Origin of the sequence: Alcaligenes sp. (genome assembly GCF_050255915.1) — a bacterium.
Classification (GTDB): Bacteria; Pseudomonadota; Gammaproteobacteria; order Burkholderiales; family Burkholderiaceae_B; genus Alcaligenes; species Alcaligenes aquatilis.
Genome location: NZ_JBFWIQ010000002.1, coordinates 372,207 through 415,432 on the forward strand (window position 1 = coordinate 372,207; position 43,226 = coordinate 415,432).

Annotated in this window: 42 protein-coding genes (1 of these 42 only partly in view); 23 read left to right on the forward strand and 19 right to left on the reverse strand. The window is 56.3% G+C overall.

Translation table 11 applies throughout. The features are described 5' to 3' along the window. Nucleotides 1-335: the 3' portion of a YggS family pyridoxal phosphate-dependent enzyme gene (locus AB7E06_RS03910; RefSeq protein WP_125278032.1), read on the forward strand. Its footprint begins 370 nt before the window's first position; the window shows 335 of its 705 coding nt (coding positions 371-705); its start codon lies off the left edge, out of view; it ends in the stop codon at nucleotides 333-335. A 133-nt stretch (nucleotides 336-468) separates the two neighbouring features. Next, entirely contained in the window at nucleotides 469-1,434 is a 966-nt protein-coding gene (locus AB7E06_RS03915; protein ID WP_108727098.1) for a Bug family tripartite tricarboxylate transporter substrate binding protein, read from the forward strand. 29 nt (nucleotides 1,435-1,463) lie between these two features. Here AB7E06_RS03915 and AB7E06_RS03920 read toward each other — a convergent pair whose 3' ends face one another. Beyond that, the gene (locus AB7E06_RS03920) at nucleotides 1,464-2,150 is read right to left on the reverse strand and encodes a Crp/Fnr family transcriptional regulator (protein WP_094195309.1); all 687 of its coding nucleotides are present in this window, start codon (nucleotides 2,148-2,150) and stop codon (nucleotides 1,464-1,466) included. Nucleotides 2,151-2,325: 175 nt separating this feature from the next. On the opposite strand from AB7E06_RS03920, the gene AB7E06_RS03925 reads away from it, so the two are divergent. The 11 genes from AB7E06_RS03925 to AB7E06_RS03975 all read left to right on the forward strand — a co-directional run bounded on the left by AB7E06_RS03925 (nucleotide 2,326) and on the right by AB7E06_RS03975 (nucleotide 16,344). Next, nucleotides 2,326-4,290, forward strand: coding sequence for an AMP-dependent synthetase/ligase (locus AB7E06_RS03925; RefSeq protein WP_094195310.1), 1,965 nt, complete (start codon nucleotides 2,326-2,328; stop codon nucleotides 4,288-4,290). A 14-nt stretch (nucleotides 4,291-4,304) separates the two neighbouring features. Then, nucleotides 4,305-5,090 (forward strand): ABC transporter ATP-binding protein, encoded by a 786-nt coding sequence (locus AB7E06_RS03930; protein WP_009460135.1) that lies wholly within the window; start codon nucleotides 4,305-4,307, stop codon nucleotides 5,088-5,090. 11 nt (nucleotides 5,091-5,101) lie between these two features. Beyond that, nucleotides 5,102-6,031 carry a branched-chain amino acid ABC transporter permease gene (locus AB7E06_RS03935; RefSeq protein WP_094195311.1) on the forward strand — a complete coding sequence of 310 codons (930 nt, stop codon included), beginning with the start codon at nucleotides 5,102-5,104 and terminating at the stop codon, nucleotides 6,029-6,031. Nucleotides 6,032-6,043: 12 nt separating this feature from the next. After that, nucleotides 6,044-7,108 (forward strand): branched-chain amino acid ABC transporter permease, encoded by a 1,065-nt coding sequence (locus tag AB7E06_RS03940; RefSeq protein ID WP_249460862.1) that lies wholly within the window; start codon nucleotides 6,044-6,046, stop codon nucleotides 7,106-7,108. 134 nt (nucleotides 7,109-7,242) lie between these two features. Further along, nucleotides 7,243-8,511 carry an ABC transporter substrate-binding protein gene (locus tag AB7E06_RS03945; RefSeq protein WP_376914099.1) on the forward strand — a complete coding sequence of 423 codons (1,269 nt, stop codon included), beginning with the start codon at nucleotides 7,243-7,245 and terminating at the stop codon, nucleotides 8,509-8,511. A gap of 50 nt (nucleotides 8,512-8,561) precedes the next feature. Next, a complete protein-coding gene (locus AB7E06_RS03950; protein ID WP_094195314.1) occupies nucleotides 8,562-9,395 on the forward strand; it encodes an ABC transporter ATP-binding protein in 834 nt (277 codons plus the stop codon). A 253-nt stretch (nucleotides 9,396-9,648) separates the two neighbouring features. Then, a complete protein-coding gene (locus tag AB7E06_RS03955) occupies nucleotides 9,649-10,929 on the forward strand; it encodes a phenylacetate--CoA ligase family protein (RefSeq protein ID WP_121737708.1) in 1,281 nt (426 codons plus the stop codon). 89 nt (nucleotides 10,930-11,018) lie between these two features. After that, nucleotides 11,019-12,035 (forward strand): amino acid ABC transporter substrate-binding protein, encoded by a 1,017-nt coding sequence (locus tag AB7E06_RS03960; RefSeq protein WP_042484596.1) that lies wholly within the window; start codon nucleotides 11,019-11,021, stop codon nucleotides 12,033-12,035. 143 nt (nucleotides 12,036-12,178) lie between these two features. Next, nucleotides 12,179-12,706, forward strand: coding sequence for a sigma-70 family RNA polymerase sigma factor (locus AB7E06_RS03965; RefSeq protein ID WP_376936521.1), 528 nt, complete (start codon nucleotides 12,179-12,181; stop codon nucleotides 12,704-12,706). Between the two features lie 21 nt (nucleotides 12,707-12,727). Continuing rightward, a complete protein-coding gene (locus tag AB7E06_RS03970; protein ID WP_427955218.1) occupies nucleotides 12,728-13,723 on the forward strand; it encodes a FecR domain-containing protein in 996 nt (331 codons plus the stop codon). A 269-nt stretch (nucleotides 13,724-13,992) separates the two neighbouring features. Then, a complete protein-coding gene (locus AB7E06_RS03975; protein ID WP_427955221.1) occupies nucleotides 13,993-16,344 on the forward strand; it encodes a TonB-dependent siderophore receptor in 2,352 nt (783 codons plus the stop codon). Between the two features lie 51 nt (nucleotides 16,345-16,395). On the opposite strand, the gene AB7E06_RS03980 is transcribed toward AB7E06_RS03975, so the two are convergent. The 3 genes from AB7E06_RS03980 to dprA form a co-directional block, all read right to left on the reverse strand. Continuing rightward, the gene (locus tag AB7E06_RS03980; RefSeq protein WP_094195316.1) at nucleotides 16,396-16,863 is read right to left on the reverse strand and encodes a hypothetical protein; all 468 of its coding nucleotides are present in this window, start codon (nucleotides 16,861-16,863) and stop codon (nucleotides 16,396-16,398) included. After that, the gene (locus AB7E06_RS03985; protein ID WP_264672304.1) at nucleotides 16,863-17,783 is read right to left on the reverse strand and encodes a hydroxymethylglutaryl-CoA lyase; all 921 of its coding nucleotides are present in this window, start codon (nucleotides 17,781-17,783) and stop codon (nucleotides 16,863-16,865) included. Before AB7E06_RS03985 ends, AB7E06_RS03980 begins: the two co-directional genes overlap by 1 nt. A 167-nt stretch (nucleotides 17,784-17,950) precedes the next feature. Then, nucleotides 17,951-19,117: a DNA-processing protein DprA gene (gene dprA / locus AB7E06_RS03990; RefSeq protein WP_427955226.1), complete on the reverse strand. Its 1,167-nt coding sequence runs from the start codon at nucleotides 19,115-19,117 to the stop codon at nucleotides 17,951-17,953. Between the two features lie 158 nt (nucleotides 19,118-19,275). Here dprA and def point away from each other — a divergent pair, with 158 nt between their 5' ends. Both def and fmt read left to right on the forward strand, forming a co-directional pair. Then, a complete protein-coding gene (def, locus tag AB7E06_RS03995; protein ID WP_094198232.1) occupies nucleotides 19,276-19,794 on the forward strand; it encodes a peptide deformylase in 519 nt (172 codons plus the stop codon). A gap of 5 nt (nucleotides 19,795-19,799) precedes the next feature. Then, complete coding sequence (fmt, locus tag AB7E06_RS04000) at nucleotides 19,800-20,741, forward strand: methionyl-tRNA formyltransferase (protein WP_094195319.1); 942 nt, start codon at nucleotides 19,800-19,802, stop codon at nucleotides 20,739-20,741. A gap of 12 nt (nucleotides 20,742-20,753) precedes the next feature. Here the strand turns inward: fmt and AB7E06_RS04005 are convergent, their stop codons facing one another. The 8 genes from AB7E06_RS04005 to AB7E06_RS04040 all read right to left on the reverse strand — a co-directional run bounded on the left by AB7E06_RS04005 (nucleotide 20,754) and on the right by AB7E06_RS04040 (nucleotide 28,866). Further along, a complete protein-coding gene (locus AB7E06_RS04005; protein ID WP_427955231.1) occupies nucleotides 20,754-21,689 on the reverse strand; it encodes a DMT family transporter in 936 nt (311 codons plus the stop codon). Between the two features lie 70 nt (nucleotides 21,690-21,759). Beyond that, nucleotides 21,760-23,115 (reverse strand): amidase, encoded by a 1,356-nt coding sequence (locus AB7E06_RS04010; protein ID WP_427955234.1) that lies wholly within the window; start codon nucleotides 23,113-23,115, stop codon nucleotides 21,760-21,762. Nucleotides 23,116-23,157: 42 nt separating this feature from the next. Continuing rightward, a complete protein-coding gene (locus AB7E06_RS04015) occupies nucleotides 23,158-23,841 on the reverse strand; it encodes a DUF2848 domain-containing protein (RefSeq protein ID WP_108727103.1) in 684 nt (227 codons plus the stop codon). Nucleotides 23,842-23,873: 32 nt separating this feature from the next. Then, entirely contained in the window at nucleotides 23,874-25,157 is a 1,284-nt protein-coding gene (locus AB7E06_RS04020) for a TRAP transporter large permease (RefSeq protein ID WP_427955237.1), read from the reverse strand. Next, entirely contained in the window at nucleotides 25,154-25,774 is a 621-nt protein-coding gene (locus tag AB7E06_RS04025) for a TRAP transporter small permease subunit (protein ID WP_094195324.1), read from the reverse strand. The genes AB7E06_RS04020 and AB7E06_RS04025 overlap by 4 nt, the downstream gene beginning before the upstream one ends. A 130-nt stretch (nucleotides 25,775-25,904) precedes the next feature. Next, a complete protein-coding gene (locus AB7E06_RS04030) occupies nucleotides 25,905-26,951 on the reverse strand; it encodes a TRAP transporter substrate-binding protein (RefSeq protein ID WP_108727104.1) in 1,047 nt (348 codons plus the stop codon). Between the two features lie 111 nt (nucleotides 26,952-27,062). After that, nucleotides 27,063-27,866, reverse strand: coding sequence for a putative hydro-lyase (locus tag AB7E06_RS04035; RefSeq protein ID WP_121737716.1), 804 nt, complete (start codon nucleotides 27,864-27,866; stop codon nucleotides 27,063-27,065). 100 nt (nucleotides 27,867-27,966) lie between these two features. Further along, the gene (locus AB7E06_RS04040) at nucleotides 27,967-28,866 is read right to left on the reverse strand and encodes a LysR family transcriptional regulator (RefSeq protein ID WP_094195327.1); all 900 of its coding nucleotides are present in this window, start codon (nucleotides 28,864-28,866) and stop codon (nucleotides 27,967-27,969) included. Nucleotides 28,867-28,990: 124 nt separating this feature from the next. Between AB7E06_RS04040 and waaC the strand changes: the two genes are divergently transcribed. Both waaC and AB7E06_RS04050 read left to right on the forward strand, forming a co-directional pair. After that, nucleotides 28,991-30,007 carry a lipopolysaccharide heptosyltransferase I gene (waaC, locus tag AB7E06_RS04045; protein ID WP_094198233.1) on the forward strand — a complete coding sequence of 339 codons (1,017 nt, stop codon included), beginning with the start codon at nucleotides 28,991-28,993 and terminating at the stop codon, nucleotides 30,005-30,007. After that, nucleotides 30,004-31,329 (forward strand): 3-deoxy-D-manno-octulosonic acid transferase, encoded by a 1,326-nt coding sequence (locus AB7E06_RS04050; protein ID WP_094195328.1) that lies wholly within the window; start codon nucleotides 30,004-30,006, stop codon nucleotides 31,327-31,329. The genes waaC and AB7E06_RS04050 overlap by 4 nt, the downstream gene beginning before the upstream one ends. Before the next feature lie 156 nt (nucleotides 31,330-31,485). On the opposite strand, the gene AB7E06_RS04055 is transcribed toward AB7E06_RS04050, so the two are convergent. The 4 genes from AB7E06_RS04055 to AB7E06_RS04070 form a co-directional block, all read right to left on the reverse strand. Then, nucleotides 31,486-31,695 (reverse strand): cold-shock protein, encoded by a 210-nt coding sequence (locus AB7E06_RS04055; RefSeq protein WP_026483779.1) that lies wholly within the window; start codon nucleotides 31,693-31,695, stop codon nucleotides 31,486-31,488. Between the two features lie 253 nt (nucleotides 31,696-31,948). After that, the gene (galU, locus tag AB7E06_RS04060) at nucleotides 31,949-32,779 is read right to left on the reverse strand and encodes a UTP--glucose-1-phosphate uridylyltransferase GalU (protein ID WP_094195329.1); all 831 of its coding nucleotides are present in this window, start codon (nucleotides 32,777-32,779) and stop codon (nucleotides 31,949-31,951) included. 335 nt (nucleotides 32,780-33,114) lie between these two features. Continuing rightward, nucleotides 33,115-33,951: a type III pantothenate kinase gene (locus tag AB7E06_RS04065; protein ID WP_230019472.1), complete on the reverse strand. Its 837-nt coding sequence runs from the start codon at nucleotides 33,949-33,951 to the stop codon at nucleotides 33,115-33,117. A gap of 38 nt (nucleotides 33,952-33,989) precedes the next feature. Further along, complete coding sequence (locus AB7E06_RS04070) at nucleotides 33,990-34,859, reverse strand: biotin--[acetyl-CoA-carboxylase] ligase (protein WP_094195331.1); 870 nt, start codon at nucleotides 34,857-34,859, stop codon at nucleotides 33,990-33,992. A gap of 57 nt (nucleotides 34,860-34,916) precedes the next feature. Between AB7E06_RS04070 and AB7E06_RS04075 the strand changes: the two genes are divergently transcribed. The 5 genes from AB7E06_RS04075 (at nucleotide 34,917) to lipB (ending at nucleotide 38,768) form a co-directional block, all read left to right on the forward strand. Continuing rightward, on the forward strand, nucleotides 34,917-35,567 hold the full coding sequence (locus AB7E06_RS04075) for an alpha/beta hydrolase (RefSeq protein ID WP_162496889.1): 651 nt from the start codon (nucleotides 34,917-34,919) through the stop codon (nucleotides 35,565-35,567). A 125-nt stretch (nucleotides 35,568-35,692) separates the two neighbouring features. Then, nucleotides 35,693-36,922: a D-alanyl-D-alanine carboxypeptidase family protein gene (locus tag AB7E06_RS04080; RefSeq protein WP_199827851.1), complete on the forward strand. Its 1,230-nt coding sequence runs from the start codon at nucleotides 35,693-35,695 to the stop codon at nucleotides 36,920-36,922. A gap of 24 nt (nucleotides 36,923-36,946) precedes the next feature. Next, nucleotides 36,947-37,819 (forward strand): D-amino acid aminotransferase, encoded by an 873-nt coding sequence (locus AB7E06_RS04085; RefSeq protein WP_094195333.1) that lies wholly within the window; start codon nucleotides 36,947-36,949, stop codon nucleotides 37,817-37,819. Further along, entirely contained in the window at nucleotides 37,816-38,088 is a 273-nt protein-coding gene (locus tag AB7E06_RS04090) for a DUF493 family protein (protein ID WP_094195334.1), read from the forward strand. Before AB7E06_RS04085 ends, AB7E06_RS04090 begins: the two co-directional genes overlap by 4 nt. Nucleotides 38,089-38,105: 17 nt before the next feature. After that, nucleotides 38,106-38,768, forward strand: a complete 663-nt coding sequence (lipB, locus tag AB7E06_RS04095; RefSeq protein ID WP_230019471.1) for a lipoyl(octanoyl) transferase LipB — start codon at nucleotides 38,106-38,108, stop codon at nucleotides 38,766-38,768. 67 nt (nucleotides 38,769-38,835) lie between these two features. On the opposite strand, the gene AB7E06_RS04100 is transcribed toward lipB, so the two are convergent. Continuing rightward, nucleotides 38,836-39,627: an enoyl-CoA hydratase gene (locus AB7E06_RS04100; RefSeq protein WP_108727109.1), complete on the reverse strand. Its 792-nt coding sequence runs from the start codon at nucleotides 39,625-39,627 to the stop codon at nucleotides 38,836-38,838. Nucleotides 39,628-39,826: 199 nt separating this feature from the next. Here AB7E06_RS04100 and lipA point away from each other — a divergent pair, with 199 nt between their 5' ends. Then, nucleotides 39,827-40,831 (forward strand): lipoyl synthase, encoded by a 1,005-nt coding sequence (gene lipA, locus AB7E06_RS04105; protein ID WP_094195337.1) that lies wholly within the window; start codon nucleotides 39,827-39,829, stop codon nucleotides 40,829-40,831. 333 nt (nucleotides 40,832-41,164) lie between these two features. Here the strand turns inward: lipA and AB7E06_RS04110 are convergent, their stop codons facing one another. Both AB7E06_RS04110 and AB7E06_RS04115 read right to left on the reverse strand, forming a co-directional pair. Then, nucleotides 41,165-41,518, reverse strand: a complete 354-nt coding sequence (locus tag AB7E06_RS04110) for a hypothetical protein (RefSeq protein WP_094195338.1) — start codon at nucleotides 41,516-41,518, stop codon at nucleotides 41,165-41,167. 30 nt (nucleotides 41,519-41,548) lie between these two features. Then, a complete protein-coding gene (locus AB7E06_RS04115; protein WP_427955251.1) occupies nucleotides 41,549-42,343 on the reverse strand; it encodes a uracil-DNA glycosylase in 795 nt (264 codons plus the stop codon). Nucleotides 42,344-43,226: the final 883 nt, after the last annotated feature.

Genomic DNA, 43,226 nt, shown 5'->3' on the forward strand with positions numbered 1-43,226 from the left:
TGGATGTGCTTGTTCAGGTCAAGACCTCGCCCGAACCCAGCAAGTTTGGCTTGGCCCCGGAGCAATTGCCTGCTTTCATGCAGTCCTTGCGCTCGCTCGATACCCTGAACGTCCGGGGTTTGATGACCATGGCCGTCAATAGCGAGGACCCTCAGGCGGTGCGCGCCTGTTTTGCTACGTTGCGCCAGTGGCGTGATCGTCTGGTGGAGTTGGGCCATGAACAGGTGCAAGGCCTGTCCATGGGCATGAGTGGGGATTTCGAGCTGGCGATTCAGGAAGGTTCGACCGAGGTTCGGGTTGGCTCGGCCCTGTTTGGCGCACGCAATTACCGCTGATCGATATCCGCATCGTTACTAATGCCCTGCGTAGGGCTGTCCGCGCATAATGTCTCTGCGCATCCCGAACGGGATGCTTAACATTTAAAAAAACAGTGCCCTAAGCGCTGTTTGTATGTACGAAGGAGACATCATGGATTGGAAAAAATTGGGAGCCGGTGTGTTGCTGGGCGCCAGCCTGACAGGAACGGCCCTGGCAGCGGACTGGCCCCAGTCGGCGGTAACGTGGGTAGTGCCTTATCCCGCAGGCGGTGGTTCAGATGTGATTGCTCGGTTGGTGGCCAAGCAGTTGGAAAGCAGCCTGGGTCAGACGTTGATTGTGGAAAACAAGCCGGGGGCGGCGACCATCATCGGCGCGACCTATGTGAGCAACGCCAAACCGGACGGCTATACCGTGGGTACCGCTGACTCAGGCACGCTGGCATTCAATTCCTCCTTGTACAACAAGCTGCAGTACGACCCGGCGGCTTTCACGTATGTGGGCGGACTGGCCCGTTTTCCCTTGATGCTGGCGGTACCGCAAGAATCCCCGTACAAGACGGTGGCCGATTTGCTTGAAGCGGCTCGTAAGCAGCCTGAAAAACTGACCTCCTCGTCCGCTGGCAGTGGTTCACCTCACCATCTGGCGTTGGAAATGTTCAAGCAGCGCACCGACACCCAGATCGTGCATGTGCCTTACAAGGGAGCCGCACCCGCCATTCAGGATTTGCTGGGCGGTCAGGTGGATATGTCTTTTGTCGATTCTGCAGCGGCATTGTCCAACATCAAGGCTGGCAAATTGCGGGTTCTGGCCGTGGCCACGCCCGAGCGCAGCAGCCTGTTGCCTGATGTGCCAACCATGGCCGAAGCCGGTATTGCCGACTTCTACGCCTATGCCTGGCAAGGGTTGGTGGGCCCACCCAAGATGGACGAAGGTGCCCGTCAACGCTTGAGCCAGGACTTGATGCAGGCTCTGAAAACGCCCGAGCTGGACCAGCGTATCCGCGCGATGGGTGTAGAGCCCATGCCCATGACGCCCGATGAATTCCAGGCCTACGCTCAGCGTGAACGCGCGGAATGGGCCACGGTTATCGAGCGTGCCGGTATTCGTATGGATTGACGGTCATGCGGCCAACAGTGGCCGCATAATCAGGCGGCATATTCATCGCCGTAACGTTTCAGGCCGTCCAGGTCCAGTACCTGGACGCCACCATATTTGATCAACAACAGCCCTTCGTTTTCCAGTTGACGCAGGGCTTGGTTGGCACGTTGGCGCGATACCCGCGCCAGGTAGCCGATCTCTTCCTGGGTAATGTCCAGGCGCAGACCTTTTCCGGGGTAGAGCAGCGGGTTGAACAGCTCTGCCAGACAGCGCGCCACGCGGGCATCGGGGGTAGACAGGCTGTTGTACTCGGCCTTGCCGATAAATTGCGCCACACGCTCATTGAGCTGATGCAGGAGGTAGCGGTTGAAAGCAATACTCTGGTCCAGCAAATCGTTAAAACTGTGGGCGGGCAAGCGGGCCACCTGGCTGTCGCGCAAGGCCACCACATCGTATTTGCGCTCTTCGTTTTTCAGCAAAGAGCCTTCGCCTATCCAGCCACCGGCAGGCACCCCTGTCATGGAGGCAATTTTGCCGTCGGAGTTGCCCACCGATACTTTGAGCAAACCCGAGAGCACGCCGATCCAGGCCGTGGCGCGTTCCCCCTTGCGTTCGACGATGGCTCCGGCCTCGTATGCGGTGATCAGCGTGTCGCGGCGGACACGCTCTTGCAGCTCGGGTGTCAACAAGCGAAACCAGGCGGCTCGCTCCGATAAAGCATCTACAACATGCATGAGGATTAACCCTCGATAAAGGTCGAATGTCATGTCCGTGACAATCTTCGGGACGTGCAGCCGATAACTTGATTATTAACAGGCTGCAAATAGCTTGAAGGCATCACTTCAGCCTTCTGCCGCAATCATAAGCAGCCTCCTGGACCATAACAAGCCGGGAAAATTCGGAGGAGACATGGTTGTGCGGATGGATAAAGAGCAGGTAGCGGGGTTACCCGGCACCTTCCCAGCCTGGATAGAACACCATGCCCAGGTGCGCGGCAACAAAGTTGCCATGCGCGAAAAAGACCTGGGAATCTGGCAGACCTGGACGTGGCGGGAGCTGGCCGAACAGGCCGAGCAACTGGCTGCGGGCCTGGCCGGGCTGGGAGTCAAAGACGGTCAGCACGTTGCGGTGATCGGTGAAAACCGCCCGCGTCTGTACCTGGCCATGATGGCAGCGCAAATGCTGGGCGCTGTGCCCGTGCCTTTGTATCAGGATGCGGTGGCCCAGGAAATGTTGCACGTGTTGCTGGATGCCAGCATTCGTGTGGCCGTGGTCGAGGACCAGGAGCAGGTCGACAAGCTGCTGGAAGTCTGGGACCAGTGCCCCGATCTGGATGCACTGATCTATGACGATCCACGTGGTTTGCGCAACTATCAGCAAGAACAACTGCAATACATTGAACAAGTCATGGAGCAGGGGCGCGAGCAATTGGCGCGTGATCCGGACTGTGTGCGTCGTATCTGGAAGGCCATTACGCCTGACCATGCTGCTGCCATGTTCTATACCTCCGGTACGACCGGCAAGCCCAAGGGTGTGGTGTTGACCCACGGCGCCCTGGTCGATCGTGGCCTGGCCATTCAGGAGCTGGAATCGCTGACCGATGCCGAGGAAGTGCTGGCTTATCTGCCTCCCGCCTGGATTGGGCAGAACATGTTTTCCTACACGCAGTTCCTGGTCACGGGTTTTACGGTGAATCACCCTGAATCGCCCGAGACCGTGTCCATCGACCTGCACGACATTGGTCCCACCTATTACTTTGCGCCTCCCCGCGTGTTGGAAGGCTTGCTCACGCAAGTGACCATTCGCATGGAGGATGCCGGTGCCTTAAAGCGCGCCCTGTACAAGCGTTTCATGACTTTGGCGCACCGCGTGGGTGTGCAGATTCTGGACAAGCGCCCTGGCGTGGGGATGTGGGATCGCCTGTGCTATGGCCTGGGCAATATCCTGATCTACGGCCCCTTGCGTAATGCCCTGGGCATGAGCCGCGTGCGTGTGGCTTATACCGCCGGTGAAGCCATTGGCCCCGATCTGTTCGATTTTTACCGTTCTATTGGCATCAACCTCAAGCAACTGTACGGCGCGACGGAAACCTCGGTGTTTGTCTGCGTGCAGGAAGATGGCCATGTGCGTGCCGATACGGTAGGTCCACCCGTCAAAGGTGTGGAAATCCGTGTGGCCGATAACGGTGAGATTCAGGTGCGCAGCCCTGGCTTGTTCAAGGAGTACTACCGCAATCCCGAGTCCACCGCCGAGTCTTTTACCGAAGACGGCTGGTATCACACAGGCGATGCCGGTTATCTGGACACCGATGGTCAGTTAAAGATCATCGACCGTGCCAAGGATGTGGGCAAATTGGCCGACGGCTCTTTGTTTGCACCCAAGTACATCGAGAACAAGCTCAAGTTCTTCCCCTTCGTCAAAGAAGCCGTGGCTTTTGGTGATGGCCAAAAGGAAGTGTGCGCCTTTATCAATATTGATCTGGAAGCAGTGGGCAACTGGGCCGAGCGTCGCAACCTGCCTTATGCCGGTTACACCGATCTGGCCGGCAAGCCCGAGGTCTATGCCTTGATTCGGGATTGCGTGGCGCAGGTCAATGATGATCTGGCCAACGACCCCAAACTGGCCGGCTCGCGCATCAGTGCCTTTTTGATTCTGCATAAAGAGCTGGACCCGGATGACGATGAACTGACCCGCACCCGCAAAGTACGTCGCGGTTTTATCGCGCAAAAGTACAAGGTTCTGGTCGACGCCCTGTTCAACGGTTTGGACAGGCAGTTTGTGGAGACAGAAGTGAAGTTTGAAGATGGGCGCAGCGGTCGCATTTCGGCAGACCTGCACATTGAGCGCATGACAGACGCAGCAAGGAGCGCATGATGAGTGAGGCGCAAATGCCGGGCCGTCGGATTGGCCCAGTGGTACTGGATTTAAAGAATATTTCGCTGTCCTTCGGGGGGGTGAAAGCCTTGACCGATATCTCGTTCAATATTCGTGAACACGAGATCCGCTCCATCATCGGTCCGAACGGAGCAGGCAAAAGCTCCATGTTGAACGTCATCAACGGCGTATATGCACCACAACAAGGCGAGATTGTCTTACGTGACCAGAGTTATGCCCGCATGAACTCACGTCACACCGCCGAGCAGGGCATTGCCCGTACCTTTCAGAACCTGGCTCTGTTCAAGGGCATGAGTGTGCTGGACAACATCATGACCGGCCGTAATCTGCACATGAAAAGCGGGGTGTTTGCCCAGGCTTTCCGACTGGGCGGTGCCGAGCGCGAAGAGATTCGCAACCGTGAGTACGTGGAAGGCATCATCGATTTTCTGGAGATCCAGGCCTACCGCAAAACGCCGGTAGGGCGTTTGCCTTACGGTCTGCAAAAACGGGTTGACCTGGGGCGGGCGCTGGCAATGCAGCCGAGCATTTTGCTGCTTGATGAGCCTATGGCAGGCATGAACATCGAAGAAAAGCAGGATATGTGCCGTTTTATTCTGGATGTGAATGAAGAGTACGGCACCACGATTGTTTTGATTGAACACGATATGGGCGTAGTCATGGATATTTCGGACCGCGTGGTGGTTCTGGACTATGGCAAGAAAATTGGTGACGGAGTACCGGACGAAGTACGACAAAACCCGGACGTCATCCGCGCCTATCTTGGCGCTGGCCATTGAGGGGAACGGACATGGCATTTTTTCTTGAAACTTTGCTGGGCGGGCTGATGAGCGGGATGTTGTACGCCCTGGTCGCGCTGGGCTTTGTTCTGATTTTCAAAGCATCGGGTGTTTTTAACTTCGCACAGGGCGCAATGGTGCTGGTGGCCGCACTGGCCATGGCTCGTCTCTCCCAGTGGATTCCGCAGTTGCTGGGCATGGAGCCCGGCATTCTGGGCAATGTGCTGGCTTTCATTGTCTCGGCCATATTGATGTTTGTGCTGGCCGTGGTCATTGAGCGCTGGGTGCTGCGTTATCTGGTGAACCAGGAAGGCACGACCTTGCTGATGGCCACCATCGGTATCAGCTATCTGCTCGATGGTTTGGGTCAGATCGTGTTTGGCAGTTCGGTGTACTCCATTGACGTGGGCATGCCCAAAGACCCGGCTTTCATCCTGGAGTCCGTGTTTGAAGGCGGTGTGCTGGTCAGTCTGGAGGACTTGAGTTCAGCCGTGGTTGCGGCCTTGCTGGTTGCGGCCCTGGCCATCTTCTTTCAGTACACCAGTGTGGGCCGTGCCCTGCGTGCGGTGGCAGACGATCACCAGGCGGCACAGTCCATTGGTATTCCCTTGAACCGTATCTGGGTCGTGGTCTGGACGGTGGCCGGTTTGGTGGCATTGGTCGCCGGCATTATCTGGGGTTCCAAATACGGGGTGCAGTTCACCTTGTCGACCGCTGCGTTGCGCGCCTTGCCTGTGGTGATTCTGGGTGGTCTGACCTCGGTGCCCGGTGCCATTGTGGGTGGCCTGATTATCGGTGTGGGTGAGAAGGTGTCCGAGGTTTATCTGGGCCCTTATGTAGGTGGCGGCATCGAGATCTGGTTTGCTTATGTGCTGGCCCTGGTGTTCCTGCTGTTCCGACCACAAGGTCTGTTCGGCGAGAAGATTATTGATCGCGTCTGAGGTGGAGCCGATATGATTTACCGCGAAAATGGTCAGTTCAAAAGCAGCTATCGGGCTGACCAGCAGATTTTTCCCATCCGCCAGGATCGCTATGTGATGTTGGGCCTGTTGCTGGTGGCATTTCTGTTGGTGCCAGCCATGGCATCCAACTACTTCCTGCAAGCTATTCTGATTCCCTTTTTGATTCTGTCCTTGGCAGCGATCGGCCTGAATATTCTGGTGGGCTATTGCGGACAGATTTCCATTGGTTCAGGCGCCTTTATGGCTGTGGGCGCCTATGCCGCCTGGAACTTTGGTGTCCGTATTCCTGAGTTGCCGTTGGTGTTGCAGATCTTGCTGGGCGGCGTGTTTGCCACTCTGGTGGGGGTCGCCTTTGGTATTCCCAGCTTGCGTATCCGTGGCTTGTACCTGGCGGTCACAACCCTGGCTGCGCAGTTCTTTGTGGATTGGGCGTTCCTGCGTATTGCCTTTTTCACGAACTACTCGCCCTCGGGCAACGTGTCGGTGCCCGCCTTGAGTGCATTTGGTTTGCCGGTTCAAACCCCCATGCAAAAGTACTTGTTTGTACTGATCTTTGTGGTGGTGTTTGCCTTGCTGGCCAAGAACCTGGTGCGTGGCGCGATTGGTCGTCAATGGATGGCGATTCGTGACATGGACGTGGCCGCTGAAGTGATTGGTATCCGTCCGGTCTACGCCAAGCTCACGGCCTTTGCTGTCAGCTCATTCATCATCGGTGTGGCCGGTGCCTTGTGGGCCTTTGTTCATCTGGGTTCCTGGGAGCCACTGGCTTTTGACCTGACTCGCTCTTTGCAGCTGTTGTTCATTGTCATCATCGGTGGTCTGGGCTCGATTGTGGGCAGCTTCTTTGGTGCCGCTTTCATGGTCTTGCTGCCCGTGCTTCTGACCAACGTGCCGCATTGGTTTGGTATGTCCATCGGCGTGGACACCGCCTCGCACATTGAACACATGGTGTTCGGTGCCCTGATCGTATTTTTCTTGATTGTGGAGCCGCATGGTTTGGCTCGACTCTGGAGTATTGGTAAGGAAAAGCTGCGTTTGTGGCCCTTCCCCCATTAGCAGGTAGGCAGTTTATTACAACAACAGCCCCGCCAATCGGGACGGGGTACTTAGACAAATGGTACTTATCGGAGGACCAGGAGATGACAACACGACTGAAACGCGCTGTGCTCGGTTTGAGTGCTTGCGCTGCAATGTTGACCATGAGTACAGCCGCTTTGGCAGCTGAGGAACAGTACATTCCACTGCTGACCTACCGCACCGGCTCCTTTGCCCCACTGGGGATCCCATGGGCCGATGGCAAGCTGGACTATCTGGCTTTGGTCAACGAACGTGACGGCGGTGTCAATGGCGTCAAGCTGGCATACGAGGAGTGTGAAACGGCGTATGCCACCGACCGTGGCGTAGAGTGCTACGAGCGCATGAAAGGCAAAAATGGTGGTGCTTCGGGGTTTGACACCCAGTCCACAGGCATTACTTTTGCCCTGACCGACAAGGCTATTGTGGATGGGGTCGCCATTGAAACCATGGGCTACGGTCTATCGCATTCGGCTAACGGTGCGGTGTTCGAGTGGAACTTCCCGCTGCTGGGCACGTACTGGACCGCAGCCGATGTCATGATCCAGGACATCACCAAGCAAGTGGGTGAGGACAAGCTGAAAGATCAGCGTATTGCCCTGATCTACCATGACTCGCCTTACGGTAAAGAGCCTATCGCTCTGTTACAGGCCCGTGCCAAGGAACAAGGCTTCAAGCTGGATCTGTATCCGGTGACCGCTCCTGGCGTGGAGCAGAAATCCACCTGGCTACAAGTGCGTAAAAACCGTCCTGACTTCGTGTTGCTCTGGAGCGCCGGGATCATGACGCCTACCGCTATTCGTGAGGCGCAGGCAGTGGGATACCCACGCGACAAAATCTATGGCATCTGGTGGGCCGCTTCCGAGAGCGATGTGGTCGATCTGGGCCAGACCGCCAAGGGCTACAAGGGCATCACCATTCACAACAGTGCCGAGGACGGTCCGGTGCATGATGCCGTGCGCGAGATGCACGCCAAAGGCAAAGGAGCTGAAAACGGGGACAAGTATGTCGGCACGCTGGCACACACGCGCGGCATGATGATTTCCATGATGCAGGTAGAAGCCATTCGTACTGCCCAAGAGAAGTTCGGTAAAGGGCAGCATATGACGCCCGAACAAGTGCGCTGGGGTTTCGAGAACCTGAACCTGGACGAAGCTCGTTTGAAAGAGCTGGGCTTTGAAGGCATCATGCGTCCCGTTAAAACCTCATGCAGCAACCATATGGGTGATGACTGGGCTCGTATCGTGCAGTGGGACGGCAACAAGTTTGAAGTTGTCTCCGACTGGTATGAGTCCGACAAGAAGTATGTCGATCCTTTAGTCAAGGAAATGTCGGCCAAGTACGCCGCTGAGAAGAAAATTACGCCTCGCACCTGCGAAGGCTAAACCCAGGCGCCCAGGGTTCGCCCTGGGCACTGCATTGCGTGGGGAAGATTATGAGTGAGACCGTAGGCCAAGTGGATGAGGCGCCCATCTTGTTGGACGTCAATGGCATCGAAGTGATTTACAACCACGTCATTCTGGTGCTCAAGGGCGTGTCCTTGCGTGTACCGGAAGGGCGGATTGTTGCCTTGCTGGGCGCCAACGGTGCCGGTAAAACCACGACCTTGCGGGCCGTATCGAACTTGCTGCGCGCTGAGCGCGGCGATGTGACCAAAGGCCAGATCCATCTGCGTGGCGAGCGTATTGATCAACTGACTCCGGCTGATCTGGTCAAGCGCGGCGTAGTGCAGGTGATGGAAGGGCGCCACTGTTTTGCGCACTTGAGCATTGAAGAAAATTTGCTGACCGGGGCCTATACCCGTTCCTTGTCACGTGGTGATGTAAGCGCCGAGCTGGACAAGGTGTACCAGTATTTTCCGCGTCTAAAGCAGCGCCGTACCAGTCAGGCCGGTTATACCTCGGGCGGTGAACAGCAAATGTGTGCCATTGGACGCGCCTTGATGGCCGACCCCAGCATGATCTTGCTGGACGAGCCTTCCATGGGGCTGGCACCGCAGGTGGTGGAAGAGATTTTCGAGATTGTCCGTGACCTGAATCAGCGCGAGCGTGTCAGTTTCTTGCTGGCCGAGCAAAACACCAACGTGGCCCTGAAGTATGCCGACTATGGCTACATCCTGGAAAACGGCCGCGTCATGATGGATGGACCCTCCCAGGCCTTGGCCGAGAACGAAGACGTCAAGGAGTTCTATCTGGGTGTGTCCGGGGGCGAGCGCAAGAGCTTTCGTGACAATAAATTCTATCGACGACGCAAGCGCTGGTTGGCCTAACCCTCAAGGATTTTCACAGTATCAGCAGGGCCTGGCCTGTATTGAAAGCGGCAGGATCAGTACAGGAACAGGCCATCGATCGGGATGCACACAAGGTGCCGCCCTGACCCCTTTTGACATTTTTAGTTTTGGGCAGCTCCTGGCTACACGGGGTGTAGTCGCAGAGCTTGGTATCGACACGCGTCAGTCTATGAGCAGGAAGTCGGCTGGGCGCGGGAGTGTTTGAATGCCAATTCATCCCAGTGGAGGAGAGATGAGCGAATTTTACGACGAGCGCGAAACCCAGGAACCGGACGAGCGTGAGGCTGATTTACTGTCCCGTTTGCCGCAGGTTTTGCAAGCGGCTGCAAAAGGAGCCCCTGCCATTGCCAGACAACTGGATTCGGTGGATCTGGCCGCTGTGCGCAGCCGTGAGGACCTGCTGGCTATTCCGGTGTTTCGTAAAAGCGAGCTGCTCAAAGCCCAGTTGGAAGCTCGTGAGCGGGCCCGCTCTGGCGCGCCGTCGGCTGAGTATGCGCAGTCCGTTTTCGGCGGCTTTTCCTCCATTTCCTGGGGGGCAGCTCGCAAAGTGTTTGCTTCGCCTGGCCCCATGTATGAGCCCGAAAGCCGTCGCCCGGACTATTGGGGCTTTGCGCGGGCCTTGTATGCAGCGGGTTTTCGCCGCGAAGAACTGATTTTCAACTGCTTCTCCTATCACTTCACGCCGGCCGGTTCGATGATGGAAACCGCTGCCCATGCTTTGGATTGCACCGTGTTTCCGGGGGGGGTGGGGCAAACCGAACAACAAGTGCAGGCCATGGCCGACTTGCGCCCGCATGGGTACACCGGTACCCCCAGCTTTCTGAAAATCATCATGGAAAAAGCCCAGTCCATGCAGATTGCGTTGCCGGGATTGACCAAGGCCTTGTTCTCGGGTGAAGCCTACCCGCCCTCTTTACAAAAATGGTTCAGCGAGCATGGCGTGGCAGGCTATCAAGCTTACGGCAGTGCCGATCTGGGCATGATTGCCTACGAAACTCAGGCCCGTGAAGGCTTGGTGCTTAACGAAAACCTGATTCTGGAAATTGTGCGTCCGGGCACAGGCCAGCCCGTAGAGCCTGGTGAAGTGGGCGAAGTGGTGGTGACGTCTTTTAACCCAGACTACCCGTTGGTGCGGTTCGGTACGGGGGACTTGTCCGCCGTCATGCCCGGCCAGTCCCCTTGTGGTCGGACTAATCAGCGTATACGCGGCTGGATGGGGCGTGCTGACCAGACGACCAAGGTGCGCGGCATGTTTGTGCATCCGGGACAGGTGGAACAAATTCGCTTGCGTCACAAGGAACTGGGCCAGGCTCGCTTGGTGGTGCGGGGTGCCAGTGGTCAGGACCAGATGGTGTTTCAGGTGGAGGTCACCTCCAAGCCTGAGGGACTGGAAAACGCGTTGGCCGACTCGATCCGTGAAATCACCAAACTGCGCGCACAGGTGGAGTTTGTGGAGCCAGGCGCCTTGCCTCGGGATGGTAAAGTCATCGAGGACCAACGCAGCTACGATTAATTAGCCATGTAGATATGCACACAAGTAGCAGTCGGGCTGCGGTACTATGCTGGAAAATAGTCAATACCTATATCTTTGAGGAGAGCCCGATGCGCTTTGTGCCCGTTTCTGCTGTAGTCCTGGCCTTGATGGCCAGCATGCCTGCTGCCCAGGCCGCCACCCTGGACAATGTCAAACAGCGCGGTCACGTGCTGTGTGGCGTGACCACCGGTTTTGCCGGTTTTTCTGCCCCTGATGACAAGGGCAATTGGACAGGGCTGGATATTGATGTGTGTCGCTCGGTCGCTGCCGCCACCCTGGGCGACGCCAGCAAATTCAAGGCCGTGCCTTTGAACTCGCAGCAACGTTTTACGGCGTTGCAGTCAGGTGAAATTGATCTGCTGGCCCGTAACACGACCGTGACTCAGCAGCGCGATACGGCCGTGGGTGCTATCCACGCCGGCATCAACTTCTACGACGGCCAGGGTTTTCTGGTGTCCAAGAAGCTGGGTGTTTCCAGCGCCAAGGAATTGAACGGCGCCACGGTTTGTATGCAGACGGGAACGTCCAACGAAAACACCATGGCTGACTGGGCCCGCGCCAACAAGGTTGAGTACAAGCCTGTGGTGATCGAACAGTTCAACGAAGTAGTCAACGCTTTTGTGGCTGGCCGCTGTGACGTGTTCTCTACCGATGCGTCCGGCCTGGCTTCGATTCGTATCTCCAAAATGGAGAATCCGGACGACTACCTGGTGCTGCCTGAAATCATTTCCAAAGAGCCATTGGGCCCCTTCGTCCGTCAGGGCGATGATGCCTGGCTGAACATTGTGAAATGGTCCATCCAAGCCAGCTTCAATGCTGAAGAACTGGATGTGACAGCGGCCAATGTGGACGAGAAGCTCAAGAGCAACAACCCCAACATCCAGCGTCTGTTGGGTGTGACTCCCGGTGCCGGTAAAAACCTGGGCCTGGACGAAAAATGGGCTTACAACATCATCAAGCAGGTCGGTAACTACGGCGAGTCCTTCGAGCGCAACGTGGGTAAAGGTAGCCCGCTGCAAATCGAACGCGGCCTGAATGCTTTGTGGATCGACGGTGGCTTGATCTACGGTCTGCCTATTCGTTAATCCATTCGGGGTTTGCGATATGCAAAAAGCAGCTCTCTTTGGGAGCTGCTTTTTTTATGGGTAGAGCGGATGCATGGGCTTGATCGGACTTATGCAATAATAATGGTTCTTATTAACATTCTCTGCCTTTCCCTTGGCACCCCATGCCCGCCGAGCTTGAACATCCCTCCCACGCTGCGGTTTCCGAGCTTTATCGCGACCACCACGATTGGTTGCGTGGTTGGCTGCGTGGCAAGTTAGGGGACGCGCATCAAGCAGCCGATCTTGCGCAAGACACGTTCCTGCGACTGCTTAGTGTGAACTCCAGCACCATTAGCGATGGCTCTTTGAGGGAGCCCCGCGCCTATCTGCGCACGATTGCCGGACGGCTGGTGGTGGATCATTGGCGCAGGCTGGAAATCGAGCGTGCTTACCTGGCTGTCCTGGAAAGTCGCCCGCAGGACAACTGGCCCTCCGAGGAGTCCCGTCTGGTCATTCTGGAGTCCTTGGAGCAGATTGCACAGATGCTGGGACGCTTGAAACCCTTGGTGCGAGAGGTGTTTTTACTGGCGCAAATGGAAGGCCTGAGTTGTCCGCAGATCGCGCAGCGCATAGGCAAATCCGTGTCCACCGTAGAACGTTATCTGGCGCAGGCTTTGCAGCACTGCTATCGCCTGGTTTACGGTTTGTAAGCCAGCTATCTGGACAGACGAATGAATACTTCCGCCGAGACGCTTGTTCTGGATACGGCGATTGCCTGGCGTATCAGGCTGCATCACAACGTAGCGGATGCCAAGACCTGGCAAGCCTTCGAGGCATGGCGGCAGGCGACTCCTGAGCATGCTGCTGTGTGGGAGCGTTTGCAGGCAATGGGGAGCAGTTTGCAGGCACCTCTGGCTTCTCTGCCTGGACAGGAGGCCACTCATATTCTGCGCCAAGCCGAGGAGCAGCAACGGCGCCGGTCACGCCGCAAGGCTTTGCTGAGCCTGGGTGCGTGCAGTGTGGGTGGTGTATTGGCATGGCGGGTCGCTGAAGCCCCCTTTGTCCAGCCTTTGCTGGCAGATGCATCCACTCGACGGGGGGAACGCCGACAGTTGAACTTGCCTGATGGCGGGGTACTTGTGCTCAATACCGATACCGCCGTGAACATCAGCTTTAACGCACAGTTCCGGCGAGTTGAGCTTTTGCGTGGGGAGATTTACCTGATTTCCGCCCATGACCCTTTGGAGCGCCCTTTGTTTGTGCAGACCCGAGATGGGCGGGCGCAAGCCTTGGGGACACGTTATCGAGTCCGTCAGCTGGATTCGGGCAGCCAGGTTGAGGTCAATGAAGGTTCGGTGGCCTTGTGGCCCCGCCAACACTCGGGGGACCGGGCCTATACCGTGCTGGAAACCGGGCAAAGTGCTTGCATGAGCAGTATGCGTGTGGACGCCTTGCCTGCCGAGCAGCAGGGTAATGGCTCTGCCTGGGTGGAGGGCGCCTTGGCCGTCAAGGATATGCCGCTGTCCCTGTTCTTGCAGGATCTGGCGCGTTATCACGGCGCTATTGAATGTGATCCGGCGGTGGCTCAGATCAAGGTGTCAGGCGTGTTCCAGTTGCACGACACGGCCAAGATTCTGGACTTGCTGCGTCAAAGCCTGCCCGTTCGGGTAGAGCAGGGTCGTCAATGGTGGGGCGGCAGACTAACTCGCGTTCTGGCTCGTGCATAAGCTTGAGGCGTGTTGTAGCTTACGCGGATGACATGTTTTGGCCTCTCTGGATCAGGACGTATTTTTTTGAGGGGATGGCGATTTTGGCTCGTCATATCGATTGAAGCAGTGCGCACTGCCAGCATCGACAGACTTTCATTGGAGCCATTTTCGTGACGATCCTCTTTAGCCGACCTGCACGTCTTGCATCAGGACGGCGTGGCCTGCCTGTTTCTGGCAGAACCGCTCTTTTCATATTTTTGCCTTTAGTGGCCGCTTTATTGGCGGCCATGCCGATTGCGCACGCTCAAAGTAACCCTGCTGCGGCCAGTACCACGGCCGCACGTACTTATCACATCTCGGCCGGTCCCCTGGATGCGGCGCTGGCTGATTTCGCCCGTCAGGCGGGTGTGTCCTTGATCTACTCGGCGGCGCAGTTGCAAGGTGTGCGCAGTGCTGGTTTGAACGGCAGCTATGCCTTGCAGGATGGCTTGCAGGCCTTGCTGGTTGGTACGGGCTATCGAGGCATCCAAGCAAGTGCAGGTATTCGTATTGAAGCCGAACCCGATCCTGGTGTCAGTATCCTGGCCCCTGTACGTGTCAATCGCAGCCTGGATGCTCAGACTGAGGGGTCGCAGTCCTACACGGCCAATGCCACCACCATAGGCAAGACAGCACAGGCACTGAAAGATATTCCTCAGTCTGTTTCGGTGGTGACACGCAAGCGCCTGGACGACCAGAACCTGGCGTCGATCAGCGAAGTGCTGGAGAACACCACAGGCGTGACGATTAGCGAAGTGGCCGATGGCGGGCGCAACTATTATTCGCGCGGCTTCAAAATCAGCAATGTCCAATACGATGGTGTACCGCTGTCACGCAGCTTTTATGCGGTGGGCAACAGCTTTACGGGTAGCACGGCCTATCTGGATCGGGTGGAAGTATTCCGTGGGGCTCAGGGCTTGTTTGAAGGAGCGGGTCAGCCTGGTGGTTCCATCAATCTGGTGCGCAAACGTCCAACGGCTGATACGCAAATTCTGGCTGAGCTGCGTGCTGGCTCGTGGAAGCATGGCGGTGCGATGCTGGACGCAGGTGGAGCCTTGAACGAGAACGGCAGTCTGCGCGCGCGTGCCGTGCTGGATTATGACGATAAAGGCTCCTTTATCGACAGGGTGAAGGAACGTAATGCCAATATGTATCTGGCGCTGGATCTGGACATTACGCCGGACACCAGCGTGGGTGCCGGTGTGCTGGTGTCGCGCTTGCGCTCTACTCCTTTCTTTGGCGGTCTGCCACGTTATAGCGATGGCAGCTCGCTGGAGCTGAAGCGCTCCACCTTTCTGGGTGCGGACTGGAACCAATGGGACAAAGATGAAACCCAAGTTTTTGCCGATCTGACGCATCAGTTCAATGACAATTGGCGCTTGAAAGTGGCAGCGACCTATGTGAAAGAAGAAAGTATTACCTCGGCCCTGGATGCGACGGGGACCGTGGATGTCACGACTTTGACCGGCCCGGTGCGTAATGCCTGGAACTATGACAAGACCAGCGAGCATCTGGGGGTGGATGCCAATGTGAATGGGCGCTTTACGGTGTGGGATATGCCGCAGGATCTGGTCGTGGGGGCGAGTATTTCGCGCCTTAGCTCCAGTGACCGGATTGAGTACAACATGAACTACCGTCCTTTGGATGTGTTCAACCCCGATCCCCACGTGCCCAAACCGGCCGAGTTTCCCGATTCGCAGCGCTTATCTCGCTATGAGCCGCACGTACAAAAGGGGATTTACGCCCAATTGCGTAGTCGTTTGACCGATGACCTGACTTTGGTCAGCGGTGGACGTTTCAGCTGGTTTGAAAGCCGCTACTCCACGCAGGCGACAAGCTGGAGCGATGTCAGCGTCAGCAAGGCGACAGCGGAATTCACCCCGTTCCTGGGGATGGTGTATGAGCTGTCGCCCCAGTGGTCGGTGTACGCCAGTTATGCCGATATTTTTGAGCCTCAAACCGCAACGACACGCGACGGTAGCTTGCTCAAACCTATTGTGGGGGCTAATTACGAGGCCGGTATCAAAGGTGAGCTGCTGGATGGCCGCCTGAATGCGTCCCTGGCTTTTTATCGTATTGATCAGACCAACCGGGCTGTGCAGGATCAGGAGGCTGGCCCGGTGTGCAATGGCGGTTACTGCTCGCGTGCCGCTGGCAAGGTACGCAGCCAAGGGTTTGAGGCTGAGGTGACAGGGCAAGTTGCCCCCGGCTTGCAATTGGCGGCCGGCTATACCTTCAATAACAATAAGTTCTTGCGGGATACGTCTCAAGAAGGTGAAGTGTTCAGCGCTGAAACCCCACGGCATTTGTTGCGGATCTGGGGCGATTACCGTCTGCCTGGTCAGTTGCAAGCGGTGAGCGTCGGCCTGGGTATGAACTGGCAAAGTGCTTTGAGTAACAGCGTCTCCAAGGTGCGTCGACCCTCGTACAGCGTGTGGAATGCACGTATTGCTTATGATGTGACACCGAGCTGGACGGCAGCCTTGAACGTCAATAATCTGTTCGACAAGGTTTACTACGAGTATCCGGGCTATATCGAGAACCGTAATAACTACGGTGCGCCACGCAGTTTTCTGTTCACTTTGCGGGGGCGGTTCTGATCTGAGTTGTCCCAGGGCTTGCGTGGCCCTGGGTATAGACAGGATTTGGACTTAATTTTTGCGCCGCAACACCAAGGAAATCTTGGCAAAAGCCACTTGCAGATCCTGCGTGGCGCCTTGAAAAATCACGGGTCGACCACGCCGGGTAAAGCAGATCAGGCGTTTGGAGTTGAACAGCGGCACGAACTTGGCAAAGTGGATGTCTTGCCATTGCACTTCCCGCTTCATGATCCAGCTCTGGCGGATGCCGTTCTGGTCAATCGTGGTGATGCCATGCCACATGTGCCAGGCAATCAAGATCAAGCCAGTAAACAGCAGAACCAGAGAGCCCGCCAGTACAGGGCTGATAGCCGCACCTTGTGGGGAGCTGGCTACCAGCGCAAAACGCACACCAATCAGGGCTAGCACTATCCAGGCACCAGCCGCGACCCATTTAGGCCAGGAGCGGCCTTGAATAGGCAGTGAACCCAGATCCTTTAACAGGGCGTCAATTTCCTCTTTCGAGGGGGCTTGGCTCATCAGCACGCGGCGGCCCCTTGTTTGCGGGCTGCCAGGGCGTTACCGGCATTGCTGGCCGATTTGCGCTTTAAATGAGCCGAAATCCATTGCCCCGTGTCCACCACGGCGTTCAGATCAATGCCGGTTTCAATATCCAGGCCTTGCATCAGGAACAGCACGTCCTCGGTGGCGACGTTGCCGGTTGCGCCTTTGGCGTAGGGACAGCCACCCAGCCCGGCTACAGAACTGTGGAAAATATGAATGCCGGCCTGCATGGCGGCCACAATATTGGCGATGGCCTGGCCATAGGTGTCGTGGAAGTGGCCGGACACATGAATGGGGTCAATGTGCTCGGTGATCATGCGCATCACCTCGTAGACCTGACGGGCCGTGCCGACACCGATGGTGTCGGCTACGTCGATTTCATCGCAGCCTAGTTCGATCAAACGTTGGCCGACTTTCAACACATTGGCCGGCGCCACAGCACCTTCGTAGGGACAACCGAACGAACAACTGATGGAGCCGCGCAGGCGCATGCCAGCTTCTTTGGCGGCCTGGGCGACGGGGGCAAAGCGCTCCAGCGATTCTTCAATGCTGCAATTGATATTGCGCTGCGAAAATGCTTCGCTGGCAGCGGCGAAGATCACCACTTCGTCGGCCTTGGCAGCCAGGGCGCCTTCAAAGCCACGCATATTGGGTGTCAGAACTGAATAGATCGTGCCGGGGCGACGGTCAATCGTAGCCATCACTTCCGCGCCGTCTGCCATTTGTGGCACCCATTTGGGCGAGACAAAGGAGGCGGCTTCCACGTTCACAAAACCGGCGTGGGACAAGCGGTTGACCAGTTCGACCTTGATGTCGGTAGGGATGAATTCTTTTTCGTTCTGCAGGCCGTCCCGAGGGCCGACCTCCACAATCTTGACGCGCGAGGGGTATGACATGAAGTTTCCTGAAGGTAAGGGGCTGGGCCTGGAGGCCTTTACGTATTCGTCATGATACCTCTTGAAGGCCAGGGCTGGCCCCCTAGGAACAGCCCTATAAGCAGGCGATGTGGCCGGGGTTTCGATGCAAAGGAGCAGGCCATGATGCAGTGTGGCCAAGTCGGGTTTTATGGCTTGATACGTTGGAATCGCCCGTCTGCCAGAGGCTCTATGCAGCCAGCCAGCTCCAGCTCGGCCAGAACCGCCGGCAGTTGAGTTGCCAGAAGACCGGTACGGCGCATCAGTTGCTCGGGCGTCAAGGGGGCGAAATCGATGCGCTCCAGGATGGGGCGCAGTTCTTCCGGTAGGTTATCGTGCTGAACAGGCCTGGCATTGGACGGGTTGCCGGGTTCAAGTTTGAACGTGTGCTGCACATTGCCCAGCTCATCCAGAATGTCCTGGGCGCTCTCTACCAGCTTGGCGCCTTGGCGTATCAAGGCATGGCAACCGCGTGCCAAAGGCGAATGGATTGAGCCCGGAATAGCAAAAACCTCGCGCCCCAGTTCTCCGGCCAGACGGGCTGTGATCAGGGAGCCACTTTGCTTTGCCGCTTCTACCACCAGCACGCCTTTGGCCAAAGCGGCCACAATGCGGTTACGGCGGGGGAAATGGTGCGGCATGGCGCGGGTGCCTAAGGGGAACTCGCTGAGCAGCAGACCGTGATCACTGATCTGGTGTGCCAGATCGCGGTGCGCTGCCGGGTAGACCAGATCCAGTCCCGTTCCCATGACAGCAATGGTGCCGGCCGATTGCGGGCCTGCTTTGAGCGCGCCTTTGTGCGCTGCCTGATCAATGCCGCTGGCCAGCCCACTGATGATGCACCAGCCTTTGGAGGCCAGCGTGGCAGCGAAGTCGGTCGCCGTTTCCTGGCCAGACTGGGTGGCATTGCGAGCACCAACAATCGCCAGCCCGGGGTGCGCCAACACATCCAGATTGCCATTGGCGTACAGCAAGAGCGGGGCGTCATGTAGATCCAGCAAGGCGGCAGGGTAAGCCGGGTCTGCCAGCGTCACAATGTGATGACCCGCTTGCTTGAGCCATTCCACGGCCTGGTCAATGTGCGCTTGTAGCTCGGTCAGTGGTCCCTGGCTTAGTTGGACGGCCAGTTCGCCAGGAATATGGCGTGACAGGGTTTGAACCGAGCTTTGATAGATTTGCGGTGGCAGTCCACAGGCGGCCAGCAGTTGCCGGGCCTGGGCGGGCGTAAGCTCTGGCTCCAGTGACAGACGCAACCAGGCACGCAATTCTTCCGAGATTTCATCCGAGGTTTCCCCCGAGCTAAAATAATGAGGCATAAGGTAGTGTGGCACGAAACCGTTTTTGAGGCTGGGTGTCCCGGACGTTTTTATCCAGGGCGATGGCCGCTTTGCTGTTAGGGCTTGGTGTGGTGCCAGGTGCCGCCCTGAAACTTGTTTTATTATATCGACTTATCGCTTTTTCTTCGGACATGACAATGGCTTTGCTTCCTATCCTGAAATTTCCTGACCCACGTCTGCACACGGTTGCCAAACCCGTGCAGGAGGTCGACGACCGTATTCGCAAACTGGTCAAGGATATGGCCGAGACCATGTATGACGCGCCCGGTGTAGGTTTGGCCGCCACTCAGGTTGATGTGCACGAGCGTGTGGTGGTTATCGACGTGTCGGAAAGCGGCAATGAATTGCTAGTGCTGATTAACCCGGAAATCACCTGGAAAAGCGAAGAGCTGAAGGTCTACGAAGAAGGTTGCCTGTCCGTGCCCGATACCTATGACAAGGTCGAGCGCGCTGCCAGCATCCGTTTCAAGGCTCAAAATGAAAAAGGCGAGTGGTACGAGCAAGAGGCCGACGGCCTGCTGGCCGTATGTGTTCAGCACGAGCTGGATCATCTGGATGGCAAGGTGTTTGTGGAGTATCTGTCGGTACTCAAGCGTGAGCGTATTCGTAGCCGTCTGCGCAAGCAGCAGCGTGAAGCCCTGAAGGCAGGGCAATAGTCGCCATGCGTATTGTTTTTGCCGGCACCCCGGATTTTGCCCGTATCGCCCTGGAAGCCCTGTTAGCGCAGGGCTTTGACGTTCCTTTGGTCATGACGCAGCCAGACCGTCCGGCTGGCCGTGGCATGAAGCTTAGCCCCAGCCCGGTCAAGCAAGCCGCTGTGAACGCCCATATTCCGGTTCTGCAGCCGCATAGCTTGCGTCTGGATGGCAAGTATCCCGAAGAGGCCGCCCAGGCCCGTCAGACCTTGCTGGATTTGCAACCGGATCTGATGGTGGTGGCGGCCTACGGCCTGATTCTGCCCAAATGGACCTTGGAGCTGCCTCGTTATGGCTGCTTCAATATTCACGCCAGTCTCTTGCCCCGCTGGCGCGGTGCGGCACCGATTCAGCGTGCGATTCAGGCAGGCGATGCGGCCACGGGTATCACCATCATGCAGATGGATGAAGGCCTGGATACCGGCGATATGCTGGTGCGCAGCGAGCTGGCAATTCGTGACGATCACAGTGCTGCAACCTTGCATGACGATTTGGCGCAACTGGGGGCACAGGCCTTGCTGCAAGCCTTGCAGCACGTGCGTGATGGCACCTTGCAGGCGGTTCCTCAGCCAGAAGAAGGCGTGACCTACGCCGAGAAACTGTCCAAGGCGGAATCGGCGCTGGATTTAAGCCAGCCAGCCAAAGAGCTGGAGCGCCGTATTCGCGCATTTGACCCGGTGCCAGGTTCCACCCTGTCCTTACCCGGTTTGGAGCAGCCTGTGAAGGTTTGGCGCGCTCAGGTGATAGAGCAAACGCATGGCGCAGAACCCGGTCAGATTTTGGGCGTCAGCGCCCAAGGTATTGATGTGGCGTGTGGAGAAGGGGTGTTGCGTTTGCTGGAACTGCAAAAAGCGGGTTCCAAGCGCCAGCCCGTTGCCGTCTTTGTGCAGGGCTGGCAGTCTCGCTAAGTCGAGCAGGGCTCAGGCGCCAGCCTTGCTCTGGCGCCGCCATTCCAGGGTTCTGATCACAATGCCACTGGAACACACCACGGCAATGCCGATCCAGGTAAACATATCGGGGAACTGTCCCCAGATCAGCCATCCCAGCGCGGCGGCTGCCACGATCTGTAGATACACAAAGGGTGCCAGCAAAGAGGCCGAGGCCCGTTGATAGGCCTGGATTTGCAGCAAATGTCCCAGACAGCCCCACAAGCCCGTCGAAATCAGAATCAGCCATTGAAAAAATGTCAGCTCCTTCAGGGCAGGCAGGGCGGCGGGCAGCAGAAAGGGCAAGGCAATGGTCAAACAGATGCTGCCTACGGCGCCACTCCAGATCAAGGTGGTCAGCGAGTTGTCAACGGCCACGCGGCGTGTGGCGATAAATTGCGTAGCAAACATACAGGCGGTCATCAAACCGAACATTACGCCCAATGGGTGCAGACCAGCCGTGGGCCGGATGATGATCAGCACGCCCAGAAAGCCGACCCCGGCCGCCACCCAGCGACTGATGCGTGGCGGCTCTTTCAGAATCCAGGGAGCAACAGACAGCACCAGCAGGGGAGCTAGAAAGTTGATGGAGGTGGCTTCGGCCTGAGGCAGATAGCTCAAGGCACTGAAAAACGAGAAGGTGGACAGCATCATCACTGTGCCACGCAGAATTTGTGCTTTGGGGCGGGAGCTGCGCAGGATTTTGCGGCCTTTGACTGGCAAGACCAGCGCCAGCACCAGCACCAGATGGACGACGTAGCGAAACCAGCACATCACCAGCAGGGGCACACCAAAGCCCATGATCCATTTGCCACTGGCATCCAGACCCGACAGGGCCCAGGACGACAGAATCAGAATGAGCACCCCCGCCAAGGGAAAGACCGTGGGTGTCATGATCTGGGGCAGGGAGGAGGATTGGGGTGTGCTCATGACAGGCTCCTGACGAAAAGCACAAGGACGGCCGGGTGGCCGTCCTGGAACGAACGTAAATCTTACCGGATTAGTGTTTGCGCAGGGGCAATACCCGTTCGATTGCTGCACCTACCGCCAACAGGTGCTCGTCGTGGTAGGCGGGGGCGGCTACCATCAGGCCTACCGGGGCTTCATCAGCCGCGTGGCAAGGCAGCGACAGAGCGCAACCGTCCAGGAAGTTGATCAGGGTGGGGTTGCGCAGGACCAGACCGTTGGTGGCGAAGTAGAACTCGTCCGAGGCTTGCAGATCGGCAATGCGAGGAGCGACCACAGGCACGGTAGGCATCAGAACGGCATCGTAGCGTTCCAGACGGCTTTCCACGGCGCTGATCCAGGCCTGGCGTGTGTCTTGAAGCTCGATGTAATCAGCGCAGTCGATGTCCTTGCCGCGCAAAATGCGGGAGGCCACCCGGGGGTCGTATTGCTCGCCCTTGCTTTGCAGGGTGTCGCGGTGCACAGACCAGGCTTCGGCGCAGACGAAACCGCCTTTGCGGTTGATCTGTGGCAATTGGTCAAATTCGGGCAGATTGATCTCTTCAACCACAGCGCCTTGCTCGCGCAGCAGGGTGATGGCACGGTCAAAGGCGGCGCGCACGGTCTCATCGATGCCGTCAAACACAAAGGTCTTGGGCACGGCCAGGCGCAAGGTGTCCAGGGCGGGGGTGGCCACGGGCACGTACGGCTGGTCGGTCAGGATGGAGTCCACAATGGCGCAGCATTCTACCGAGGCGGCCAGAGGGCCATTAGAGTCCAGGCTGCGCGACAAAGGCATGGTGCCTTCGCTGGGAACACGCTCGGCGGTGGGTTTGAAGCCGGTCAGGCCGTTAAAGGCCGAAGGGATACGGATGGAGCCACCCGTATCAGTACCAATGGAGAACACCGACATGCCCTGGGCAACGGCGACCCCGGCACCAGAGGACGAGCCGCCGGGGATACGGGCATTGTCGCGGTCCCAGACCGAGCGCGGCGTGCCGTAGTGAGGGTTGATGCCCAGACCGGAGAAGGCAAACTCGGTCATATTGGTGGAGCCAATCAGAATGGCGCCGGCGCGTAGCAAGCGCTCCACAATGGTGGCGTGCCGTTCAGCCGGCTCCGCATCTTTCAGTACAGCCGACCCACCCAGGGTCACATAGCCAGCGATGTCATGCAGGTTCTTGACCGACATGGGCAGGCCTTCAACCAGCGAGCGGCTCAAACCGGCAGCGCGCAAAATGTCAGAGGCTTTGGCGGCGGCCAGCGCCTGTTCAGCAAACACTTCGATGAACGCGGCAGCGCCGTCACGGCTTTCGTCCTGGATACGGTCCAGGGCTTGCTGGGTCAGCTCGACCGAGGTCGTTTCGCCACGATCAAGAGCACGTTGCAGTTCGGTAATAGTCGCTAGCATGGATCACTCGCAAAATAAATGGGTGGGGCGGGCTGGGCCAGTTTAGGCTACTTCAGGCAGAGTTTCAGTCACGTAGGTATGACGGATGCTGCGTTCGCGGCGGGGGTCATACAGCTCCATGGTGAACTGGGTTGCGGGGCGGATACCACCGATGGCGCCGACCGTGCCGCAGGTCATGCCAAAACCTTCGGGCATGGTGGTGGACTGAAAGTAGCCTTCGATCAGTTCCAGCGGGTTTTTCAGGGTGGACAAAGGACCATCCTGGTACAGGACTTCCTTGCCGTCTTCCTGAATGTAGGCGCGGATAATCAGCTCGTCCCAGTACTCGGCCACATCGCTGAACAACCAAGCATCACGGGCAACGGGCTTGGCGCAGATTTGTTTGGACAGGGCCACGCTGTGGGCTTCCAGAACACGGTCAGTGTGGTCCGAGGCCAGACTCACCAGCAGGCGGCCTTGGTGATTAAACACAAATACTTCGGTCTCGCCGGACGAACCGGTACCAACGACCTGGATGTCGGTGTCCTGGATCATCTGATTGGCAGCGATGCGGTAGTACAAAGGTACGGCGCTTGGTCGGGGCACACCCAGTTCGGCCAGCTCTTCAATGTGGTGCTCGATGGCCGCCAGATCGCGGCCAGCCCAACCGGCCACGATGCAGTGCTGCAGGTCAGCTTCGATGATTTCAGTGTGGGTGGCCTGGGCCAGTTCAAACGTCAAACGCATAGCAGTACTCGTTTACTCAAAAACAGATTGGATTAACCGAACAGGCGTGGCAACCACAGAGCCAGATCCGGGAAGATGGCCAATAGACCCACCATGGACAGCAGCATGATCACAAAAGGCAGACTACCCAGCATGACGTCGTTCATGCTGCCGCTCTTGCGCAAGCTCTGGACCACAAACAGGTTCAGACCAACAGGCGGAGTGATCAGCGCCACTTCCACCAGAATAATGATGGCAATCCCCACCCATATCGGGTCAAAGCCCAGGGCAATCATGATCGGAGCCACGATCGGGATGGTGGTGATCATCATGGACAGGGTTTCCATGAAGCAGCCCAGTACCAGGTAGAACACCACGATAATCAGCAGCATGGTGATGGGCGAGACGCCCAGGCCGGTAATGGCGTCAGTCAGCGCTGTGGTCAGGCCGGTAGCGGACATGACAAAGTTCAGGAAGGCTGAACCGATCACGATCAGCATGATCATGGCGGTGGATTTCATGGTGCCTTCCAGCACTTCCTTGAGCATTTTCCAGCTCAGGCGGCCCGAGAAAGTGGCCAGCAGCAGCGCACCGACCACACCCAAGGCGGCGGCCTCGGTCGGGGTGGCGATACCGGCGTAAATCGAACCGACCACCAGCAAGAAAATACCCAGTGGTGGAACCAGATGCACTAGGCTGGCAAAACGCTGGCCCCAGGAGGCTTTGACTTTGCTACCGCCCCATTGGGGTTTGACCATGCAGGCGCCAGCAATAGCCAGCATGAACAGCAAGGCCATGGCCAGACCAGGGATGATGCCGGCCAGATACAGCTTGGGTACGGAGGTGTTGGTCAGCACGCCGTAGATCACCAGATTGATCGAAGGCGGAATCAGAATGCCCAAGGTGCCACCCGCAGCCAGACTGCCCAGAAACAGCGGCTCGTTGTAGCCTTGCTTTTTGATCTGCGGCAAGGCCACGGTACCGACGGTGGCGGCGGTCGCCACACTGGAGCCAGACGTGGCGGCAAACAGGGCGCTGGCCCCGATATTGGCATGCATCAGGCCACCGGGCAGCCAGGACAGCCATAGGCTCATGGCGTTGTACATGCGCTCGGCCATGCCCGAGCGCAGCAGAATTTCGCCCAGCATGATGAATAAGGGGATGGCAACCAGCAGGAACTCGTTGCTGGTGCCCCAGGAAATTTCACCGAGTGCGCCGGTCAGTGGCAGCATGGAATACAGCGGGTCCAGAATCAGGCCCAGAACCCCCAGGGCTGCGCCTACAGGGATGCTTAGCCCGATCAGAACGAGCAGGAGAGTCAGTGCGGTACTAATCATTTGGTGTCTCCGTGGACCATGCGTTGGCCGGCCTCGGCTTCTTCAAGGGCTTCTTGCTGGGTACTGCGAATACCGCACAGGCTCTGGATGGATTTCAGATCGCCCGTAATCAATGCCAGGCTGGAGCGCAACAGCATCAGTGCCAGGACCACGCACAGCCAGAGCAGGCCTGCAACCCACAGAAACTGGGGAATCCACAAGGGAGTACCCATTGCCGTGTTGGCGGTGGACTGATTGGTCCAGGACACGTCGGCCACGCTGGTGGCATACAGGGTCAGATACACAATAAAGACCGAAAGTGCGACCAGGGCAATCCAGTCCAACAGTGCGGCCAAGCGCACGGGCAGATGCTGGTAGATGGCGTCGATACGGATATTGGCGCGTTGCAAGGTAGCAAAGGACAAGGCCCAGGAGATGCTGATGGCAAAGGCATAGCCAGAGAGTTCATCGGAGCCGCCAAGCGAGCGTCCGGTGAATTTGCGCAGCAGGACATCGGCCGTGATGTAGAGAGCACTGATCAGGGTCAGGCTGCCAGCAAACCAGATGGCGTAGCGCGACAGATTGGTAGCACCAGCCAGCAAGCGGTTGAGCATGGCGAATTTTTCGGTATTTTCCATGGCGTCTAACCCGTAGAGGGTTCAGGGAGCATATGAATGGATGATAGGCCCTGAAGACAGGGGGGGCCCAGGTGCTGGGCCGCCAAGCGGTGCGAGAAGGAGCGCCGCTTGGCAGTGACATCAAGTCAGATTACTTCTTGGCTTCAAAGCCCAGGATCGGGCTCAGGCTGGTGTTAAAAGCGGCCACGGTGTCAGCGGAGCTGCGCTCGGCCCACTTGGGCACCACGGTTTCGCTCATGACTTTTTTCAGCAGCTCTCGGTCAGCGTCTGTTGGCTTGACCAGGGTCATCTTGCCTTTTACCGGCTGTGTGCAAGCATCGGCGCCGGTGTTGCAGTCATAACCTTCCTGCGTTTCCTTGGCAGCGGCAACCCAGATCTCTTCGGTCATGGCCTTGATGTTGCTGGCCAGGAATTCTTGAACTTTAGGATCCAGTTTGTTCCAGGAGCCCAGGTTGGCAGCGTGGATCTGCTGGTTCCAGTTGATGGGCATTTCGTACAGCTTGGAGCTGACTTCGTACCACTTGGCCGAGTAGCCGGACATGGAGCCGGTGATGGCGCAATCGACCACACCGTTTTGCAGAGCTGGAACCACTTCACCAAATGGAATGGTGACGCTGTTGCCGCCCAGAGCCTGAACGAATTCAGCCTGTGTACGGCTGCTGGTGCGCACTTTCTTGCCTTTCAGATCGCTCAGGCCATTGAAGTTGCCGTTGCAAAACAGAACTTGAGCAGGGTAGGTGGAGAAACCCAGTACCTTGACGTTGTTCTTGGCGTAGAACTGCTCGTAAGCAGGAGTGAACGCGTCGGTCAGCTTCTTGGCTACGTTGATATCGGGAGCCAGGCCAGCCAGGTCGATGGCTTCGTTGATGGAGTTGTCACTGGCGAAGTAGGCCAGAGTAGCCGTACCAAAAGGAATCACGCCTTGACCGATCAAGCGCATGATTTCAGGACCTTTCAGGCCCATATCGTTAAAGCCCTTGATATCAGCGGTGATCTGACCACCGGACAGCTCAGGCACTTTCTTGGTCCAGAAGGGCTGCTCGGTGTTCTGGTAGGCGGTCAGGTTGCTCAAGCCACCGACAACTTTCAAGGAAGTCTTGGGCAGATCCTGGGCCAGGGCAGCAGAGCCCAGGGCCAGTGAGCCTAAAGCCAGGGAGGTCAGTACGATTTTTTTCATAAGGTGCTCCTAATAGCGGTCCAGCTGTATGGTTGATAGAGTGCGCTCCCTGTTTGCAGGGGCTGCATATTGAAACCAAAGGGGCGACCGGGGGTACCGGTCTAATCTTGCTTAAAGCGCGGCCAGCCGTGTGTTGGGCAGATCGGTAATCAACATATGTCCAGGGGCATGTGTGATACAAAACTGCGGCTTGGCCTGGGCAGCAACGGCTTGAGGGGTGACGCCGCAAGCCCAGAAAACGGGTAATTCGTCGGCACCGACTGGCACGGCATCGCCATAGTCGGGGTGTTGCAGGTCGCTGATTCCAATCAGGGACGGGTCGCCGATATGAACCGGAGCACCGTGCACGGACGGAAAGCGCGAGGTGATCTGAATAGCGCGGATGGCATCGGCAGCACGCATGGGGCGCATCGAAACCACCAAGGGGCCCGACAGGCGCTGCGTGCCCTGAGTCTGAATCGAACTGCGATACATGGGCACATTTACCCCCGTGCTGATATGGCGTACATCAATTCCATCGGCCAGCAGCGCTTCTTCAAACGAGAAGGAGCAGCCAATCAGAAAGGACACCAGATCATCGCGCCAGACTGCTTCGATGTTCAGCGGCTCGGCACTGAGCTCGCCGTTGTGCCAGACACGGTAACGAGGGAAATCCGTGCGCAGATCAATCGAGCCACCCAGGGTCGGCACCTGAAACTGGCCGGGTTCGGTCACGGCCAATAAAGGGCAGGGTTTGGGGTTGCGCTGACAAAACAGCAAGAACTCATCGGCCCAGTCTTTGGGCAGGATCATCAGGTTGGCCTGCACATAGCCTGCCGCCAGCCCCGCAGTGGGACCAGTATGGGTTTCTCGACGGATCAGCTCGCGGCATTTTTGGGCCTCGGGCGCCAACACAGGCAGGGTTTGCAGGTTCATGAATGACCACTCGCACAAAAGGGGGTTGATCACAGCATCGGATTGCAACCGATCGGATAATGTGTGTCCAATCGTATGTTTGAATCCAAGGCTATAAAGATTACTTATCGGACTGCACGTATTGTTGGGCGATTGCTTGTGCATGGTCAGCGACGACGCGGGCAATATGGCTGTCTGGCGAGTCCATCCAACAGGCAAAGAATTCGATCGCTGGCAGTGGCTGATCAACCTTCAAAAGACGCAGTTTTCCCTCGGCAAGCTCGTCTTTTATGACGTCGGGGGCAAGTACGCTTGGACCCATGGCGTGGCGTGTCATTTGCACGATAGTGCTCAGGGATGCGCTGCCAAAAATACGGGGAGATTTGACGCCGGCACGCAGCAGCGCTTCGCGTGTGGCCAGGTAGGGAACACTACCAGAAGGATAGGTGATTACAGGGTAAACCCCTAGCTCTGAAACACTGACTTTTCGGCCATGCAGTTTCAATTCGGGGCTGGCGACCCAGCCTAAGTGATAAGCACAAAGTCGAATGCACTGCTCTTTTGGGTCCTGGCCCACGCCTACGATCATCGCCATATCAATCTGGAAACTGGCCAGTTGCTGGCGCAGCACGCTAGTGGTGTCGACATGGATTTCAATGACCAGGGAAGGGTACTCCTGATGCAGTTTGTCGATCAGCTCATGCAGCCAGGTCTGGACAATGGTTTCAGCCACTCCCAGGCGTAGCAGGCCGCGAATGGCATTTTGTTCTTTGGCTGCGCGCAGCATCTCGGTGCGTAAATCCAGCATGCGCTGTGCGTGCGATAACAGCTCCTGGCCTTTGTCGGTCAGTTTGATGCCCCGGGCGCCCCGATCAAACAAGCGTAGCTCCAGGCTGGATTCCAGCCCGGCAATACGCTGAGAAATAGACGGTTGGGTCGTGTTGAGTTTTTCGGCAGCTGCCCGGAAACCGCCAAGCTCGGCAACCCATACAAAGGCTTCGATCTGTTTGAGATCAATCATGTTTCCGGTCCAGAAAATAGGCAGTCTTATTATGCCTGATCGCCATCGGCGCTCAGAACTAGAGCTGACGGATATTTTTCCGTATCTTTGTTTGATTGAACGCGCCCACCACTATAATTCGCCCATGACTTGCAAGATACTGATTGTGCGTACGTCCTCTTTGGGAGATCTGGTGCATATGCTGCCAGCGATCTCGGACATTGCACGCTATGTGCCCGGTGCACAAATAGATTGGCTTGTGGAAGAGAGCTTTGCTCAGATTCCGGGCTGGCATCCGGCAGTAAATGAAGTGATTCCGGTGGCGCATCGGCGTTGGCGCAAACAATGGTGGTCTGCCCAGACACGCCAGGAACGTGCCGCCCTGCGAGAACAGTTGCAGTCGCGCCAATACGATGTGGTGCTCGATATGCAGGCCTTGATGAAATCCATTTGGCTGGTGCGCCAAACGAAAGGCCGCCGTCATGGTCTGGACTGGAAGTCTGCGCGTGAGCCGCTGGCCTCGTTGTTCTATGACGTGCGTCATCGCGTCGGGTTTTGGCAGCCTGCCGTTTTCCGTCAGCGCAGCTTGGCCGCTTCGGCCTTCGGCTATCAATTCGAAGGTGCGCCCGATTTTGGTTTGCAGGGTTTGGCCGCACAAGCGCCCAAGGACGAAAATCCTTACGCCATTATCATGCCGTCAGCCAGTCGCGACGATAAGCTCTGGGAGCCGGAGAACTGGCAGCAGGTCTTTGACCGCCTGCAAGGTGAAGGCTTGGCACTGCGCTTGTTGGCAGGTAGCCCTACCGAGTCTGAACGTGCCCAAGCCCTGATAGCTGGTCGCAGTCAGGCACAGGTCATGCCACGAATGGATTTGACGCCTATCGCTTTGCAATTGGCTGGAGCCCAGGTCATGGTGGGTCTGGATAGCGGTTTGACCCATTTGTCGGCCGGCCTGGGCCGCCCCACTATTGGTATCTATAAGGCCTCGACCCCAGTACGTACCCCTTTGGAAGGTTCTGCCTATACTGCCAGCCTGGGCGAGCGCGGGCATCCTCCTTCGGCAGAAACGGTGCTCTGTGCGATCGATCAGGCATTGGGGCGGACGCAGATGCCTGAACCGGGCTTGGCGGCTGCCGGTCTTACATCGAGGCTTAGCGGGTGAACCGATTTTTCTATACTGCCTCCATTCGTCTCCTGGCTCCAGCCTTGATGGCCTGGATGGGTGTGCGTGCCCGTCGTGCTGGTGGTGACTGGCAGGTGTTATCGGGCCCTCGCTTTGGTTTTTATGGTTCCCTGCCTGTGCCTCAGAAGGCGCCGGTGTGGGTACATGCAGTCAGTTTGGGTGAGACGCGTGCCGCTCAGCCTTTGATTCGTGCCTTGTTGGATCAAGGCGAGACGGTCTTGTTGACCCATATGACCGTCACGGGCCGCGCAGAAGGGGCACAAGCATTTGCCGCCGAGATCGCAAGTGGACAGTTGTTGCAGCAATGGCTGCCTTACGACTTTCCCGGCTCGGTACGGCGTTTTTTCGCGCATTACCGTCCATGTGCCGGGGTGTTGATTGAACGCGAAGTGTGGCCCAATCTGCTGGCTGCAGCGCGCCGACAAGGTGTTCCCATGATGCTGGCCAGTGCTCGGTTTTCGGAAAGTGCGCTGCGAACCAGTTTGAAGGCGGGTTCGGTCATGCGTGGGGCCTACCGTTCCTTCAAACTGATCTATGCACAAAGTCTGGCCGATGCCCAACGACTGGAGCTGGCGGGAGCTCAGGGAGTGCGCGTATCTGGGAATCTGAAGTTTGATGTGGTCTTGCCGCAGGACAAGATTGCTCGTGGTCGTGGCTTTGCCAGCGAGCTGGGGCGGCGTGTGGTGGTGATTGCCAGTACGCGTGAGACCGAGCATGCCGATTTCATGGATGCTATTGCCCACTATTTGCGTCGCGAACGCGAGCATGGCAGCGAACTGCATCGCCCAGTCTTGTTTGTCGTTATTCCGCGTCACCCCGAGCGCTTTGAGGAAGCGGCAGACTATCTGAACCAGCTAGGCTTGCGTTCGGTGCGACGTAGTGAGCTGTTGAAACAGGGCGACACCAGTACGAGTGCGATCCAAGCTTGCCGAGAGGTTGATGTGCTTTTGGGCGATACCCTAGGTGAGATGCATTGGTATTACGGCTTGGCGCGCGTGGCCATTGTGGCGGGTAGCTTCCAGCCCTTGGGCGGACAGAATTTTATTGAAGCCTGCGCAGTCGGTGTCCCTGTGATTGTGGGCCCGCATACTCATCATTTTGCCCAGGCTATGCAAGATGCCATGCAGGCTGGTGCTGTGATACGGGCCAGTACGCCAGCCTTGGCGTTGCAACAAGCATTGGAATTAGTGGACGATCCGGCACGTCACAACAAGATGGCTGATTCGGGTTTGCATTGGGTCCAGATGCATCAAGGTGCAGTGCAACGTGTACTTTCTGGATTGGCACAAATTCGCGATTAAATACCGAGCTGTTTATTAGCTAATAAGTATTAGGTTTTATGTGCTTTTGAGTTTGTGGTAATTTGAAGACAGCTTGTCTTGATTTGAATCAAATCAAATAAAAAAGCCCGCATTAAGCGGGCTTTTTTTGAGATCTAAAAACTGATCGAAATCGATTTACAGTTTCTGGATGCTCTTAGCTTGTGGGCCCTTCTGGCCTTCAGCCGACACGTACGAAACGCGTTGGTTTTCTTCCAAGGATTTAAAGCCTGTGCCCAAGATGTCGGAATGGTGAACGAAAAGATCTTTGCCACCGTTGTCGGGGGAGATAAAGCCGTAGCCTTTTTCGTTATTGAACCATTTCACGATACCGGTTTCTGTTTGCATTTCCTGCATTCCCTAAAAATGACGAGCAATCTGCTCAAAAAAGATTGTCAAGATGTAAAAATCAGGGCAATGAGTATTAGAAACAATACCGTATTGAACAAACTTCGACGAACTTGAAATCCTGCACCGCCAATCGTAGGGGGTATTTGGCCTGTAAGTCAAGCTAAATCGCCCTTTGCGTGGTTTTCAGGCAGTGTTTGATCAACAATTACAACCAAGCTTGTTATTGCAACGGACCCCTCTGCGCCCCTCGTTAAAGTCCGTGGTATTTCCGACCAAATTCAAGCGTAGCATGAAAGAAACCGGACTTGCTACCACAGTCGTAACGTGTGCCTTCATATTCATATGCATATACCGGACGGCTTTTCAAAAGGCTGGCAATTCCATCCGTTAATTGAATCTCTCCACCTACCCCTGCTTGAGTGCGTCGCAGGTGGTCAAATATTTCTGCTTCTAATACATAACGGCCCACAACGGCTTGTGTGGAAGGAGCAACATCCGGTGCTGGCTTTTCAACAATTCCATTTAATCGAGTGGCTTTGGAGTCGACGGCATTACCCGAAACGATTCCATATTTATTCGTTTCATTTCTATTTACATTTTGAGTTGCCACAATACTGCCGTTGTATTGATGCGCCGCCTCAACCAGTTGCCGACATACCGGTGTGGTAGCGTCAATCAGATCGTCTGCCAGTAGAACCAGAAAGGGTTCGTTGCCGACGATGGGGGCGGCACACAACACAGCATGGCCCAAACCCAGCGCGCGTGGCTGGCGGGTGTAAATACAGCTTACATGGCTGGGGATGATGTTCTGGACAGCATCCAGCAATTCCAGTTTATTCTTGCCTTCCAGCTCGTGCTCCAGTTCCGGGATGCTGTCAAAGTGATCTTCAATGGCCCGTTTGTTGCGGCCTGTAATAAAGATCAGCTCTGTGACTCCTGCGGCAACCGCTTCTTCGACAGCGTACTGAATCAGTGGTTTGTCGACGATTGGCAACATTTCCTTGGGCATGGCCTTGGTGGCCGGCAGAAAACGTGTGCCTAGACCGGCGACGGGGAAAACAGCTTTGCGTATGGGTTTCATAGTGTCGTCAATCGAGGATCAAGGTGAAGCTGGCGCGGGATGAGCCGGAGTTCCAAGTTGAATGGCATCCTGGTTTCGCTGCGAAAACTGCCGAGGCTCACGCCCTTGCTCACTGGGAGGTGTGCCGAAAAAGCCTTGTCCAAAAGCTAGAAGGGCGACGTTTGCCACCAGGATCAGTATGAAAAGCAGTCGCATCGCAGATGCCCTGAAAAATACAGTTCAACCCAAGATTGTACGGGTAGGGGAGTTTAAGTTCATCCGTTTTAATGCCAATCGTATCTAAGGGTCTCCCTGCTTGTCTGACGCTGAAAGCCCGTTGTGGAACCCATTCTGGCTTACAAATGGGCGGCAAACAGCGCCAAGCCACGCAAAGCAGGCGTTTCCAGCTCGTGCAGCTGGGGTACCTCTATATTGAGCAGGCGGCAATGGTGACTTAATTGTTCTAACAGTTCTTGCTGCGCCAGAGCGCGGCCACCGCCAGCCAGAAACACCAATGGGCTATGCCCCAGATGCTGACGCCCTCTCTCCCATTGCCGTAACACAGCTCCAGCCTGTGCCGCAGCAACTCCTGTACTGATGGCGGCTTGGGTATTGCGCGGGAAAGCCGCTGTCTGCCCGTGGGCCTCAGGAAGTTGTGCCGTATTTTGTTTGAGTGAAGCCAGCATCAAGCTGGGGCCGGGCAAAATGGACCCACCCAGAAAGTGGCGCACGCCATTTTGTTCGGGTCCCAGCAAATCAATCGTCGTGGCAGTACCGAAGCTGATCAGCAAGGCCCCTTGCTGGGCAGGATATTCCTGGGCCAGCAAATCGCTGAGCCCTAATAAAGAAGCCCAGCGGTCGGCGCCCAGTTGCCCGGCCTGTTCATAATCATTGTGCAGCCCAAAAATCTGCTCTTGTGCCTGTAGCCAGCGTACCGGGCCTAAACCCAGATGACTGACGGCCGCGTCAATTTGTTTTTGTACCTGTGGGCCTGCCACATTCACCCCCAGCGCTTGCACACCCTTTTGATTGGCGAATTCTTGCAAGGGAGCCTGACCTGCTTCTAGCCAAACAGCCAATTGATCCAATTGGTCCGCATGCAGGCTAACCGGCTGGCTTTCGCGCGCGCCGGTTAAGGGATGGCACCACCCCAATTTGATGCGGGTATTACCAGAGTCGATAAGCAGGGTCATGCCGGGTCGTCAGAGCTGAAAAGAGTGCAGTATAGCGATCAGCGTTGGGCGCGAACGGAAACTTCGCCCACGGTGACCGCCCGTTCCGTACCATCGGGGTGACGCAACAATAATTGCCCCGACGTGTTGATGCCAGTCACGATACCGGTATGCAGGACTTGGCCGTTGTCAATGATATGGACTTGTTGGCCAATCAGTGCATCTACCTGTGCGTAGCGTGTCGGCAGATCAGCAAAGCCGTGGGCTGTGACATGGTTCAGGCTCAGGTACAGGCTTTGCGCAACCTTGGCCACAATGTCTGAACATCGTGCCAGGGATGCTTGCTGGGAGTGTTCCGCAATGCTGGTCCAGTCCGCAATGGCGCGCTGCGTGTTTTGGCTGATGGTCGCCGCTTCGCGCAGGTTCAGGCCTATACCAATAATGACCACATGATGATCACTGGAGCTGGGCGCAGCGCTGGCGCGGGTGGCCTCTACCAAAATGCCGGATAGCTTGGCCTGATCCCACAGCACGTCATTAGGCCATTTCATGGCTAGACGATTACGAACCGCCGGCTCCAGAAACAGGCGCAGGGCTTCTGTCGTTGCCAGACCCGATAGCGGTGAGAGTGTAGGCAATTGCCGTGCAGGCAGAAAAATATCGAAGGCACAGGAAAACATCAGGTTTGCGCCAACGCTATTTTCCCACGTGCGCCCAGCACGCCCACGGCCACGGCTTTGCAGGTGCGCGCCTAATAACCAAGGTCGCACACGTGGTCCCGATTCTTGACGAGCCAGAGCGAGCAAATCCGCGTTTGTCGATTCAGTCGAATCCACCCAGTGGATCTGGGGGAAATGTGGCAAGCGCGTACGCAGCTCTGCCACCATATCGCGAGGGCTGGGTAAGGTGAATGCAGAAGAGGTATTCATGACAATCCGGTACACTGGACGAGTTAAACGTAATCTTATGTGATATTTGATCTGAGCATGTCTGAACGCGTAGATACAATCCAATTTTCCGGCTTGGCTGGTGTTATTGACTGTGCTGTGGACTGGCCGACAGGCGAGCCCAGGGGTTGGGCTCTGTTGCTGCATCCACACCCTTTGCATGGTGGGGCACGTAATAACAAAGTCGTGACAACCCTGTCACGTAGCGCCACCCAACACGGTTTGCTGGCAGTACGCCCCGATTTTCGCGGTGTCGGAAAGTCCGCCGGGCAGTTCGACAGCAGTCGTGGCGAAACCGCCGATATGCTGGCCTTGATAGAGCAATTCCCATCGCATTTTCCACAGTGGAGTTCCGGCCCATCCCTGTTGGCTGGTTTTTCATTTGGCACAGCGGTTGCAGCCCAAGTGTATGCCGGCCTGCAGGACGCCCAGGCACCGTTGCCGCATGCTTTTATCTTGACGGGCACGGCGGTCAATCGCTTCCGGTTCCGCGATGTCAGCCCTCCTGCCGATACCTTGTTGGTGCACGGCGAAACCGACGACGTTGTTCCCTTGTCCGAGGGCATGGACTTTGCACGTGAGCATCAGTTGCCCATGGTCGTGTTGCCTGAGGCTGGTCACTTTTTTCATGGCAAGCTGATTCAGCTCCGTGAATTGATCAGCCGACATTTGGCTGGGCTTGGAACCTAAGTCGGATTTTGCTTTCAAATCGTTGCGTTTTCCTGCTCAGACTCAGGGGCTTGGCCCCTCACAGGCCTATATGGCTCTGCCATAATGGGCTCTTTCCGCCACTGTCAAAGCAATCGATTTTTTCCATGACTTCTATTCAAAAATTTGCATCTCCGGTCCTTTCCCGCTGTGTGGTGGCACTTGCCTTGGCACTGCCTATGGCAGTACAGGCACAGGCTCAAACTCCCACACCGACAGAATCGGCTCAAGTGCTTGGGACGCCGACGCCTGCCTTGCCGGGTGATTTGTCCGTGGTACCCGCACCAGCCTTGACGGCGCGTGCCTGGTTGTCCATGGATGTCAATAGCGGCCAGATCATTGCCGCTGAAGGGCTGAATGAACAGGTGGAACCGGCTTCCCTGACTAAGCTGATGACCGCTTATCTGGTCTTTGATGCTTTGGAGTCCGGTCGCTTAAAGCTGGATCAGACTGTTGTGATTTCGGAGAAAGCCTGGCGTACCGAAGGCTCGCGCATGTTTGTAAAGGTCAATTCGCAAGTGTCGGTGAACGATCTGCTGCAAGGTGTGATCGTGCAATCGGGTAACGATGCCTCTGTGGCCTTGGCCGAAGCCGTTGCAGGTAGCGAAGAGGCCTTTGCTGCCCTGATGAACGAAGAGGCTGCCAAGTTGGGTTTGACTGCTACGCATTTCAAGAACTCTACCGGCTTGCCTGACCCTGATCATCTGACTTCGGTACGTGATCTGGGCATGTTGTCTGCTGCACTGGTTGCCCGTTTTCCCCAGTACCTGCACTACTACAGCCAAAAAGAGTACACCTATAACAATATCAAGCAGCCCAACCGTAACCGCCTGCTGTGGCTGGACAACACGGTTGATGGCCTGAAAACCGGCCATACCCAATCGGCGGGTTACTGCCTGGTGTCGACTGCCTTGCGCGACGGCCGCCGTGTGGTGTCAGTCGTTGTTGGTACGGCGAACGATGCCGCCCGTACAGAAAACAGCCTGAAGCTGTTGAACTGGAGCTTCCAGAACTTTGAAACGGTCAAGCTGTATGACACTAGCAATCCTGCTGTCACCGCTCGGGTGTGGGAAGGTGAGGTCGAGAACGTAGGCCTGGGTACCGCCCAGCCTTTGTGGTTGACAGTGCCCCGTGGAAAGTCGTCGGAAATCAAGCCTGTGGCTAACTATACCCAGCCTTTGCTGGCTCCGTTGAGCAAGGGTGACAAGGTCGGTACACTGACTTTGTCCTTGGATGGCAAGGTTCTGGCAGAGCAGCCTTTGCTGGTGCTGCAGGATGTGCCCGAGGCAGGCTTTTTCGGTCGTATGGCCGACAAAGTACGCTTGATGTTTGAGTAATCCCTTGGTGCGAGGCTGACCCCTATGATTGCAGGCATTGACCCTGACAGCATTGTTTATTTGAACGGCGATTTCGTGCGCTTGGGCGAAGCGAAGATCTCGGTACTGGATCGTGGCTTCATCTTTGGCGACGGCATTTATGATGTCGTACCTGCCTATCACGGAAAACCTTTCCGTATTGATGGGCACCTGGGGCGTTTGGAGCGCAGCCTAGCCAAAGTGGGCATTCATAACCCTTTTACCCGCCGTGAGTGGGAAAAGCTGGTGATGGACATGCTGGCCCGTTCGGGGCGCGGGGCCGACTGCATGGTCTACATCCAGGTGACCCGTGGTGTTGCCAAGCGCGACCACGCCTTCCCCAGCAATGTGACGCCCAGTATCTTCATCATGGTCTCGCCGTTCAAGCGCGTGCAGCAAGAACGCGAGACGGGTTTGACGGCGGTGGCCATTGAAGATGAACGCTGGCTGCGTTGCGATATAAAATCCGTTTCCTTGCTGGGCAATGTACTGGCCAAACAGCAGGCGGTCGAAGCCGGTGTGGATGAAGTCATTCAGTTCAGAGACGGTTTCCTGACCGAAGGGGCCTCCTGCAATATCTGGATTGTGCGTGACGGCACCTTGCTGGCACCCATGCGCAATAACTTGATCCTGGAAGGGGTGCGCTACAGTTTGATGGAAGAGCTGGCCGCTCAGGCGGGGATCGCCTTCCAGGCACGTCAGATCTCCCGAGAGGAGGTCGATACTGCCGATGAAATTTTGATGACGTCAGCCACCAAAGAGGTGCTGCCCATCGTTGTATTTAACGGTCAGCCCGTCGGTGACGGACGACCCGGCCCTGTCTTTGCCAAATTACGTGAAGGCTATGACAAGGCTATCAAGGCTGCGGAGCAAGCATGACAATTTCCCCTGAAGAATCGTTGATTGAATACCCCAGTGACTTTCCTATCAAAGTCATGGGTCAGAGCCATGAAACACTGCAAGACGAATTGCTGGCTATCGTTTTGGAACATGACCCAGACTTTGATGCCGCCACTATTGAAGTGCGGCCCAGTAAGGCGGGCAATTACACTGGACTGACTTTTACCGTGCGTGCCGTTTCGCGCGAGCAACTGGATAATCTGTATCGTGCCCTGCATGCGCATCATCTTGTGCGCGTGGTGATGTAAGCAGGAATCAGGCGTTCATGTCCGACTCAGTTCGTATCAAATGGTTTGAGCGGCCTAGCGCCTATGAACCTATCTGGCAGGCAATGCGCGACTTCACCGAGCAGCGCGGGCCAGAGACTCCGGATGAAATCTGGCTTGTTGAGCACACGCCTGTCTACACTCAGGGGCAGGCCGGCAAGCCGGAACATCTGCTTAACCCCGGCGGCATCCCCGTGGTGCAAACCGACCGGGGTGGGCAGATTACCTATCACGGCCCTGGTCAGTTAATGGTGTATTGCCTGTTTGATCTTCGCCGGGTAGGTCTGTACGTCAAAGAATATGTACGCCTGCTCGAAGAGGCCGTCATTGCCTGTCTGACGCATTTCGGTGTCAAGGGCGCTTGCTGCAAACCGGGGGCGCCGGGCGTCTACGTGCCGCAAGGGGTGGTAAGCCAGGAGTTGGCCAAGATCTCCGCACTGGGTATCAAGATTCGCAATGGCCGCTCTTATCATGGACTGGCCTTGAATATAGACATGGATCTAAGCCCGTTTAGCGGCATCAATCCCTGTGGCTATGAAGGGCTGCAAACAACGGATATGCACTCGCAAGGTATCGTGGTCCCCATGGACGAGGTTGCACAGTATTTGTCTGATTATCTGGCCCGGGCGATAGCGTTGCGTACAGTTGTAACGATGGCGTAGCGGCGGGTGCTGTGAAAGCACTGCGTCATGCGGTGCTCTCACTATATAGCTTACTTATCCCTAGGTTTCAGGTTCCGCTCCATTGCGGCGCGCGTTTTTCGATAAAGGCGTCTATACCTTCGCAGGCATCATTGCTCATCATATTGTCAGCCATGACCTGGCCGGCGTAGTCGTAGGCTTGTTCAATAGCCAGGCTGCGCTGGCGGTAGAACATGGCCTTGCCTGCACGGACGGCAACCGGACTCTTGGCCATGATGCTGTCGGCCAGTTTCTGTACGGTTTGATCCAGTTGATCTTCAGCGACCGCGTAGTTGATCAGTCCCAACTCTTGAGCACGTTGGGCGCTGATGAATTCGCCGGTCATCAACATTTCCATAGCGGCTTTGGGCGGCACGCAGCGCGACAGGGCAACAGCGGGTGTAGAGCAGAACAGGCCAACATTAATGCCTGATACCGCAAAGCGGGTGGATTCGGTGGCCACAGCCATATCGCAGGTTGCAACCAGTTGACAGCCTGCAGCGGTGGCCAGTCCTTGCACACGGGCAATCACCGGCACCGGCAAGGCCAGCACGGCTTGCATAACGCGGCTGCAGCGGCTGAACAGATCCCGGTAGTAATCGTGTTCGGGCTGGGAACGCATCTGCTTCAGATCGTGCCCGGCGCAAAAAGCCTTGCCTTCCGCCTGGATGATGACGCATTGCAAGCTGGGGTCCTGGGCCAGCTTGTCCAGAATGTGTTGTAAAGAGTCCAACACTTCTTCAGACAGCGCGTTGTACTTGGCGGGCCGGTTCAAGGTGATGCGGGCCAGTCCCTGGTGTTGTTCCAGCAGGACGGGATCGGCTAGGTACTCTTGTGACATGCAAGTCTCCGTACTTATAGTATGTGCAGGTTTTATTCTCGGGTGTTGCTGCATCGTTAAGGCGACCTCTATATTAGAGGGGTCTGGCACAAACTATCGCCCTTGTTCTAGGCGCTTGTAAAGCGAAGGGGCTACAATTGGCCACTGCGCCCATCGTTTAGTGATGCTGCTCGCATGCTGTTTTTCTATTTAGACGCTTATGACCACCCCTACAGATACGTCCGTCGATTCCAAACCTACTGTGCGCCCTCGCGTTGTCGAATACGACGCAACGCAAAAGCAGAAGGCCGAGGCCAAGACCTCGCGCATTCCCATTAAGGTTGTGCAAGCAGAGCGTTTGAAAAAACCTGATTGGATTCGGGTGAAGGCGGCTGCTCCAAACTCTCGTTTCTACGAGATCAAGGAAACACTGCGCGAGCACAAACTGTTTTCGGTGTGTGAAGAAGCGTCCTGTCCCAATATTGGGGAGTGCTTTGGCAAGGGCACGGCAACCTTCATGATCATGGGTGACAAGTGCACACGTCGTTGCCCATTTTGTGATGTGGGCCACGGCCGCCCCGATCCGCTGGACGAGAACGAGCCGGCCAACCTGGCCAAGGCCATTGGTGCCATGAAGTTGTCCTACGTGGTGATTACCTCCGTAGACCGTGACGATTTGCGTGATGGTGGTGCTGCCCACTTTGTAGAATGTATCCGTCAGGTGCGCGAGCATTCGCCCACGACCACCATTGAAGTGCTGGTACCGGACTTTCGCGCACGCCTGGACCGTGCTTTGGGCATCCTGAATGCTTGCCCGCCTGATGTAATGAACCACAATCTGGAAACGGTGCCTCGTTTGTACAAGCAGGCGCGTCCTGGTTCAGACTATCACCACTCCTTGAAACTGCTGCAAGAGTTCAAGAAGCTGCATCCAGACATTCCGACCAAATCCGGTTTGATGGTTGGCTTGGGTGAAACCAACGAAGAGATTCTGGAAGTGATGCGCGATATGCGTGCGCACGACATCGATATGCTGACCATTGGCCAGTATCTACAACCATCTGGCCACCACTTGCCCGTGATGCGTTACGTGACGCCTGATGAATTCTTGATGTTTGAACGCGAAGCCTATGCAATGGGCTTTACCCATGCTGCTGTGGGTGCCATGGTGCGTTCGTCCTATCACGCTGATCAGCAAGCGCACGCCGCAGGTGTGCAGCCCTAATTGATAGGGTGGGGTGTTATAAAGCGCTGCTTTTATTTGAAAAACCCGGTCGGTTGGCCGGGTTTTTTTATGCCTGCTCTTATAAAGAGGCTGGGTGAGTCACGCCTTGTTCAGTTGAAGGCTATATCAACCAACCACGCTGGGCTATCTCGTCGCTGCGCGGCTATTTGATCCGGTGCTGTGTGGAGTGAGGTGAGTGGACGAGAAGTTCTTGTCCGTTGGGCTATCTACTTATCCCTGCTTGCTGCGACGAGAGTATGTTGAATGATCGTAAAAATCAAAGGGCCGTAATCGACCCTTTGGAATTCTTCTTGAATAGGCGCTTGACCGTTTTCAGCGAGAAGCTGGAGGCTCCACTGCATCGCTCAGTGTCAGGGCACGGGTCGACAAACTCTCTATATAAGGCTCCAGCACTTCGTCGTAATCTTCGACGCCCAAATACCAGGCCGTCAGGCCTTTGCTGTCTTGTTTGAGATCAGTCCAGCAGAATAAAGAGCGGTCAAAAGAGTCCTTGATGGTCTCATTAACAAACTTGAACAGTTCATCTAGTAAGGGAAGGCTTGCCAGGGGAACGGCAAATGGTGTTTCCCCCTGGAATTGCCAGCTATATTGTTCGAGCAGTTCGTTCGACCAAAGAGCATGTTGTTCTGAAGAGCTTAATTCTGGATTAGCGGGGCTTAAAGGCATGGTTCGGGATCAGGTAAGGGGAACGGATGGTTAAGCGCCAGTGGCAAACCATTGAATGGGGGTGACCCCCTGCTCTTTGAGCCAGTCATTGGCTTGGTGGAAATGACCGCAGCCAATAAAAGGCATAGGGGGCCGGCGCGCAGCCAAGGGGGAAGGGTGATTGGCCTTCAAAATCAGATAGGGACGTTGAGAGTGCTGCTGAATCAAGGCCTCTTTGGCCTGAGCGTGCGCACCCCACAACATATAAACAATAGGGCGCGTAGTTTGCTGAGCCAGGTTCATCAGTAGGGAGTCTGTAATTTGCTCCCAACCTTTCTTGGCGTGAGAGGCAGGCAAACCATCTTCTACAGTGAGCGATGTATTCAATAGCAAGACACCTTGTCGGCCCCAGTTGCTCAGATCATGACTGCTAGGTAACACGGTGTCGGGATATTCCAGTTCCAGCTCTTTAAAGATATTGCGCAGACTGGGTGGGGCCGGGCAGGTGTCGGGCACAGAAAATGACAGGCCCTGTGCTTGATTGGGGCCGTGATAAGGATCCTGGCCCAGAATCACCACACTGACTTTTTGTAATGGCAGTAGCTCCAGTGCACGGAAAGGGGCGGCCGGGTAAATAGCGGCGCCATCCTGGCACTCTTTGTCCAGCCACTTGGCCAGAGCCGCCAATATGTCTTGCAGCTCCGGGCGATCCAATGTGGCTCGCCAGTCGCTGGGAAGGCGGGCAACTTGAGTCAGGATGTTCTCGGTCAGGAGATTGCCGGAGAGGATTTCCTCGCCAATCAGGCTGAGCTGTGCCGCAGGAGCTTGAGAAGATGATCGTGCCATAGTCTGCATACAGAGTGAGTTGTCCGCCTATTGTAATGGGGGAGAGGAGGCCTACCTATCTGCTTGGATGGGGTGTCTATATATAGAGGGAGGTTTGACGGCAAAAAGCAGAGTGCTTGGTATGCCTCTCTATATAGAGAGACGACCAGCTCTATATAGAGTGTTGCAGGCGTAGTTCTAGATTAGCGATCCAGGGTGATAGCCTTCTGTTCAGTCCCCCCCAAGATCGCAACTGCATGCTCATCTTGTCTGTCTGTCTGTCTGTCTGTCTGTCTGTCTGTCTGTCTGTCTGTCTGTCTGTCTGTCTGTCTGTCTGTCTGTCTGTCTGTCTGTCTGTCTGTCTGTCTGTCTGTCTGTCTGTCTGCAAAAACACTCTGGGGCAGGAATTTAGTGTGAAACAAGAGAGACGATGCCGAGCTAGAGAGAAAAAGCCCAGAATCTACCTGCTCTGCGCTATGACTTCCTGGTGTTTCTCCTGCCAGTTCTGGTATCCGTCCAGATATACAGGAATGATAGGCAGTTTTGTATTATTTTGTTTCATTTTGGATTGTTTATATAAAACAATGACCTAAGTGGAAATTCGCTGTGAGTCATCTCTTTTGCATGAAATATTCAGGTTAAAAACTTGCCAAGCCGAAAATCATCGTGCTATAGTTCTTTTCTCGCTGCAGCACACAGAGGGTTTTCCCGGAAGCGCCGCAGAGAGCAGTTAGGTAAGTTTCACCGCCTTGGCCAAGAGGCCCGCACCGAAGCTTAAATGACTGGTCAGGTAACTGACACGGTGTAAAACCCGGAGCTTGACAAATCAGAAAATTCTGTGTTAAAGTTCTAGGTTCTGCTCCAGAGAACGCAACGTTAAGTTTTTAGCTGTTTTGAAAGTTGA

Bases quoted from the DNA above. Each gene is read 5' to 3' on its own strand.
- AB7E06_RS03915 (WP_108727098.1), top strand. From the start codon at position 469: ATGGATTGGAAAAAATTGGGAGCCGGTGTGTTGCTGGGCGCCAGCCTG.
- AB7E06_RS03920 (WP_094195309.1), bottom strand. From the start codon at position 2,150: ATGCATGTTGTAGATGCTTTATCGGAGCGAGCCGCCTGGTTTCGCTTG.
- AB7E06_RS03925 (WP_094195310.1), top strand. From the start codon at position 2,326: ATGGTTGTGCGGATGGATAAAGAGCAGGTAGCGGGGTTACCCGGCACC.
- AB7E06_RS03930 (WP_009460135.1), top strand. From the start codon at position 4,305: ATGCCGGGCCGTCGGATTGGCCCAGTGGTACTGGATTTAAAGAATATT.
- AB7E06_RS03935 (WP_094195311.1), top strand. From the start codon at position 5,102: ATGGCATTTTTTCTTGAAACTTTGCTGGGCGGGCTGATGAGCGGGATG.
- AB7E06_RS03940 (WP_249460862.1), top strand. From the start codon at position 6,044: ATGATTTACCGCGAAAATGGTCAGTTCAAAAGCAGCTATCGGGCTGAC.
- AB7E06_RS03945 (WP_376914099.1), top strand. From the start codon at position 7,243: ATGTTGACCATGAGTACAGCCGCTTTGGCAGCTGAGGAACAGTACATT.
- AB7E06_RS03950 (WP_094195314.1), top strand. From the start codon at position 8,562: ATGAGTGAGACCGTAGGCCAAGTGGATGAGGCGCCCATCTTGTTGGAC.
- AB7E06_RS03955 (WP_121737708.1), top strand. From the start codon at position 9,649: ATGAGCGAATTTTACGACGAGCGCGAAACCCAGGAACCGGACGAGCGT.
- AB7E06_RS03960 (WP_042484596.1), top strand. From the start codon at position 11,019: ATGCGCTTTGTGCCCGTTTCTGCTGTAGTCCTGGCCTTGATGGCCAGC.
- AB7E06_RS03965 (WP_376936521.1), top strand. From the start codon at position 12,179: ATGCCCGCCGAGCTTGAACATCCCTCCCACGCTGCGGTTTCCGAGCTT.
- AB7E06_RS03970 (WP_427955218.1), top strand. From the start codon at position 12,728: ATGAATACTTCCGCCGAGACGCTTGTTCTGGATACGGCGATTGCCTGG.
- AB7E06_RS03975 (WP_427955221.1), top strand. From the start codon at position 13,993: ATGCCGATTGCGCACGCTCAAAGTAACCCTGCTGCGGCCAGTACCACG.
- AB7E06_RS03980 (WP_094195316.1), bottom strand. From the start codon at position 16,863: ATGAGCCAAGCCCCCTCGAAAGAGGAAATTGACGCCCTGTTAAAGGAT.
- AB7E06_RS03985 (WP_264672304.1), bottom strand. From the start codon at position 17,783: ATGTCATACCCCTCGCGCGTCAAGATTGTGGAGGTCGGCCCTCGGGAC.
- dprA (WP_427955226.1), bottom strand. From the start codon at position 19,117: ATGCCTCATTATTTTAGCTCGGGGGAAACCTCGGATGAAATCTCGGAA.
- def (WP_094198232.1), top strand. From the start codon at position 19,276: ATGGCTTTGCTTCCTATCCTGAAATTTCCTGACCCACGTCTGCACACG.
- fmt (WP_094195319.1), top strand. From the start codon at position 19,800: ATGCGTATTGTTTTTGCCGGCACCCCGGATTTTGCCCGTATCGCCCTG.
- AB7E06_RS04005 (WP_427955231.1), bottom strand. From the start codon at position 21,689: ATGAGCACACCCCAATCCTCCTCCCTGCCCCAGATCATGACACCCACG.
- AB7E06_RS04010 (WP_427955234.1), bottom strand. From the start codon at position 23,115: ATGCTAGCGACTATTACCGAACTGCAACGTGCTCTTGATCGTGGCGAA.
- AB7E06_RS04015 (WP_108727103.1), bottom strand. From the start codon at position 23,841: ATGCGTTTGACGTTTGAACTGGCCCAGGCCACCCACACTGAAATCATC.
- AB7E06_RS04020 (WP_427955237.1), bottom strand. From the start codon at position 25,157: ATGATTAGTACCGCACTGACTCTCCTGCTCGTTCTGATCGGGCTAAGC.
- AB7E06_RS04025 (WP_094195324.1), bottom strand. From the start codon at position 25,774: ATGGAAAATACCGAAAAATTCGCCATGCTCAACCGCTTGCTGGCTGGT.
- AB7E06_RS04030 (WP_108727104.1), bottom strand. From the start codon at position 26,951: ATGAAAAAAATCGTACTGACCTCCCTGGCTTTAGGCTCACTGGCCCTG.
- AB7E06_RS04035 (WP_121737716.1), bottom strand. From the start codon at position 27,866: ATGAACCTGCAAACCCTGCCTGTGTTGGCGCCCGAGGCCCAAAAATGC.
- AB7E06_RS04040 (WP_094195327.1), bottom strand. From the start codon at position 28,866: ATGATTGATCTCAAACAGATCGAAGCCTTTGTATGGGTTGCCGAGCTT.
- waaC (WP_094198233.1), top strand. From the start codon at position 28,991: ATGACTTGCAAGATACTGATTGTGCGTACGTCCTCTTTGGGAGATCTG.
- AB7E06_RS04055 (WP_026483779.1), bottom strand. From the start codon at position 31,695: ATGCAAACAGAAACCGGTATCGTGAAATGGTTCAATAACGAAAAAGGC.
- galU (WP_094195329.1), bottom strand. From the start codon at position 32,779: ATGAAACCCATACGCAAAGCTGTTTTCCCCGTCGCCGGTCTAGGCACA.
- AB7E06_RS04065 (WP_230019472.1), bottom strand. From the start codon at position 33,951: ATGACCCTGCTTATCGACTCTGGTAATACCCGCATCAAATTGGGGTGG.
- AB7E06_RS04070 (WP_094195331.1), bottom strand. From the start codon at position 34,859: ATGAATACCTCTTCTGCATTCACCTTACCCAGCCCTCGCGATATGGTG.
- AB7E06_RS04075 (WP_162496889.1), top strand. From the start codon at position 34,917: ATGTCTGAACGCGTAGATACAATCCAATTTTCCGGCTTGGCTGGTGTT.
- AB7E06_RS04080 (WP_199827851.1), top strand. From the start codon at position 35,693: ATGACTTCTATTCAAAAATTTGCATCTCCGGTCCTTTCCCGCTGTGTG.
- AB7E06_RS04085 (WP_094195333.1), top strand. From the start codon at position 36,947: ATGATTGCAGGCATTGACCCTGACAGCATTGTTTATTTGAACGGCGAT.
- AB7E06_RS04090 (WP_094195334.1), top strand. From the start codon at position 37,816: ATGACAATTTCCCCTGAAGAATCGTTGATTGAATACCCCAGTGACTTT.
- lipB (WP_230019471.1), top strand. From the start codon at position 38,106: ATGTCCGACTCAGTTCGTATCAAATGGTTTGAGCGGCCTAGCGCCTAT.
- AB7E06_RS04100 (WP_108727109.1), bottom strand. From the start codon at position 39,627: ATGTCACAAGAGTACCTAGCCGATCCCGTCCTGCTGGAACAACACCAG.
- lipA (WP_094195337.1), top strand. From the start codon at position 39,827: ATGACCACCCCTACAGATACGTCCGTCGATTCCAAACCTACTGTGCGC.
- AB7E06_RS04110 (WP_094195338.1), bottom strand. From the start codon at position 41,518: ATGCCTTTAAGCCCCGCTAATCCAGAATTAAGCTCTTCAGAACAACAT.
- AB7E06_RS04115 (WP_427955251.1), bottom strand. From the start codon at position 42,343: ATGGCACGATCATCTTCTCAAGCTCCTGCGGCACAGCTCAGCCTGATT.